Origin of the sequence: Embleya sp. NPDC020630, assembly GCF_044334985.1 — a bacterium.
In the GTDB taxonomy this organism is placed as follows: Bacteria; Actinomycetota; Actinomycetes; order Streptomycetales; family Streptomycetaceae; genus Embleya.
Genome location: NZ_JBIRUB010000012.1, coordinates 112372 through 169005 on the forward strand (window position 1 = coordinate 112372; position 56634 = coordinate 169005).

The window sequence follows — 56634 nt, forward strand, 5'->3', positions numbered from 1 at the left end:
GCTTCATCGACTCGGGCAGTGCCACGTCCTTGATCTCCACCCGGTCGATCTCCACTCCCCAGCCCACCGCGGGCGAGTCGATCATCAGCGCCAGCCCCTGATTCAGCGCCTCACGATTGGACAGCAGGTCGTCCAGGTCGCTCTTGCCGATGATCGAGCGCAACGACGTCTGCGCGACCTGCGACACCGCGAACTCGTAGTCCTGCACCTCGACCGTCGCCTTGATCGGATCGTTCACCCGGAAGTACACGACGGCGTCGACCCGGACGGTGACGTTGTCCCGGGTGATGCCGTCCTGGGCGGGAATCGGCATGGTCACGATCTGCGTGTTGATCTTCCGCAAACGGTCCACGAACGGCACGATCCGGGTCAGCCCGGCCGTACGGATCGGCTCCTGCACGCGGCCGAGGCGGAACACCACGCCGCGTTCGTATTGGCGGACCACGCGCAACCCGGTCGCGGCGAGCAGCCCGAAGAGCGCGACGATGCCGCCGACGAGAATGATGATCACGAGCGCCACGGTCATGGCCGACTCCGGTGCCGAAACGACTGTCCCGAGCATGCGGGCGTCCCCGAGCACTGCCTGCTCCCCCACTGTAACTCCGGCCCCGGCCCCACCGAAGACCCTCGGCTATCGCCCGTCGTCGCTCCCGGCCGCGGCTCGATCCGCCGCCTCCGCCTCGCGTCGCCACAGCGCGCTCGGCCACCACATCCGGTGCCGCAGGTCGAGCGTCAGCGCCGTGACCACCACCGACCGCACCACCAGGGTGTCGAGCAGGACACCCAGCGCGACCGCGAAGCCGATCTCGGCGAATCCGACGATCGGCAGCGTGGCCAGCGCCGCGAAGGTACCCGCGAGCACGAGGCCGGCCGAGGTGATCACCCCGCCGGTCGCGGCCAGGCCGGTCAGCGCACCGGTGCGGGTGTCCGTGCGCATGCTCTCCTCTCGCACCCGGGTGCTCAGGAAGATGTTGTAGTCGATGCCCAGGGCGACCAGGAAGACGAACACGAGCAGCGGGAACGAGGTGTCCTCGGCTGCGAAGTCGAACACGTGGCGAAACGCCAGCGCGCTGATCCCGAGCGCCGTGGCGAACGACAGCACCACCGTCGCGATCAGCACCACCGGCGCCACCACGGCCCGCAACAGCAGCGCCAGGATGATCAGCACGACGGCCAGGATGACCGGGATCAGCACCTTCTCGTCCCGGACCGAGGCCCGGTTGCTGTCGAGTTGGGCCGCTGTGCCGCCGCCCACGAGGGCGTCGGCGTGCGGCACCGCGTGCACCGCGGAGCGCGCGGCGTCGACCGTGTCCCGGGCCGCGCCGCTGTCGGCGGCGTCGGTCAGCGTCGCCTCCACGTACGAGCGTCCGTCGCGCTCCGCCGGTACGCCCGGTGGCACGGTGACGCTGTCGGCGACCACTCCGGGGACGGCGGCGAGCGAGGCGCGGACCGCGTCCAGCGACGCGGTGTTCGCGACCACCTGGAGCGGTTGTCCGGTCCCGGCGGGGAAGTAGCGGGCCTGGACCTTCTGGCCGACCACCGAGTCGGGGGTGCCGGTGAAACTCTCGGCGGTGGTCAGGCCCGAGGCGTTCAGCGAGATCAGGCCGAAGGACAGCGCGGCCAGGATGGCGACGGTGGTGATCCACACGGTGCGCGGGCGGCGGGCGATGCGGCGGCCCATCCGGGACCACAGGCCGGTCTCGGTCGGCTCGGGCGAGCCCAGGTGCGGGACGGCGGGCCAGAAGATCCACCGCCCGGTGATCAGCAACACCGCCGGGAACAGGGTCAACATCGCCAGCAGCGCCACCGCCACCCCGATCGCGGCCACCGGTCCCAGGCCGTTGGTGGAGTTCATCTCGGCGGCGAGCAGGCACAACATGCTGACGATCACGGTGGAGGCGCTGGCGATCACGGCGGGGCCGGCCCGGTGCAGGGCCAGCGCCATCGCCTCGTGTCGATCCTCGTGCCGGCGCAGTTCCTCCCGGTAGCGGGCGACGAGGAGCAACGCGTAGTCGGTGCCGGCGCCGAAGACCAGCACGGTCAGGATGCCCGCGCTCTGCGCGTTGACCACGAGCGAGGCGTGCCGGGCCAGCACGTAGATCACCGCCTGGGCGGTGATCAGCGCGCCCACCACGCAGACCACGGGGACCAGGAGCAGCGTCGGACTGCGGTAGGTGAACAGGAGGATCACCACGACCACGCCGAGGGCGGCGAACAGCAGGGTTCCGTCGATGCCCTGGAACGCGTCGCTGCTGTCGGCGGCGACGCCGCCGGGTCCGGTGATGTGCGCTTCCAGGCCGTCGTCGGGGTGGTCCTTGACGATCGGTCGGATCTGATCCACCGCCTCGGCGATGCTGTTCCAGCCGTTGTCGCCGAAGGTGATCGGAACCAGGATCACCTTCGCGCGCGGGGCGGCGAGGCGGTCGGGCAGGGGACCCTGTACCTGGGAGCCGACGATGCCGTGGGCGGTCAGGGTGCGCAGGTGCTCGGCGTCGGCGGCGATGGTCGCGTCGTCGGTCGGGGTCAGGCCCGAGTCGCGCGCGAACACCACGACGGCGGTGACGTTTTGCGGCAGGAACGCCTTCGATGCGTCGACGACCCTGGTCGACTCGGCGTTGCCGGGCAACCACGCGGAGGCGTCGTTCTTCTCCGCGTCGGTCAGCTTGCTCGCGGCCGAACCGGCCGCGGCGAGGACCACGATCCAGAGCACAAGGATGATCCACTTGGCACGTCGTCCGCAGACCAGCCGCGCCGCTCTCCCCGCACCACCCATCCCCCACACCTCCACCGCTCGAACGTGATGTGGTGTCGCCCGAGGTGCACTCTCCCCAGGATGGCATCGGCCGGCGGATCCCGCTCCCGCCGGCGCCGGCCGATCGCACTCGGGTGCGCGACCCTGGACGACATGAGCGACAAGGCACACGGCCGCTTCGACCTCGTCGTCGAGGCATACCGTCCCGGTGACACATATCGGCTGGTCATGCTCGCCGACGGCACCTACCGTCGACTGCACGACCGGGGCGAACTCGACGCCCTCGCCGCCGAACTGGGCCTGGACCCCGCCGATCGCGACCAGGTCGCCTGGGAGGGCGGCGACGAGTGGCCCACGCACGACGGCGGTTGATCCATCCACGGCCGACCGCATGATCGCCCACAGCTGTTCCCGGTGCGTCAAGAGGCAACCGAGAACCAACCGTGAGCGAGTCTTTACGCGCCGTCGGAGCTTCTCGAAGCCCACGGGCGACTTTCGCCGCTCCGCGGTCGGCTCGATGTCGCCCCCGCGTCGACATCACCGCAACACTGTGTAGCTGTATATTTCCGGTAGGTAACATTCACTGGGGTGCCCGCACGCGGCGCCGGCCGACCGTCGAGCGCATACCTCTCCCACCCATGCCCGCCTCCATTCCGCCTCCGGATGTCCGATCGGGCGGCGTGCCGGTGGAGTGCGGCACCGGCCTCCGGTTACCCGTGGTAAACCTCACCCGTCGCAATGGGCCATCCCACGTTGGCTCGTATTCACCTGTTCCGGAGACGGCTCGCGAACCTAGTTTTCATTTCGCCTTCCATGCGCTATCGGGCAAATCTCAGGCCCGGCACGAGTCGCAATAGGCGGCACGAGCGTGATCTTCCCGGTCAAGAATGATCACGACTTCGAATTGCACAGAGAGCCGAACCCAAGGCGCCGCCACGGCGTTCTTCGGCTCTCCGGCCGTTCGCCGGAATCCACCGCGCGAAACGGCCGCGTCGGCTCGCCTCGGGCCGTTTCGGCGGGTGCTTCCAGATCCTTGAATACGTCTTCAGCTGCACCGATGGCGCCGGCAAGTCGCGCCCTTCCCCGTAGCGCCGGTCACGCGCGGGCGGTGCCGCAGCGGTCCTCCACACCTGTCGTGTATGTCGATCTTCAGACATACCTGATGGAATCTCATTATTCAACCGGGTTTACATAAATCCCGACGAGGACGAGTCATGACCCGTATGAGAACCACTCCCGGACCGGTGAACTCGGTCGTGACCCCGGGGGCATCACCCCCGACGGCCACTCTCGACAAGTCGCCGATCCGCGTACTTCCCCATTTCTTCGAGCAATCCTGCGACCGCAATCCAGAGGCCGTCGCCGTCGTCTGCGAGAACACCTCGTTGAGTTACGCGGAGCTGGACCGCCGAGCCAACCGCTTGGCGAGTCTGCTCCGAAACCGCGGGGCCGCTCCGGGCCGCACCGTGGGAATCCTCCTCGAACGCTCGCTCGACGCCTACGTCGCCCTGCTCGGCGTGATCAAGTCGGGCGCCGCCTACGTCCCGCTCGACCCGTCGTTCCCGGCCGAACGCGTCGCCTTCATCGCCCGGGACGCCGACCTGTGCGATCTGGTCAGTACGTCCGAGATGCGCGGGCGCACCGCGGAGGCGACCTGCCCCCTGCTCGAACTCGACGTCGCGACACAGGACTTGGCCCGACAACCCGACCATCGGCCCGACATCCCCATCGACCCGGGCTCGTGGTCCTACGTGATCTACACCTCCGGGACCACGGGCCGCCCCAAGGGCGTGGCCGTATCGCACGCGAGCATCGCCAACTTCCTGCACGTGGTCACCCCGATCTACCGGGTGGGCGCCCGGGACCGGGTCTACCAGGGACTCTCGATCGCGTTCGACTTCTCGGTCGAGGAGATCTGGCCGGCCTGGATCGCCGGGGCGACCCTGATCTCCGGTCCCACCGACGGCGGACGGGTCGGCCAGGGGCTGAGCGACTTCCTGTTGGAGCACCGCATCACGGTGCTGTGCTGCGTACCCACCCTGCTGACCACCATCGAGGGCGAATTTCCGCTCCTGCGCACCCTGTTGGTCAGCGGCGAGGCCTGCCCGCCGGACCTTGTCCGGCGCTGGGCGCGACCCGATCGGCGCATCCTCAACGCGTACGGACCCACCGAGACCACCGTCACCGCGACCTGCGGCGAACTGGGCCCGAACCGGCCGGTGACGATCGGCGTACCGCTGCCGACCTACCGGGTCTACATCCTCGACGAGCAACTGCGCCCGGTCGACGAGGGCGCCGGCGGGGAGATCTGCGTCGGCGGTCCGGGTGTGGCGGTCGGCTACGTCAATCGCCCCGACCTGACCGCCGAGCGGTTCGTGACCAACCCGATCGAGGCCGAACGCGCCGACGTGCCGAGGATCTACCGCACGGGCGACCTCGGCCGGTTCACCGCGACGGGCGAGATCGAATACCTCGGCCGGGTCGACACCCAGCTCAAGATTCGCGGCTATCGCATCGAGGCGGCCGAGATCGAGGAGGTGCTGCGCGAGGATCCCGCGATCGAGAACGCGGTGGTGACCCCACTGGAGCGGGATGGCGTCGTGCAGGACCTGGTCGGCTACGTGACACTCGTCGCCGGCGGCGACGGGGCGTCGGCCCCGGTCTGTGACGCGTTGCGGGCCCGGTTGCGGGTGGCCCTGCAGAGCCGGTTGCCCGCGTACATGATCCCGTCCTACGTCGAGGTGCTGCCCGAATTCCCTTTGCTGGCCGCGGACAAGGTCGACCGTGCCGCGCTGCCCGCGCCGGCCTCCGCGCCGCTGAACCGGCGCACCGGTACCCACGTCGCGCCCGAGACGGCACTGGAGCGGCACCTGGCCCGGGCCTGGGCGGACGTGCTCGGCGGCGCGGAGATCTCCGTCGAGGACGACTTCTTCTGCGACCTCGGCGGCCACTCCATGGCGGCGGCCCGACTGATCTCCCGACTGCGCCGGGAACCGGAGTTGCGCGGCGTGGCGATGGGCGACCTGTACGCCCACCCCACCATTCGCGGCCTGGCCCGGCACGTCGAGGCCGCGGCGGCGGCCGAGGACCGGGCGGCCGGTGTCGCACGGCAAGCCGCCACCCCCGCGCCGGCACCGCTGCGGCACCGCAGCCGGCGGGTATTCGCCTGCGGCGTCGCGCAGTTCGTCGCGCTGTACGCGTGGCTGCTCGCCCTGGGCCTGCCCGCGGTCGTGCTGCTGTACCGGGTGCTCCTGGCCTGGGGTCTGCCGATCCATGAGCCCGCGCCGGGCAGTCTGCTCTCCCGCCTCACCCACCTGTACCTCCCCGGGTTCATCGCCCTGGAGGTGGGGTGGATCGTCGCGAGCCTGCTCGTCACGCTGTTCGCCGCGCGGTTGTTGATGCTCGGCGTACGCCCCGGGTGGTATCCGCTGTGGGGCGTCACCTACCTGCGGTTTTGGCTGTACGGCCGGATGCTCGCGTTCAGTCCGCTCGCGTTCCTCACCGGATCCCCGCTCCTGGCCCCGTGGTTGCGGCTGGTCGGCGCCCGGGTCGGTCGCGGCTGCCATGTGTCGGCGGTGCTCGGGCTGCCCGCGTTCGTGGAGATCGGCGACGGGGCGAGCATCGGCTACGGCGCACGCCTCCAGCCGTACGTGGTCGAGCACGGGTGGTTGCGGCTGGCGCCGGTCCGCATCGGCGCCGGCTGCTTCGTGGGGACCAACAGCGTCGTGCTCGCGGGCGCGGTGATCGGCGACCGCACCTCGGTCGGCGAGCAGTCGTTGGTTCCGGCGGACCACGTGTTGCCCGCCGACGAGCACTGGGCCGGCTCACCCGTCACCCGCCAGGAGGGGGCGCCGGCGCTGCTCGACGCGATGGCGGCCGAGGACGACGGCCGGGCCTGGCCACTGCGGATCCTGATCGGCTTCGGCGCGGGTGCCGTACTGCTCGCCTTGGTCCCGCTGTTGGTCGCCGGCGCCGCCGGCGCGCTCGTGGGGGTCGTCGCCTGGCGGTACGGCTTCGGCTGGGCGATCGTCGCCACGCTCCCGGCCGGGCCGCTGGTGGTGCTGTTCACATGTGTCCTGGTGCTGGTGGTCAAGCGGGTGGTGCTGCCGCGCTCCCGGGCCGGCATCCATCCCGAACGCAGCGGCCTGGGCGTGCGCAAGTGGATCGGCGACGGCATGATGACGGCCAGTCTGACGCTGACCCACGCGCTCTACTCGACGCTGTACCTCGTCCCGTTCCTGCGCCTGCTCGGTGCCCGTACCGGGCGCTGGTCCGAGGTGGCCACGGTCAGCTTCGTCGACCCCGAGATGCTGATCATCGGCGAGCGCAGCTTCGTGGCGGACGTCAGCGTGGTCGGCCCGGCGGTGTTCCATCACGGGCAGGTCGCGCTCGCCCCGGCCGAGATCGGCGCGCGCAGTTTCGTCGGCAACGGCGCGCTCGTTCCCGGCTCGTGCCGGCTCGGCGAGAACAGTCTGCTCGGCGTGCACTCGCTCGCGCCGACCCGGCCGATCGACCCCGAGACCACCTGGCTCGGTTCGCCCGCGATCTTCCTGCCGCGCCGCGAGGAGAGCCGGGAGTTCCCGGCGAAGTTGACGTACGAGCCGAGCCGGGGGCTGATCGCGGCCCGGCTGGCGATCGAGTACTTCCGGGTGACGCTGCCCGCCACGATCGCCGCGCTGGGCGCGCTGGGCAGTCTGTACGCGGCCGTCCGGCTCGCCGGGGTGTGCCCGCCGTGGGTGCTGTTCCTGCTCGGTCCGGCCCTGTTCCTGGCCGTCGGAGTGGGCTCCACGCTGGCCGCGGTAGTGCTGAAGTGGCTGGTCATCGGCCGCTATCGGGCCAGGGTCGAACCGCTGTGGAGCATCTGGGTGCGCCGCACGGAGCTGATCACCGGGCTGTACGAGAACCTGGTCGTCCCGAGCCTGCTCAACCTCCTCGCCGGCACTCCCCTGATGGGCCCGGTGTTGCGGCTTTTCGGCGCCCGGATCGGCCGGCGGGTCTGGCTCGGCACCACGTATCTGACCGAGTTCGACCTGGTCGAGGTGGGCGACGACGCGGCGGTGGCGGAGGTGACGTCGCTACAGACCCACCTGTTCGAGGACCGCGTGATGAAGATGTCCGAGGTCCGGATCGGCGCGGGTGCCTCGGTCGGCACCCGGTCGGTCGTGCTCTACGACGCGCGGGTCGGCGCGGGCGCCTCGCTCGACGCCCTGTCCCTGGTGATGAAGGGCGAACACCTGCCCGACCAGACCCGGTGGCGCGGCATCCCGGCCCGCCCCGGGTGAGGCGTCCCGGTCCCGTCCCCGCCCCCAAATCCCCATCCCCCATGTCCCGTAGTCCCCATCGGAGATACCCATGACGCTTGCCCAGGTCACCATGACCGAGCCCCACGTGGTGTGCGACCTACCCGGTCCACGCTCCGCCGAACTGCTCGCGCGCCAAGCCCGGCGCGAGTCCAACGCCCGTACGTATCCGCGTAATCTGCCCATCGCGCTGGCCGAGGCGGCCGGCAGCTTCGTACGCGATGTCGACGGCAACGTCTTCATCGACTTCCTCGCCGGCGCCGGCGTGCTTTCCCTGGGCCACAACCATCCCGAGCTGGTCCGCTCGGTCACCGCGCAACTGGGCGTGCTCACCCACGGGTTGGATTTCCCGACGCCGGTCAAGGACGCGTTCCTGGAGGCTCAGCTGTCCATGCTGCCCGCCGGGATGCGCGAGCGCACGAAGGTGCACTTCTGCGGTCCCACCGGGGCCAACGCCATCGAGGCGGCGATCAAACTCTGCAAGATCGCCACCGGTCGCGGCGACGTCGTCACCTTCCAGGGCGGCTTCCACGGCAGCACACACGCCGCCATGGCGCTGACCGGTCTGGTCTCGGCGAAGCGGCCCGTCGCCAACAGCGTGCCCGGCACCCACTTCTTCCCGTTCTCCTACTGCGGCCGGTGCCCGCTGGCCCTGAGCCCCGCCACATGCACCACGAACTGCGTCGCCTACCTGGAGCGTTCGCTCACCGACGGCAATGCCGGCATCCCGCTGCCCGCCGCGGTGCTCCTCGAACTCATACAGGGCGAGGGCGGCGTGGTGCCCGCGACCGCCGACTTCGTCCGCCGACTGCGCGCACTCACCCGGGAGTTGCGGATCCCGCTGATCGTCGACGAGGTGCAGACCGGCTGCGGGCGCACCGGTACCTGGTTCGCGTTCGAGCAGTACGGGATCGAACCGGACGTCGTGGTCGCCTCCAAGGCGCTCAGCGGCATCGGCACCCCGATCGCGGTGATCCTGTACGACGACGCGCTCGACGGTTGGGCGGCCGGCGCGCACATCGGCACCTTCCGCGGCAACCAACTCGCTTTCGCCGCCGGGGTCGAGGCCGTTCGCATCGTCCGGCGCGACGACATCCTCGGCAACGTGCGTCGGCGTGGCGCGCAGATCGCCGACCGGCTCACGCCGCTGATGGCCGACCCCTGGGTGCGCGAGGTGCGCGGCCGGGGCCTGATGTGGGGCATCGAGATCGCCGACCCGCAAACCGGGCTGCCCGCCGCGGAGTTCGCCCGCGCGATCCAGGCCCGGGCGCTGCGCCGGGGGCTGATCGTCGAGCGCGGCGGACGCGAGGACTGCGTGGTGCGGATCCTCCCGCCGCTCAACGTCACCGCCGAGGTCGTGGACACGGCGTGCACGATCCTCGTCGACGCCGTCGAAGCCGGTCACCCGTAGGCCCATCCGCACCGGGCCACCGGCCGACCCGGCGCCGACCGGCCGCCCGTCCGGGGCGGTCTCGAGGAGATCTCACTCCATGGTTCTCATCGTGCAGAAGTACGGCGGCTCCTCGGTGCACAGCATCGAGCGCGTCAAGCAGGTCGCCGAACGCGTGGTAGCCACGCGTCACGAAGGTCACGACGTCGTCGTGGTGTTGTCCGCCATGGGCGACACCACCGACGAACTGCTCGACATGGCACGGCAGATCTCGCCCTTCCCGCACCCGCGCGAGCTGGACATGTTGTTCACCTCGGGCGAGCGCATCTCCAACGCGCTGGCCGCGATGGCGATCCGCGACCTGGGCGCGCGGGCGTGTTCGTTGTCCGGCCCCCAGGCGGGCGTGTTCACCACCGCCGAATACGGCAGGGCACAGGTCGTCGAGGTGGTACCGCATCGGGTTCGGCGCGAACTCGACCGGGGCCGCATCGTCTTGGTCGCCGGATTCCAGGGCCTGAACCGGGACACCGACGACATCACCACGCTCGGCCGCGGCGGTTCCGACACCACGGCCATCGCGCTGGCCGCGGCGCTCAAGGCCGACGTCTGCGAGATCTACACGGACGTGGACGGCGTGTACAGCGCGGATCCCCGGATCGTGCCGAACGCGCGGCTGCTCGACCACGTCACCTACGACGCCATGCAGGAGATGGCGGCGTCGGGGAGTCGGGTGCTGGCGCTGCGCTCGGTCGAGTACGCCCGCCGCTGGGGTGTACCGATCCAGGTCCGGTCCTCGTACGGGGACAAGCCCGGAACCACCGTATCCGGCGCGCCCGACGACGCCGGGGCGGAACCGTCACGGATCACCGCCGTCGCGCACGACCTGTCCGGCGCGAAGGTCACCGTGCACGGGGTCCCGGACGGCGCGGGGGCTGTGGGCCGACTGGTCCGCGCGGTCGCCGACGCCGGGGGCGAGATCGACATGGTGGTGCGGAACGCGGCACGACCGGACGACGCCCGCGCCGATCTGACGTTCGTCCTGCCCGAACAGGGCGTGGCCGCCGCGCTGGCCGCACTCGGCGCGATGCGCGCCGAACTCGGCTTCGAGGGGGTCAGCCACGACGCGGACGTCGGCAAGGTCTCGCTGATCGGCACCGGCATGCGGGCCGGTCCGGGGGTCACCGCGACCTTCTGCGAGACGCTGGCGGCCGTGGGCGTCAACATCGAGATCATGTCGACGTCGGAGATCCGGATCTCCGTCCTGTGCCGCACCGCCCAGGTGGTCGACGCGGTGCGCGCCCTGCACACCGCGTTCGACCTCGACACGATGGAGGAGGCCCTGGTCCACGCGGGTTCGGGTCGCTGATCGTCGGCCCACCGAGAACCGCCGGCGCCGGGAGTACGTCCCGGCGCCGGCGGCCGTCGGTTCCGCCTCGAAAATCCCGGCCTCGCGCCGGTTCGTCGTTCGCTACGCTGCGCAGATGGCGACTGACGGGGGTTCGGGGGATGCCGGGATCGAACAGACGCCCGCCCAGGGGCGGTTGGGGTCCGCGGACGGGACGGCCAAGGTATTTCACGCCCTCGGGTTGGCCGTGTTGCTCCTGTCCGAATACTGGCGGTCGGTGATCGACGATCTGCGGACGGGGACCGCGCCGCCGGACCGGGTCCAGGCGCTCGCCCGGGCGGCGGCGTCGATGGCCGACAACGGGTTGCACAAGACGGCGGCGGACCTGTTCGAGACGGCGTCGTTCGGTCAGGAGCGGGCGGCGTTGTGGGCGGCGGTGTGTTGTGCCCTGGTCGTACGCCTCAACCGGCACGGGTCGCCGGAACTGCAGAAAACCCTGTCCTATGTGTCCGCCGTGTACTGCGCGCTGGCGTGCGCCGTCGGCACGTACTACCTGTTCGCGTCCGGGCCGATCGTGCTGCTCGCCCTCGGGATCGGCTTCGGAGTGATGCACACCGCGACCCGCAAATGACCTGGTGCGGACGGGGGTTCGGCGCGTCCGTCAGCGATTCGGATAGGTCGCGCAGACCAGCGTGGTGTCGTTGTGGGCGACCCAATACCAGTAGTACGTACGGTCGTTGGCCACCCTGGCACACGCACCGGCGCGCACTTCGGCCGGGGCCCGGTAGACGCCGGTGACGGCCAGGAGCGAATCGAAGCTCGCCGGGATGCGCGCCGCGTCGCAGTCGATCCAGGTGAACAGGTTGGCGGAGTAGCGCGGGGTGTTCTCGGTCCCGCCCGAGCGGGAGACCAGGAAGCACTGGCCCTTGCGGAACTGCCTTTCCAGGCACAGGTCGACGTCGCGGTAGCGCCAACTGGTCACCCCGGGGTCGCTGATCGGACAGTTCGTGGCGTTCACCCCGGCCACGCGCACGAACGCGCTGTCCGAGTCGCAGTCCACCGCGCGCGGGGTGTCGGTGTTCCAACCGCTGCCGCGCTCCGTCCCGGTCTGCCACGCGTTCAGGCAGGTCCCGTTGTGGGCCACCGCCGCGAACGCGTCCGCGCGCGGGTCGCGCACGGGGGTCGGCACCGAGCCGCCGGGCCGGGAATCGCTCCCGCTCGGCGTGCGCCCGGGCGTCTGCCGGGGATCCGCCGGCAGCCCGCGCACCGTCGGGAACCCCGTGGGCGGCCCGGTCGGCAGCCCCGCCTTCGGCACCCCCTTCGTCGCGGCGGTCAACGCCGCCGGCGCGCCCCCGGCGCCCTTGCCGCCCTTGTCGTCCTCCAGTACGCGGGGCAGCACGATCACCGCGAACAGCAGTGCCGCCACCAGCAGTACGAGATTGCCCTGTTGCCGCTTCGAATCCCCGACCCCCGTCATGCCGCGCCATGGTACGGACCCGCCGCGCATTCCGACACCACCATCGGTCGACGTCCGCCGAGGTCGGTCAGGGCGTTGGCACGTGCCGCCGAAAACGGCCCGGCGGGATGCCGTATGCGCGTTTGAACGCCTTGGCGAAGGCGTACTCCGAGCCGTAGCCGCAACGTTCGGCCACGGTCGGCAGCGACGCGTCGGTGCCGCACAGCAGGCGCGCCGCGGTGGTCATCCGCCACCGGGTGAGGTGGCCCAGCGGGGGTTGGCCGACGACGGTGCTGAAGCGTTTGGCGAAGGTGGCCCGCGAAACCCCGGATCGGGTGGCCAACTCCTCGACGTCCTGCTCCGCACCGCCGAGGCGCACACGTCCGCGCGCCGATAGCCGCGCCCGGATCGCGACCGGGTGTTCGGGACGCGTCCGGGAGGTGTTCCGAACATGTTCCGGACGGTTGGGGGCGTTCCGTCGTCGCCATCGACCGGTCGAGACTTGCTTCGCCGGGCCGAGTTCGGGCGCTACGGGTATCGGGGGATCTCGGCCTCGGGACGAGCGGCGCGGGCGGCGTATGCCCGCACCGCTCGTCGGGTGTGCGGGTGCGTGGCACGGAAGGATGCGCGGCAGAGTCGCTCATTGTCGGGCCTGGTCGATCGGCACGGGGATGGCACGCCCGGCGCCACGGCAAAGGTCACTCGAAGGAGTGGCACCGCGTGTCGATCGGGTGAACACGCGGTAGCCGGCGTGTATCGATCGCGGGCTCCTCGTTGTCCGCTCCGACGCCGGATCCCGCTCCGGGAATCGGCGCACCGCTCATCACGCGGTCGGCGCCCGACGCCCGCCGCCTTCGGCCACCGCCCGAATCAGGAGACCGCCACGCAGCGAACCCGACAGCAGTCGAACCCCGAACCCCCGTGCGCCGGGCCCGACCTGCCACCGCCGCGCGCCGTCGGCCGCCACCGCCACTCCTCCTCCGGCCCGGACGACGGCGGGTGCCGATGAGGGCCGGTCGACGGCGCCTCCCGTCGATCGCCAGGGCGGCCACGGCACCGGAGCCCGGCCTGATCGCGCTCGCCGTCGTCGGGATCGGCATCGGCGGTTGCTCGGGATCCGGCCTCCCGGTCCTGCTCGCCGCCGGTCTGGCGTTCGCCGTCCTGCTGCGCACGGCACGCGGACCGAACCGCTCGCGCGCGATCGCGTTCGGCACGCTCACCATCGGCGCGGGCGCCCTCCAGGCCGTCCCGCAACCGACCGGGCGGCCCCTCTCGCCGTGGCCCCCGCTCGCCTTCCTCGCGATCACCCTCGCCGTCGTACTCGCCGCCGCGGTCCGCCTGTTGACCGAGGTCGTGCGTGTCACGGGCGGCCGCGCACCGCGACTGCGCAGCGCCCTGGACGCCTGGCTGCTGGTCGCGTCCGTCCTCACCCTGGGCCGAATGACCGCGCTGCACTGCGCCGCCGGCGACCCTCGGCACGGGCCCGCGTCGAGCGTCTGGGTCCCGGTGGGCTGGTTGTGCGTCGACGTGGTGTGGGTGTGCCTGGCTCCGCTGCTCTACGGCGCGCCGACCCGGGGACGACGCGGCGGCGCGGCCCTGGTGACGCTGTTGGCCGTGGCGGTGATCGGCCTCGGCGGCATCGAGGTCCTCGTGTCCGACGCGGTCGACCGGGTGAGCCGCCTGACGACCGCCACCCGGGTCGTGGGCATGGTGATGATCGTGTGCGGGCCCTGTACCCGCCCGGCCGGCATATCCGCGACCGCGAGCACACCCCGGCGCCGGGCCGCGACCGCGGTACTGGCCGCGAGCGTACCCGTGCTCGCCTGTACCGTCGTCGCCCTCGTACACCTGCTCGCCGGACACCGCTGCGACCGGCTCACCGTCGTCCTGGCCGGCTCCGTCGCGGCCACCGTATGGGCGCGCCAATGCCTGGCCCGCCTGCGCACCCTGCGCCTGACCGAACAACTCGCCGACCACGTCGCCGCACACCGGCCGCGGATCCCGCACCAGGGCGCCCGCCGGCCGGGCCGACGGTGATCCCGCCCCCGAAGTCGGCTATCTCAACAGCCACTTCCGAGTCAGCAGCAGCACCTCCGCGCGACTGTACGGGCCTTGGTCGGCGGCGACGAAGTGCATGCCGATTCGCAGCGAGAAGGCGAGCAGGCAGCGCACCTCCACGTCGCCCGGGTCGGCGCAGAACGTCGCGAACAACGAACGCAGGTAGTCCATCCGCCGGTTGTCCACCCTGCGCAGCCGCTCCGCGACCGCCTCGTCGCGCCGGGCCCAGTCCCGGACCGCCAGGTCGGCGGCGGTACCCAGGACCGGCCCCTCGCTCGTGGACGCGAGCTCGAACAGTCGATCCAGTCGGGCCCTGGCGTCGCCCCCGCCGGCCTCGACCCGCTCGATCACGTCCTCGGTGACCGCGCGCTCCCACGTGTCGAGCATCTCGGCGAGCAGCGCGCCCCGGTTGCCGAAGTACCCGTAGAACCCGCCCTTGCTGACGCCCAGTGCCTGCGCCAGCGGCTCGATCCGGACCGCCTCGGGACCGCCGGCGGCCAGCGCGCGCAGCCCCTCCTCGACCCATCTGCCGCGCGGTGTACGGGTCATGCCCACGATGTGGTTCCTCTCGTCCTCGCGTCACGCCTCGCCGTACGGTGTCGTACTCGTGGGTGCCGACCTGCGTCCATACGGCATCGTATGAACAGCGCCGGGCGTCGTGCGCCCTCGGGCCCCGGCGCGTCGAGGGCATCGGCGAGCGCGGCCGGGGTCCTCACCCCCGCCGGGCGTCCTCCGACGAGCCGACCTCCGCGACGCGGGCGGGCGCTTCGACCGGCTTCTTGACCGGCTTCTTGACCGGCTTCTCGACCGACTGCTCGGCCGACTGCTCGACGGGCTTGGCCGGGCGCGGGCGCGTGGCGACGATCAGGACCACCGACGCGACGATGATCGCGCCGCCGAGGTAGACGTTCGGGCCCACCGACTCGCCCGCGATCGCCGCGCCCAGCAGCACCGCCACCACCGGGTTGACGTACGCGTAGGTCGCCACGGTGTCGTTGGGGAGCACACTGTTGACGTACATGTACGCGCTGAACGCGACGATCGACCCGGCGAACACCAGCCAGGCCAGCCCCAGCCACGAGGCGGTCGAGATGCCGGCCACGTCCAGTTGCCCGAACTCGCCGCGCAGCGCGGCCAGGACGAACAACATCACCCCGGCCGTGATCATCTCCAACGAGGTCACCACCAGCGGATGCCGAGGCAGCGGCGCGGTGCGCGCGTACACCGAGCCGCCCGCCCACAACACGCACGCGACCAGCACCATCACCACGCCGCCGACGTGCACGTCGCCGCCCGGGCCGCCGACCAGGACGCCGATGCCGATCGTGCCCAGGAGCAGCGCGAGCAGGATCGCGCCCGACACCCGGGTCCGGGTGGCCAGCGCGTTGATCAGCACCATCCACACCGGCACCGTCGCCACGACCAGCGCGGCGAAGCCCGAGTCGAGGTGTTGCTCGCCCAGGCTCAACAGCCCGTTGCCGCCGACCAGGAGCAGCCCGCCGATGATCGCCGCCGAGCGCAGGTGCGGCCAGGTGGGTCGCTGCTCGCCGCGTGCGTGTCGCGGGCCGACCACCGCGAACATCAGCAGTCCCGCGACCAGGAACCTGGTCCCGGCCGAGAGCAGCGGCGGGATCGTCTCGACCGCGTAGCGGATGCCCAGGTAGGTCGAGCCCCACACGATCCACACGGTCACGAGGGCGACCCACGGCAACAGCCGATCCCTCTTTTGAGGAGACAACACGACGAGCACACCTCATTAAATTAGGGGATCAAGGCTGCTAACCTTTTTTAGAGTAGGTCAGACACGATCGCCGGAACAAGGGGCTTTTCCATGACGCGGCAGCTCGACGAGATCGACCGGGCGCTCCTTCGCGCACTGAGCGCGGACGGCCGGCGCACCGTGCGCGCCCTGGCTAGATCGGTGGATCTGTCCGAACCCGCCGTGCGCGAGCGCATCCAACGACTGGAGCGCGACGGGGTGATCACCGGCTATCACGCGGAGTTGGCCCCGGCGCGGGTCGACGCCGGCACGGCCGCGTTCATCGCGCTGCGCTTCGACGCGGGGCGGGCGGCGCGCGATCAGGTCGAGGCGGCGATCCACCGCGAGCCCGCCGTCCTGGAGGCACACGAGGTGGCGGGCGAGGACTGCTTCTGGATCAAGGTCCGGGTGGCCTCCACCGCCGCGCTCGCCGACACCCTCGACCGGATCCGCGCGATCCCGGTCATCCGCGGCACGGGCACCACCATCGTGCTGCGCACCGTCTTCGAACGCCCGCTGCTGTCCGCCGAATCCGCGGTCGAGGCCGCCGACGAGGCGGTGTCGGACACCCGCGCGTAGCGGTCGCGCCGGCAAACCGCATCACCCCCCGCACACCGGCGTGCGGGGGGTCTTCGGCGCGTTCTTCGCGTGGAGCTTGGCGCAAAACATACCTGCGCGCCCTTTGCGGATAGTGATTGGCTGACTTCCGTCGGTTATCACGGTGGGGTGAGGAGTCACGCGTGATCATTCAGCTGTACGGCGAGTGGACCCAGCGATCGGACACGCCGGCGAACTATGCGCGGGCGGTGGCCGGTTGCCAGGAGGTCGCGGACCGGCAACGGAAATATTTCACCGCCGACGGACAAAAACATGAGCGTTCGATGGTCAACAAGGGCCTCGCCCTCTACATCGACGTCCCGCACCACCTCCTCGGCTTCGACGACTCCGGCGCACGGGGCATCGCCGAGATCAAGCCGAACAACTGGGACAGCGGCTTCCTGAGTTTCGCGGTCGGCGGCCGGCGCAGTTGGACCGACGGAGTGGTCACCGCGCCCGAATCGGTGTTGTGGGCGGCGATCCACGCCTACTGGAGTGTCCGGGTGCCGGAATACGCCGACGCGTCCGCCCGGGAACGGCAGGCGTACCGACGCGGACATCTGCCGTCCGGGGCGAAGGGGGTGCCCTCCATCGAGGACCTGTCCGGCCTGATCGACTACACCAGGTGCCGCCGATCCGGACCGGTCGTCGTGGTGGCGGGTCGGCACGTGGAGTTCGAGGAACCGGCGGACCGCCAGGAGGAGTTACCCTTCCTGGTCGCCCTCACCGACCCGCTGCACGAGCCCCCGCTCACCGGCCCCTACAGCTACCGCGGCGACCACGACGACACGGCCCGCCTCGCCAGAATCCGCAAACTCGAACCCCAGTCCCGCACCGGCCGCCGCTGACCGGCAGGGCCCGCGCGCCGGCGGATCAGTCGACCAGGTGCGCGACCGTTGGTACCACGAGGCCGAAGAGATCGGCGATGGTGGCCAGGCTTGCCGATTGGAGTGCCTCGGCGGGGGTGACGGCGCCGTCGGGGGCGGGCAGGGCTCGGGTGGCGGTGGCTTCGGCTACGACGGTGGGGCGGTAGCCGAGGTTGAAGGCGCCCTGTGCGGTGAAGGTGACGCACATGTGCGTCATGAAGCCCGCCAGGATCAGGTCGGGGCCCGCGTCCAGGTCGCGGAGCGTGCGCTCCAGGTCGGTGTCGTGGAAGGCGTTGGGGACCTGCTTGACCACGACCGATTCGCCGTCGGCCGGCGCCACTTCGCCGCTGATCGCGCCGATCTCGGCGCGGATGTCGTACGGGGTACCCGCTCCGCCGTCGTTGACGACGTGCACGACGGGCGTACCCGCCGCCCGGGCCGCGGCGAGCAGTCGGGCCCCGGCGGCCAGGGCCGGTTCGACGCCGTCGAGGGCCATCACGCCGGTGCGGTAGGTGTTCTGGAAGTCGATCATGATCAGGGTGCACGCGCCGCCGAGGCGGGGCGGCGTGTTGTCGAGGCCGATGACCTCGCGCAGGGTCGCGGAGGGGTGCATGGTCGGAAGTACCTTTCGTTCGGAGCCGGTTGCATGGTTTTCGGGCAGGGGAAGCCGCCGAACCACGCGGGTTCGTACGCCGGGGTCAGGACGCCGTGCGGAAGCGGCGGCGATAGCCGGCCGGGGTGGTGGTGAGTTGTTTGCGGAAGGCCCGGTGCAGGGTTTCCACCGAGCCGAATCCGGTGGCCGCCGCGACCGCCTCCAGCGGTTCGTCGGTGCTCTCCAGGAGGCGGCGGGCCGCCTCGACCCGCGCGGCCTCCACGTAGGCCGCCGCGCCGGTGCCGGTCTCCTGCCGAAAGACCCGGGCGAACTGACGCTCGCTCAGGCACATCCGCCCGGCCAGCGCCGACGTGGACAGGTCGTGGTCCAGGTGCTCGGTGATGTACACGCGCAGTTCGTCGATGTCCCGCCGGCCGGTCGCGGGCCGGCTCAGCGGCACGCTGAACTGGCTCTGGCCGCCCTGCCGACGCAGGTACATGACCAACTGCCGGGCCACCGCGAGGGCCAGGTCCTCGCCGTGGTCCTCGGCCACCAGGGCCAGTGCCAGGTCCATACAGGCGCTGATCCCCGCCCCGGTCCAGACCCGGCCGGAGCGCACGAAGATCGGGTCGGCGTCGACCCGCACCTCGGGGTGGTCGGCGGCCAGTTGCGCGGCGGTGGACCAGTGTGTGGTCGCCCGCCGCCCGTCCAGGAGGCCCGCGGCGGCGAGCACGTGCGCGCCCACGCAGACCGACGCGATCCGGCGGGCGTGCGGCGCGGTGGCCGCGACCCACGCCACGACGGCGTCGTCGACCAGGGCCACCGGACCCTCCGGGCCCATCGCCACCGCGCCGGGGACGAGCAGCGTGTCCACCGCGGCCCCCACGTCGGCGAAGGCGACGTCCGCGAGGATCCGTACGCCGGCCGACGTGCCGACCGGGCCGGCCTCGGGGCCCGCCAGGCGGACCACGTAGCCCGCCGCGCCCGCGGTCTCCCGGTTGGCCAGGGCGAAGACCTCGGCCGGGCCGGTGACGTCGAGCAGGTCGACGTCGGGGAAGACCGCGATCACGACGCGGTGTGGAGTGGACATGCGTCCATCGTGGCGCCCACCCCCGATGGCCGCAATGACGGGTATCTGTCACATTCGGCCATCGACGCGGCGCGGCCGCGTCGGCCCGACACGAACGTGGCGGGCGCGTCCGGGAGATCCGGAGCGCGCCCGCCACATGACGGTCATCCGTGGCCGGCGGCGGCCAGGAGACGGGGGAAGCGGTCGTTGGGTCTACAGATCTCGCCGAGGTCGGGGTCGTCGACCTCCTCGATGCCCGGCTCCACCCGGGCGACATACGCCTCCGGGTCGCCCGCCCCCTCGATCTCGGCGGGAGCCGGCGTGGGCGTGGCCGCGTGCAGCCGACCCGCCCAGTGGTGGGCGTCCTGCGGTTCTCCCTCGATCCGGTGGTGCAGGGTCAACAGGCGCATCGCCTCGACGTCGTCGGCGCCGGCCGCGTACCGCCACCAGAACGCCGCCGGCGCGGGCCGCCCGGTCAGATACAGCAGGCAGCCGAACACCAGCGCCCCGTCGGCCTCACGTTCGTGGACGAACTCGCCGAGGAGGGGACCGGTGGTCGGCCGGGCCACCACGGCCTGGCACAGCTGTTCCAGGTCCGCCGCCGCCGCGTTCTGCGCGGCGTGCGCGTCCGCGAAACCGGTGCCGCGTTGGGGACCGATGGTGCCGGGCCGGACCAGGGCGGCCAACAGTTGCTCCTGGACGATGCGGTCGGCCAGCCGGCGGGTCGCGGCGCCGGCGTCGTAGTCGGCGAAGGCCGCGTCCATGTCGCGCCTGCGCTGTTGGAGGGCGTGGTCGAGGGAATTGTGGCGGTTCATGTATTCGGTTCCCGAGGGTGCGATGGGGACGACGGGGTGGATTCGGGATGTACGTGGCGGGCCCGCTCCAGCGCGGTGGCGAGTTGTTTGCGGGCCGCGTGTACGTGGCTGCGGACGGTGGAGATGGTCACCCCCAGGTAGTCGGCGACGTCCTGGAGCGGCAGTTGCATGACCAGGTGCAGGCGGGCGCAGGTGGCCCGCTTGACCGGCATCGCGGCGATCGTGCGATCCAGGATGTCCAGGTGGGGCACCACCGCGGCCGGGTCACCGCTGCCGGTCGAGGCCACGTCGGGGGCGCCCGGCGCGGTGAAGTCGAACAGCACCTCGGGGGTGCGCCCGCGCCGCCGACGGATGTCCACCACCCGGCGGCGCAGGATCCCGAAGGCGAGCGCGAGCGGCGGGCTGGGGTGGCGCACGATCTCCGCCCAGCGCCGGGACAGCGCGAGCAGCACGTCGGCGACCGCCTCGTCCGCGTCGTGCGCGCAGCCCAGGCTCTTCCAGGCGTGGTCGATCAGGGTCTGCTGGTGCTCCCGGCAGAACCGGACGAAGTCCGCGGGCGCGTCGATCACCGGACCACCGGGGGCGGGACGCCGCCGGTCCACGGTGTCCCGGACCAGGTCGCGCCGCAGCCGGCGGTCCTCCAGGGCGTCGGTGAGCATCCGGAACGCGCGTTTGACGGGCGGCGCGGGCTCGCGCAGTACGTCGTCCCAGCGCTGGAACAGGGCGAGCAGCACGTCGGCGACGATGTCCTCGGCCTCCGGGCGCGAACCGAGGTGGTCGTAGGCGAAGCGGGTGAGCGTGAGTTGGTGGCTGTGGCAGAAGGCGACGAAGTCGTTGCGCAGGAGGTCCACCAGGTCCACGTCCACGGCTTGGGCCTGCTCGGGGCGTCGGGGTTCGGTCATCGTCCGCCGCCCTTGCCGCGCGCGGAGTGTGTGCTGCGATACCCGTGGCCGCAGTGGCGGTGCGGCTCGGGGAGCGCGAAGCCACGCATCAGGGCACCGAGCGGCGCGCGCACGACGACGACCAACACGCCTATGACCAGCCACAGTTGTCTGGTCTCGGGGCCGAGGATGTTGTTCAAGGCAGCGGTTCCTTCCGTGAAGTCCGGCGCGAACACCGCCGGGCGCGCCGACCGTTGCGCCCGACGGTGTCCACGAGACCCGAAGGCCTCTCACCCCCTATCTCGCCGGCCGACCACCCGCCGTCCAAGCCGAAACCGCAAAATCTCGCGCAACGCGTCCGAACGACTACACGTTGTCGCCCCACCAGGCCCGATGCCCGATGCGGCGGGCGCGGCGCGCCGGCCCCGTCACCACGGGAGTGTGCCGTCGGCGTCGAAGTAGCCGCCGGTCGGGCCGTCGGGGCCCAGGCACGCCATCCGCACGATGACCTCGGCGCCCTCCCCGACGGTCTGGAGCCCGGTGTGCGCGTTCAGGTCGGTCTTGGTGAAACCGGGCTCCACCGCGTTGATCCGCAGCCGCGGGAAGGCCTTCGCGTACTGCACGGTGATCATGTTGACCGCGGCCTTCGAGGCCGGATACGCCACGCCCGGATAGGCGTGCGTCGGCGTGCCCGCCTCGGTGACCCGGGTCAGTGAGGCCAGGCCACTGCTCACGTTGACCACCACCGGCGCGGCGGACGCCTCGAGGAGCGGCAGGAACGCGTCGGTGACCCGTACCGTGCCGAAGACGTTGGTCTCGAACGTGGCGCGCAGCGCGTCGACGGACAGCTTGCCCGGGCCGCTGACCACACCCCGGGCATCCATCTCCCGCTGGATGCCCGCGTTGTTGACCAGGACGTCGAGCCCCCCGGCCGCCGCCACCTCCGCCGCCGCGGCCCGCACGGACGCGTCGTCGGTGACGTCCAGTCGAATCGCCCGCACGCCCAGTTCCTCGGCGGCCCGGCGACCGCGTTCCGCGTCCCTGGCGGCGAGCAGGACCGTGTGGCCCGCGGCGACGAGTCGGCGGGCGGTCTCGAAGCCGAGACCCTTGTTGGCTCCGGTGATCAATGTCGTTGTCATGCCCCCACCCTCCGGCCGGCGTCCGGCGACAGCCAGGCGTCCCGCCTTCCTGGGACTGCCGGTACCAGGCACATCCGCGTCGACGGGTGCACAGTGGTGTGCATGACGACCACCGAATTCGGCCGCACGGTACGACGCTGGCGCGACCGGGTCTCCCCGGAGGCGGCCGGGCTGCCCCTGGGCGGGCACCGGCGCGCGGCGGGGCTGCGCCGTGAGGAACTGGCGCTGCTGGCCGGGATATCGGTCGACTACGTGACTCGCCTCGAACAGGGCCGGGCGAGCAATCCGTCGGAGCAGGTCGTCGAGGCACTGGGCAGGGCGCTGCGGGTCTCCCGCGCCGAGCGCGAGCACCTGTTCCATGTCGCCGGGTTGGTTCCGCCCGGGCGCGGCACCGTACCCGCCTACCTCACGCCGGGCATCCAGCGCATGCTGGACCGGCTGACCGGGACCCCCGTCGCGGTGAGCGACGCGGCGTGGACCCTGCTCCTGGCCAATCCGATGTACACGGCGCTGATGGGTGAGCAGCACGGCGACGAGCGCAACGCGGTGTGGCGCGCGTTCCTCGGCTCCGAGAGCCGGGTCCGGCACACCCCGGAGTCCCGGCGCGCGTTGGAGGAGATTCAGGTCTCCCAGTTGCGGGCGACGGCGAACCGGTATCCCGAGGACCGTCGGCTGCGCCGACTGATCGCGGAACTGCGCGCGAGGAGCGAGCGGTTCACCGCGTTGTGGGAGTCGCCGGGCGTGGTGCCGCAGGAGGGGGTGACCTGCAAGGTCGTCGACCACCCCCAGGTGGGCACGCTGACCCTGGACTGCGACGTTCTGCACGCGGCAGGCAGCGATCTACGCGTCATCGTCTACACCGCCGAGCCCGACACCCCGGACGCCGAACGCCTCGCCCTCCTCGGCGTGCTCGGCACCCAGTCGCTCACCGGGTAGGACCGGACAGGGCCTACGCGTGTGCTTCCACGCCGTACAGGCGCAGGCCCCGACTGCGGTAGTTCTTCAGGGCGTTGGCGTGGTCCTCGGACGAGGTGTGCAGCCAGACCCGGCGCACCGCGGCGGCGTCCGGGAGCGGCGGGGTGGCCCACGCCTGACGGAGCACCAGGGTCAGGGCCCAGCCGCCCAGGCCCTTGCCGACGTATTCGGGGAGCAGGCCGAAGGTGACCACCTCGACCACGCCGCCGGGTTGCGGTTCGAGGTTGCCGATGCCGGCGCTCTCCCCCCGATGGGTGATCAGCCAGGATTCGCGCAGCGGGTGGGCGGCGCGAAGTTCGGCCCAGTCGCGCTCGGTTCGCTCCGTGCTGCGCCAGCCGTAGGGCGCGCCGATCCGCGCCTGGAGCGCGTACACCTCGGGCGAGGGCTCGACCCGCCGCAGTCCCAGTGCCTCGACGGGCCGTGACGGCCGCAGTTCGTCGGGCGCGGTCATCTCCAGATACATCAAACTCTTGCCCATTGCGACAGGCTATCGAGGCTCGCGGACACCGAGGCCGTCGCCAGGTAGGCCGCTCCAACGGGTGATCCTCGTTGGGCCGTTCAGGCGACCTACTACCGAATTGCCGGTTGCGCACCGGATCGGTCCCGGGACGCTGGGCCCCCGAGGGGTGACCGCGGCGAGGTCACCCCGGCGCGCGGTCACCAGGCGACCGGGAGGGCGAGCGGGAAGCGCCAGATGGACACCGTGTTCCACCGCACCTGCTCGGCCGGTACGGCCAGTCGCAGATCAGGGAACGCGGCCAGCAACGAGCCGATGCAGACCTCCATTTCCATCCGGGCCAGGTGTGCGCCCAGGCAGTGGTGGGTGCCGTGCCCGAAGGCCATGTGCGAGGCGGGCTTGTCCCGGTCGAAGTCGAGTTCGTCGGGCCGCTCGTACACCGCCTCGTCGCGGTTGGCGGTCAGATACGACACATGCACGGTGTCGCCGGCGCGCACCGTGACACCGTCGAAGTCCACGTCCTCCAGGGCCACGCGCGGGATGCCGACGCCTTGGCGGAAGGGGATGAAGCGCAACAACTCCTCCAGGGCCTTGGGCAACCGGTCCGGATGGGCGCGCAGTTCGGCGAGGTGGGTCGGATGGGTCAGCAGCGTGTAGACGATGTTGCCGATGTCGTAGGTGAGCGTGTCGTGTCCGGAGACCATCAACAACATGGCCAGGACCGTCAGTTCGCCCTCGTCCAACATCTCGTCGTCGATCCGCGCGGTGGCCAGCGCACTGATCAGGTCGTCGCCCGGGTCGCGGCGCCGCGCAGCGCACAGTGCGGTGAAGTACGCGCGCAAGCCCGCCTTCGCCGCGGCGGCCGTGGTCCGGTCGGCGACGTTCATCGACATCATCGCCACGGCGTCCCGGCGGATCCCGGGTCGGTCCGCCTCCGGAATGCCGAGGAGTTCACTGATCGTGCGCAACGGCAATTGCCCGGCCAGCAGTTCCATCAGGTCGGCCGGTGCGCCGTGCTCGGTGATCCCGGCGAGCAGTTCGTCCACCACACGCCGCGTCCACGGCCGCAGCTTCTCCACCTGCGCGTTGCTGAACGCCTTGACCACCAGCCGGCGGACCCGGTTGAGGGTGGGCGGGTCCATCAGGTTGATCGACTCGGACTGGGCGATCGGCGCCGGGGTGATCCGGGGGAAGTCGGTACCCACCAGCGCCGCCCGGCTGAACCGGCGGTCCGAGGTGACCAGGCGTACGTCCGCATGCCGCGTGACGAGCCAGCAGCGCCCCTCGCCGTAGGGCATGCGGACCCGGGCGACCGGTGCCTCGGTGCGCATCCGGGCCATCGTCGGGTCGGGCTCCAGTGCCTCGTCGTGCCGGAACGGGCATGCCCATACCTGCTCGTCGGTGGTCATCGTGTCTCTCCCAGTCCACGGGGGCGCGTCGTTCGCCGGCGATACCGGCGACCTGTGCTCTCCACGGTGGGCGCACGGGCGTCCCGAACGCGTGGGGCGGGGGTCCCGCGCACGTCCCGGTCCGGTCCCGACGCCGGTTCCCGATGCGGCGCTGCCGGTGGCGGGCCCGGGGACATGGCCTGCATTGGCCTTACGGCGGGCCGATCCGGCCCCTACGATCGGCCGATGACCACGATTTTGATCATCGGCGTGGGGGACATGGGCGAGCGGGTCGCCGATGGTTTGGCCGCGGGCGGGCCCGGGCGGCGGCTGGTGCTGGCCGGCCGCTCGACCACGGGCGACGCGGCGGCGGCGACGGTGGCCAGTTCCCGCGACTGCCTCGTCGAGGCGGTCCGGCTCGACGCGTCCCGGTCGGAGGAGGTGGCCGGGCTGATCGACAGGCTCCGCCCCGACCTGATCGTGCACTGTGCGTCGCTGCGCAGCCCCTGGGCGCTCGCCGGCCGTACCGATCCCGCCGCCGAGGCGGTCGTCGCCGCCGGCCTCGGCCTGCGGCTGCCGTACCAGCTGCCGCTGATCCTGTCCGTCATGCGGGCCACCCGCGCCGCCGGGTACACCGGCCCCGTGGCGAACCTGTCCTTCCCGGACGTGACCGGCCCGGTGCTGGCCCGCCTCGGCCTGGCCCCCACCGCCGGCCTGGGCAACGCCGCGATGGTCCACCTGCGGGTGCGGGCCGCGCTGCGGGCCGCGAACCCCGATCGGCCGCTGCCGCTGATCCGCGTCCTCGCCCACCACGCGCAGGTGCTCGGCGTGATGGCCGCGCAACGCCCCGCCGACCCGGACCTGGGCTGCCGGGTGCATCTCGGCGAGGACGGCCGGCGCGACGACGCCCTCGCCTACCAGGCGCCGCCGATCGCGCCCGGCCTGCGGCACAACGTGGTCACCGGCGCCGCCGTACTCCCGGTCCTGGAGGCGCTGTTGCCGGGCGCCGGTGCGCTGCGCCACTCCACCGCCGCGCCGGCGGGCCTGCCCGGCGGGTACCCGGTCCGGATCGTCGACGGTGTCGTGTCCCTGGACCTGCCGCCGGGCCTGGCCGAGGCCGACGCGATCGCCTTCAACGAGCGCCTCGCCGCCGGCGACGGCATCGATCGGATCGACGCCGACGGCACGGTCCGGCTCACCGCCGCCGCACACCGCGCGGTCGCGGGCATCGCGCCGGACCTGGCCGAGCCGATCGCCGTCGACGAGATCCCGGCGCGCGCGGCGCGGCTGGACGCGGTCCTGGCCGGGGCCTGATCGCGGCCCGGCTCAGGCCTTCGACCTGACCTCCCACAGGTCCGGGAAGACCGGGTTGAACAGGGTGGAGCGCAGATAGGCCGCGCCGGACGAACCGCCCGTGCCGAGCTTGGCGCCGATGGTGCGCTCGACCATCTTCATGTGCCGGTAGCGCCATTCCTGGAGGCCCTCGTCGATGTCGACGAGCGCCTCGCACACCTGCGCGGCGTGTCCGGTCTCGTCGCGGTAGACCGCCTCCAGGCTCGCCTGCACGTCCGGGTCGGCCCGCCACGCCAGGCTCGGATCGCGGTCCAGGACCCGCGCGGGCACCGGGTAGCCGAGGGCGGCGAGGTGGCGCAGCAGCGAGTCGAACACCGACGGGCGGTGCGCGGCGGCCTTGAGCCGGTCGTCCAGGTCCAGGTCGTAGCCGCCGAACTCGCGGCGCCCGAGCACCGCTTCGAGCTCTCGGAACTGGGCCGACTGGAACCCGCTGGACGTGCCGAGCGCGTCCCGGAACGACGCGAACTGGCGGGGCGTCATGGTCTCCAGGATGTCGAGCTGGCCGACCACGGTCTTCAGGATCTTGGCCACCCGACGCGCGGTATGCAGCGCGCCCGCGCTGTTCCCGGTCTCCAGGTGCCGCTGGAGCAGTGCCACCTCGTGCAGGATCTGCTTGAACCACAGCTCGTAGACCTGGTGGATGACGACGAACAACATCTCGTCGTGCGCGTCGGTGGCCGGCTGCTGGCAGGACAGCAGGGTGTCCAGCCGCAGATAGCTGCCGTACGTGATGTCTGCGGTGTCCACGGCGTCTGCGGTGTCCGTGCTGTCCGGCGCGTCGCTCATCGGCGCGTCCTCTCCTCGCGGGCTGTCAACCGTTCCGATGGCCTCGGAGACGACGGGCACCATCCTGTGCCGGTCGGCGCCTTTCAGGAATGGCCGACACACGGAAACACGCCGGTCGGATGTCATGATCACAACACGTTGCGCGGGGTCGTGCTTATGTTCGTAAACCGTGCCTGATAGGGCGGGCGGGGGACTCAGTACTCCCAATCCCAGTCGAGCGTCTCGCCGGTGAGGTCGTGGTAGACGCTCGCGATCTGCCCGACATGCACCCCGGGCAGTCCTGGCCGCCAGGCCGGGAAGGTTTCGGGATCGGCCCACAGGGAGCGGTAGTACGCCCGGCCCCGGCTCACCACCCAGTGCGCGACGTCCTCGGCGCCGTCCTCCGAGTCCGGCAGGTACGGGGTGAACGGGTCGTCGAGCAACTCGACCACGGCGTCCAGGAATTCGCGGTGGAAGCGGACGAGGTCGGCCGGGTCCGAGGCACGCAGCACGGCGTCGACGTGCTCGGGGTCCCGGCACACGTCCTCGACGCGCTCCCAGAAGGAGTCCGGGAGGTGGTCGGGCGGGGATGGCGGGCTCTCCGGCTTCACGCGGGGCATGGTTCCAGACGGACGGAACGACCGGCACCCGGGGGTCGGCCGGGTCGTCCCGTCGCGATGGCGGAGGTATGCGAAGATCGACCGGATTCGATCCCGGTCGCCTCCCGCGATCAGCCCACGTGCTCCTCGTAGTCGGCCACGCGGGTCTGCACGTACGTCAGCAACTCGCCTGCCGCGCTCCTGAGTTCCTTGGCGCCGTCGGTCCGGCCGTCGCTCCGCTCGGCCGACGACACGACCAGGGAACGTACCGCCATGAGGCGACCGAAGTCGCCGGTGCCGCCCGGCGGTACCGGCTTCAGGGTCGAGCCGGCCGGCGGGTCGAGCGCGACGACCTGGTAGCGGATCGGATCCGTGCCCGTCAGGGCGAACAGGGCGGCGGCGTCCTCGGCACGGTTCATGGTGACCACCGCGACACTGATCCGCATCCGCCGGTCGGCGTCGGTGTACAGCGCGGCGGACAGGCGCGTACAGCCGGCGCCCCGGGCGACCGCGGCCGCCAGGTCGGGCGCGAACATCTCGGCACAGGTCCGGGGCACATGCACGTCGACCCGCTGGAACTCGGCCCCCGACGGCAGCCGTACCCGCGCCTCGGGAAACGCCTTCGTCTCGGGCACCGGCGGCGCCGCCTCGGCCCGGCCCACCTGGAGCGGCGTACTCGCGCCGCCCCCGGTGGGAGGGCTCGCCGGGATACCCGCGGTCGGGGTGACCGGTCCGATCACCAGGGTCGGGCGCGCGGTGGAGACCACCGACACGTCCGCCGTGTTCGGCCCGCTGTCGGCCGGGCGGACCAGGCCGTACACGCCCACCGACAGGATCACCGAGCCCACGACGGACGCGGCGAGCCATCCGGGGGACACGTGCCCGGGCGGCCGCGCACCGGATCGTGTCCCGCCCCGGCGTGCGCCGGTCCCGCCGCGGTCACCGCCTCTGCCCGCACCCGCGCTCGCTCCCGCGCCGGGAAAGTCCCCACCCGCTCGGCCGGCCGCGTCGTTCGCCCGCGCGACCTCGCGCGCGAGAAACGCATCCCAGTCCGGCTCGTCCCGCCCCGTCATGACCCGCCCCCAAGTTCGCAAACCCCCCACACGCAGCCTACCGACCCACCCGCCCGCGAGACCGGCCCACCCGGCCCCGAACTCGGCATCGGGGCAGGGTGGATCGAGCGGGATGGAGCGGACGGACGGTACGCGATGCCGGTGCGTGGCGCCGCCCTACTCGGTACGCAGCGCCGTGGCCGTGCGGGTTCGGGCCGCCCAGGTCGCCGGGAGGAGCGCGCCGAGGGCCGCGATGGCGACGCCCGCCAGGCCCAGGAGGGCCAACTCGGGGAGGTCGTAAACGTCGAGCACGCTCGGCGGCAGGTTCGTGCCGGCGGCGTGGCCCATCCTGGGCACCACGTAGCCGTGCAGCGCGTAGCCGACCGGGACACCGATCAGGCCGCCGGCCACCCCGATTCCGACCACCGAGGCGAGCACGAGGCCCACCGTCTGTCGCGGGGTCATCCCGAGCGCCTTGCACACGCCGAGGTCGTGCACCCGCTCCCGGGTGTCGAGCACGACCGAGTTGAGCACACCCAGCCCCGCCACGGCGACCAGCATCAGGGTGAGCAACACGGCCATCGCGTCCAGGACCAGGATCAGACCGCCTCCGCCCGAGGACGCGTCGCCGAGCACCGCGCCGCCCGACGGCTCCACCGCACGGGCGAGATCGGCGGCGTAGCGGTCGCGGTCCACACCGGGCTTCAGGCCGATGAGGTACACGTCGGGGCGCGCCGAGGCGAAGGAGGCCATGTCGGCGTGGATCCGGGTGCCGTCGTCCGAGGTGTCGAAGGCCTCGCCGACGATCCGCAGGGCCTGGGCGTCGCCCTCGTGGGTGACCCGGATCGTGTCGCCGATCCGGGTGCCGGTGCGGGCCAGGAATCGGGTCGGCACCACGACCTGCCCCGAGCCGTCGAGCCAGTGCCCGGCGATCATCGGGTAACCGCCGGGCCGCGAGTCGCCCTGGTACAGCGCGGCCCGGACCGAGCCGGGGATGCCGGTCACGGTGACGTCGGCGTGTCCCACGCCGTAGCTCGTGGCGGTGCCGGGCGCGGCCACCACCGCGGCCCGGATCCGGGCCGCGTCGGCGGGGGCGGAAGGGCCGCCCCCGGTGGGGGCGTTGCCGGCGCTCCCGCCCGGGGCCGGGGCGTTGCCGGTGCCCGGCCCCGCGCCGCCGGCGGGGGTGTTGCCGCCCGCCGGGCCCGCGTTCATCGCCGGCGCTCCGCCCGGCCCGCCCGCGGCGCCGACGAGCACCGTGACCGCCGCCCGGCTCTCCGGGTCCTGTGCGTCCCCGACCGCGTTCAGCGACGCGGTCAGGCCCACCGCGAATGTCGCCGCGACGGTGCCGAACACCACCGCGAGCACCATCGCGAGGGTCCGCACGGGATGCGCGAACGGGCTCGCGAGACCGTACGTCACCGCCCGGGGCAGCGGCAGCCGCCCGGTCGCCCGATACGCCCACCGCCCCCGCCCCGTCCGCGGCGCCCGACCGACCGCGATCGCCTCGACCGTACGCAGTCGACCCGCCCGCAGCGCCGGCACCAGCGCGGCGACCCCGACCACGACGAGCGCGCCGACCGCGACCAGCACGTCCACCCACCAGGCCACCGACAACGAGGCGTCACCGTAGACCTGTTCGGTATCCGCCAGGAGCGGCAGCGCCATCAGGTTCCCCAGCACCACACCGAGCCCGATGCCGATGGCCGCCGGCACCAACGCCTGGGCCACATACGCCCGCACCACCTCGCGCGGGGTGAAGCCGATCGCCTTGAGGATGCCGATCCGGCGCAGCCCGGTGCCGACCGCGCCGCTGACCACACTCCCGACGATGATCACCGACATGGCGATGCCCAGCACGCCGAAGGCGGTCAGGAACGGGATGGTCGGCGCGGCGTTGCCGTCGGCGGCGCGCTTGGTGTCCAGGTGGGACCGGGCGCCGAGGAACGCCCCCGCCGGTACGGCCGACACGAGTTCGGCCCGGCGGTCGGCGACCTTGCCGTCCGTCCCGGCGGCGGCGAAGCGGTAGAGCATCTGCAGCCCCGTCGGCTCGTTCGTGGACGCGAGCGCGCCGACCTGGTCCGGAGTGACCCAGGCGCCGGCGGTACGGCTCACCGATCGGGCGATGCCGACCACGGTCAGGATCGGCGCGCCGGGGGCGTCGGAGCCGGCCAGCGTGAACCCGGGCGGCATCTCGGGGCCGGCGAACTCGGTGGACAGCACGATCTCGCCCGGTTTCTCCGCCCAGCGGCCCGAGGTGAGGTCGAGGTCGTCGACGGCCGCGTGTGGACCGGCGCGACCGGCCACGGTGAGCGCCGGGAAGTGCCCGCCGCGACCGTCGGTGGGGTGGATCGTCGCGGTCGGGTACGGTCCCGCGCTCGCGGTGACGCCGGCCAGGTGCCCGGTGGCCGCGAGGTCCGCCGCGCCGACCTTGCCCGGGTCGAACTGGGCGCTCAGGTGTGCCCCGTGCTGGTGGGCGAAGGCGTGGTCGAAGGGCGCGTTCGCGGCGACCACGAGCGATCCGGCGACCACCGCCGAGGCCACGGCCATCATCGTGGCCAACGCGATCACCACGGTCTGTACCCGACGCCTGGACACCCCGGAGCGGACCACCCGGCCGAGCGCGCCGCCGCGCCCGATCATCGGACCGCCTCCGCGCGCGGGTCGAGCGCCAGGTGCCCGTCGACGAGGTGGATCGACCGGCTCGCGCAGGCCCGGGCCAGCGCCGGATCGTGGGTGACGAGCACGATGGTCTGCCCGTCGCGGTGCAACTCGGTGAGCAATTCCCGGACGTCCGCGCCGGAGGCGCTGTCCAGTGCGCCGGTCGGCTCGTCGGCCAGCAGCAGTGCGGGCCGGTTGATCAGCGCCCGGGCCACCGCGACCCGCTGGCGCTCTCCGCCGGAGAGCCGGCCCGGGTAGGCGCGGGCGTGTTTCCCGATGCCCAGCACCTCCATCAGCTCGCCGGCCCGCGCCGCCGCCTTGCGTCGGCCGGTTCCGGTCAACTGCGCGGGAAGCTGGATGTTGTCGGCGACGGTGAGGTCGTCGAGCAGGTTGAAGAACTGGAAGACCATGCCGATGTGTTCGCGGCGGAAGCGGGCCAGCGCGTGCTCGCTCAGTCCGTCGACGCGCTGCCCGGCCACGGTCACCGTGCCCTCGCTCGGTCGGTCGAGGCCGGCGATCAGGTTGAGCAGCGTCGACTTGCCGCTGCCGGAGGGGCCGGTCACCGCCAGCGCCTCGCCGCGGGCCACGCCGAGGTCGAGCGGGCCGAGCGCGGGCGCTCCGCCGCTGTCGTAGCGCTTGGCCACGCCCGCGAGTTCGATCACAGGGGTCATGGGAGTCGTCCATCCTTGGCGTCGTGGGGGGTTGCGTGTCTGCCGGCCTCGGCGACGCTAGGTGCCCGGGTGCTCGCGGCGCGTCGGCCGCCGCGCCGACATCCGGCCCTTCCCGGGAAGGACCCGCGGGCGGGGTCATCCCTGCGATGTACGCCGCTCGGCCCGGGGCACCGGTCGTGCGGGGGGATGCGGCGGCCGGCGGACGGGTCGCACAATGGGCCGGTGTTCAGGGACGATTGGCGCCGATGGCGCGGGCAATTGGGGGTCGTGCTGCGCCCGGAGGCCGAGCCGGCGCCGCTGTCGCGGCGGGCGCGGTACGCCGATGTGCTGCTCGCGCTGGTGCTTACCTTCATCGCGCTGGTGGTCGCGGTGCGCTATCCGGACGCCGGGCCGGGGCCGGTCGGTCCGATGGGCGATCAGCCGATGCCACCGGAGCCGCCCGAGCCCTGGTTCCCGCCGCCGGAGGAGCACGGACTCGACTCGGGGGCCTGGCCGTTGGTCGTGTTGTCCGCACTGCCCCTGGCGGTCCGCCGCCGGTATCCGCTGGTCGCCTTCGGCGTGATCCTCGGCGCGACGGTGTGCATCGGTGAGGACCACGCGTCCTGGATCAATGTGACCACCTGCGTCCTGGGCGCCTACAGCGCGGTGGTGCACAGCCGCTACCGGGGCCGGGCGGTGGTCGGGCTGGGTCTGGCCGCCGTGCTGGCCGGCGCCGCCTTCCGGGACACCCCGCCGATGTTGCCCGGCTGGTCCAGCCCGGGGGTGGTGATCCTGATCGCGGGCGGCCTGGCCGCTCTGGTGCTGTTCTGGCAGCGGCAACTGGCGGCCGGTCGGCAACGGTACGCCGACCTCGAACGTGCCCAGGCCGAGGCCACCCGCCGCGCCGTCGAGGAGGAGCGATCCCGGATCGCCGCCGAGTTGCACGACGTGGTGACCCACAATGTGAGCGTGATGGTGATCCAGGCGGGGGCGGCGCGCACGGTGATGGACGCGGCGCCGGAACGATCGAAGGCGGCGCTGCTTGCGGTCGAGGCCGGCGGGCGGGCCGCGATGGCCGAACTGCGCCACGTGATGGGGCTGCTCGCCGCCCCCGACACCGAACGCCCCGACGAACTCGAACCACAGCCCGGTCTGGACCGGCTCGACGCGCTGATCGAACGCGTCCGCGCGGCGGGGACACCCGTACGCCTGGCCGTGTCGCTGCCGCCCCAGCCGCTGCCGGCGGGGGTGGACCTGACCGCCTACCGCGTGGTCCAGGAGGCGCTGACCAACACGATCAAGCACGCGCCCGGCGCAGCCGCGCACGTGACGATCGGCTACACCGGGGAGCGGCTGGAGATCGAGGTCACCGACACCGGCGTCGCGCCCGCCGGGCCGACACCGGTCGGCGGCGGCAGCGGGCGGGGCCTGCTCGGGCTGCGCGAACGGCTCGCGGTCTACGCCGGCGAGTTGACCGCCGGGCCGACGCTGACCGGCGGCTACCGGATCCGGGCGCGCATCCCGTGGCGGACGGCGTGAGCGGGGCGCCGCTGCGCGCGGTGATCGCCGACGATCAGGCCCTGGTGCGCACCGGGTTCGGGATGATCCTGAGCGCGGACGGCATCGAGGTCGCGGCCGAGGTGGCCGACGGCGCCGACGCGGTGGCCGCGGTCCGGCGTACCCGTCCGGACGTGGTGCTGATGGACATCCGGATGCCGCGCATGGACGGCATCGAGGCCACCCGCCGCATCCTCGCCGAGCGCCCGGACGGCTCCGACGGCACCCGGGTGATCATCCTGACCACCTACGACCTCGACCACTACGTCTACGCGGCGCTCACCGCCGGCGCGAGCGGCTTCCTGCTCAAGGACGTCACCCCCGAACACCTGGTCGCGGCGGTGCGCCTGGTGCGCTCCGGCGACGCTCTGCTCGCCCCCACCATCACCCGCCGGTTGATCGAACGTTTCGCCCACCGCGACGAACCCCCCGCAACCCTGCATCGCGACCTGTCCGACCTCACCCCGCGCGAACTCGAGGTCCTGCGCCTGCTCGCCACCGGCCTCAGCAACGCCGAACTGGCCGACCGCCTCACCCTGAGCCCGACCACGGTCAAAACCCACATCGGCCGAATCCTCAACAAACTGGACCTCCGCGATCGGGTCCAGGCGGTCGTCCTGGCCTACGAATCCGGCCTGATCTCCCCGGGATCGACCCCCTGACCCGACCCGCCGGCGCGACCACCGCACCCGTCCCCGGCCGGAAATCGCCTGCGGGGAAAGGCGGTTCGCACAGGCCCTGGAGCTAGGCCGGTTTGCCGGCGCGCAGGGAGTACATCAGGGGCACCCTCGGCCGGTCCGCTGGGTAGCGGTAGATGCCGGACCGTTCCTCCAGGTCGGGGAAGCGAGCGAACAGGGTGTGGTCGTGTTCGTGCAGGAACTCCAGGCGCAGACCCGTCGTGGTCAGTGCGCTGACCACCTCGCCGATGCCGTGTTGCCACTCGACCGTGACGTTGGCGGTGGTCTCGGCGCTCATGTCGGCGTAGGTGCCCGGCTCTTCCCAGACGGTGCCGTCGCGCCGGAAGTAGTCCAGCTCGACCGTGCGGCCGTCCTCGGCCAGCACGTCGGCGAACGGGTGGAACTCGGCCAGGTAGAGGAAGCCGCCCGGGGCGACGAGCGCCGCCGCGGTGCGGGCCCAGCGCTCCAGGTCCGGCAGCCAGCACAGCGCGCCGAGCCCGGTGTAGACGATGTCGAAGGTGCGTCCGCCGAGCGCGGTCGGCGCGTCGTAGACGTCGGAGGTGACGAATCGGGCCGTGTCGGCGCCGATCCGCGCGGCGATGGCGCCGGCCGCGGCCACCGCCGGCGCGGAGAAGTCGAGCCCGGTGACGGTCGCCCCGCGCCGGGCCCACGACAGCGTGTCGAGCCCGAAATGGCATTGCAGGTGGAGCAGGCTCTTTCCGGCCACGTCCCCGACCTCGGCCGTCTCGAAGTCCCGCAGCGGGTCCTTGCCCGCGACGAACCCCTCCACGTCGTAGAACCGACTGGCCGTATGGATCGGGACCCGTTCGTCCCAGTTGGCCCGATTGACCGCCCGCCAGTCCTCGACCACCGAATGTTCGCCCATCCGGTCAAACTAACCGGCCCCCGCCAACCCCCTCAACCGATATACACCCGCCCGCCGCCGGCCCCCCACACGCCTCGCATCGCGAGCGGTTCGGGCGGGTAGGACAAGGGCGATCGCGCCGTCTCGCTCGGTTCCGTCGACCTCGATCGATTCGATGCAATCGCAACCCCGCGCCGGTACAGTCGCATCCCACATGTCGGCCCGCCGGCCCGCTCGAAGAGTGGGGGTCGGGACACGACGGGCGGCCGAGTCGCGTGCGACGGTCAGGTGCCGAGGGAAAGAGGTGCGGGTGAGCGGGAGAGTGGATGGCGGTCACGGCCGGAAGCACGTGCGGCGACGCGGAGCGGCGAAGGCACGGAGCCTCGCCTCCCGCACCCGCGCCACCCGCGATCAGCTCAGTTGGCTCAACGAGGCGGGCCTGCGCATCGGCACCACGCTCGACCTGAAGACCACCGCCCAGGAACTGGCCGACTTCACCGTCCCCCGTTTGGCCGACGCCGCCGCCGTCGATCTGCTCGAGTCCGTACTCCAGGGCGACGAGGGTCGACGCCCCAGCGGCCTCGGCAGACCGGCCCGGCGGGCGATGTCGGTGGCGCACATCGACCGACTCGCCGACCTGGAGCCGGACGAGATCGGCGAACTCTCCACCTCTCCCCCCGAGCGGGACTCGCGCTTCACCCGGGCGCTGGCCGACGGCCGGCCGTTACTGATCAGCACCTTCGGGCCGGAGGACTTCGACGAGATCGCGCCCACCCCCAGCGCCGCGGCCAAGCTTCGGCAGGCGGGCGTGCACAGCTACATGATGGTGCCGCTGATCGCGCGCGGCGTGCAGCTGGGTTCGGCCGACTTCATCCGCGCGGGCGACCGACCCGGCTTCTCCCAGGCGGACCTAGCGCTGGCGATGCAGCTCGCCTCCAAGGCCGCCATCGACATGGACAACGCCCGGCTGTACGACCGCGAACGCGAACACGTGGCCAGGCTCCAGCGCAACCTGCTCCCCCGCGTCACCCCCCGCACCCCGGGCCTCGGGGTGAACTCCCGCTACATCCCGACCGCCGACCCGCTCGGCGTCGGCGGCGACTGGTACGACGTGGCCCCGCTGCCGGGCGGCCGGACCGCCCTGGTGGTGGGCGACGTGATGAGCCACGGCATGGCGGCGGCGGCCACCACCGGCGTACTGCGCGCGGTCGCCCGCACGCTGATGGCGCTCGACCTGACCCCGGAACGTATGCTCGCCCGCCTCGACCTCGCCGCCCGCGACCTGGAGGACGACCAGGTCGCGACGTGTCTGTGCGCCGTCTACGACCCGGCCGAGGGCGCGTACACCCTGGTCAGCGCCGGGCATCCGCCACCGCTGCTGGTCGACGCCGACGGCAAGGCGTCGTTCGTGGACGTGCCGATCGGCGCGCCCATCGGCGCCGGCGTCATCCCGTACGACCCGCTGCGCCTGACCGTTCCGCCGGGCAGCCGACTCGTGCTCTACACCGACGGGCTGGTCAAGTCGCGGACCGAGGACATCGACGTACAGCTGGCCCGGCTGCGCAACCGGGCCGCCCGGCTCGGCCCCGACGAGTTGGACGCCGGTGTGCTCGGCGATCCGACGCCCGGCGCGGGGGCCCGCTTCGACGAGGCCGTGATGATGGTCGCGGCGACCCAACCGCCGCTCCTGGGCGGCGACTTGTTCGTCTGGGACCTGCCCCCGGACGGCTCGGCGGCGGGTCTGGCCCGCCGGTTGGTGCGCGGCCGACTCGACGAGTGGCAACTCGGCGACCTCTCCGACGTCACCGAACTCGTGGTCAGCGAACTCGTCGGCAACGCGCTGCGCTACGGCCACGCGCCGGGTCGGTTGCGGCTGCTCCGGCACGATCGTCTGGTGGTGGAGGTCTCCGACACCGGCCCGGACCTGCCGCAGATCCAGCACTCGTCGCTCAGCGACGAGGGCGGGCGCGGCCTGCAACTGATCAACATGTTGTGCCGGGGCTGGGGTTCCTGCCGCACCCCCACCGGCAAGATCGTCTGGGCCGAACAGGACATCCCCTAGCGGCCCATCAGTCCCTGTCGGAGCTGCCGCCATCGGCCCGGCGGCGACACGCATGTCTCGGTTGCGTTTCGGTGCGTACGCGCAACGCCGACATGCGGGATCGTACGAACAGGGCCGGCGCGCTGCGGGAGCGTTGGCCGTCGACGTGTGATCGGGGAAAATCGAATGACCGACGATTGGGACTGCGTCTGTCACGTGCGCCAGGGTTACGCGCGGGTGACCGCGCCCAGGGTGCTCGACGTCTCCGTCGCCCACCATCTGCGCAAGGACCTCGTGTCGCAGATCAACGCGCTGCCCGACCACGTGGTCGAGCTGGCGTTCGATCTGTCGGGCACCGAGGTCTTCGACGCGGCGGGTGCGGCGGCGATCGGCTCGGCGTGCCGACACGCCTTCCTCCTCGGCCTGCGCTCGCGCTGCCACACCGTGTCGCCGGAGCTGCGCGACGCGTTGGCCTGCGTGGAGGCCGATGTCGCCCTGGTCGACCGGTAGTTCGCCCGGACGACCCGAATCCGCCCCGGGACGCCTGCGGCACCCGGATGCCGCCGGCGTCCCGGGGGTATGCGGAAATCCTTGGGCCGCGCGGTGGCTCTCGGATAGAGTGCCGCCCGCCCGACGGCCACACGTTCCACGGAGGCGACTTGCACCAGGATCCGGGATACCCACCGCCCTACCCTCCCGCTCCGCCGCCGCACCCGACCCAGCCCAGGTGGGCGTGGTGGGTCGTGGGCATCGCCATCCCGTTGATCGGCATCCTCGTCACCGTCGCCGTCAGCCGATCCGGCTCCGACGGGGACTCCAAGGCGCCGTCCGCGAACACCGCCCCGGCACCGGAGCGGCAGAACACGCCGCCGGGCAACGGCACATCCGGGTCGGCGGCGTCGCCGAGCGGGCAGACCGGGCAGACGGGCCAGTCGCCGGCCGGCACCCCCGGCCCGGTGAACCGGGCGGCCAAGGTGCTGTTCGGCCCCGGCACGGTCACCGCCACGGCCTCGTCCCGCTATGTGGACCTGGACACCACCCCGCCGCTGGTCACCCCGTCGGGCAAGTCCGCCGACCTCGTCTTCGGCTTCCTCTTCGGCAAGCCCGACCTGGTCACCGAGGGATCCAGCCCCACCCTGGCCCCGCTCCCCGAGGGCAGCGTCGACCCGACGGCGGCCGACTGCGCCGAGGCGGTCCGCAAGCGCGGCTCCTACCTGGGCGGCGAACTGGCCCTGGGCTCCCGCTTCTGCGCCGTGACCGACGAGGGCCGCATCGCGTACTTCAAGCTGACCTCCGTACCCGCCGGCGAGACCCCGGTACGCATGGAGGTCACCGTCTGGGACCTCGCCGGCTGAGCCACCTCAGGGACAGGCCGGCTCGCCGGTTGTGGGGCGCACGCCGACCGCGTTCCACGCGGCCTGCGTTGCGCCGAAGAGGGTGCACGTGGGGTCCAATCGCAGGGCCGCGTTCAGGGTGAGCCGGCGCTCCTGCGCGTACTTCGTGTTGGACGTACGCCCGAGCAGGGCCTGGTACACGACCTGGCCGGCCAACCGGATACCGACCCCGGTGACCGTCGAGTTGTCGCAGGTCGGACTGGTCGGCTTGCCGCCGCCGGGGTTGCTGCCCTCGGCGAGCAGGTAGAACCAGTGGTTGAGCGGTCCGGCCGCCGCGTGCTCCTCCGTGTTCGGGATGGCGGAGCTGTAGCAGTTGGGGTCGCCGACCAGCGACGGGTTGTACATGTAGCGCAGTGGTCCGTTACCGGTCAGGTCGATCTTCTCGCCGATCACGTAGTCCGGCTCGTCGTACGGCAGCGGCTCGTTGGCGTACGCCTCGGCCAGGGTGCCCATGATGTCGGCGAAGCCCTCGGCCAGTCCCGGTTCCCGGAATGGCCAAGCGGGGGCGCTCTGGTCGACGGCGTGGCCGTACTCGCGCCCGACCAGGTCCATTTCGGTGACCCACGTGCCGCTCGGGGTGTGCCCGATGTCGATGGCGCCGGCGGTCGGGTTCCAGCGCAGGCCCACGTCGTTCAGGCCCACGCGCAGCGGCCACGCGCCGCCCTGGCCGTTCTGCCCGTTGCGGCCCAGCCAGGTGCGGAACATGTCGAACTGCCTCTGCGCCGCCCACAGAGCGTCCACGCAGGCGGTCTCCAGGTTGGTCGGATTACCGTTGCCCCAGTCGTCGACCGCCTTGGTGAAGGTGCCGCCGCCGTTGTACTTCGTACAGGCCAGGTTGGTCCGGATCGGGTCGCGCAGCGTGTACACGGAGCCGATGTGCGTGGTGTCGATGGCGAGCGGGTCGGGCCCGTTCCACGCGCCGTGTCCGGTCCCGGTCGACGACGCGCCGGCGACGGCGGGTCGGGGGCCGGCGGCGTGCGAGGTCTGCGCCGTGCCCAGCAGCAGGGCGATCAGCAGGGCCAGGCACGAGCCGAAGGTCGGCGTGCTGCGATGCATCCGAACTCCCCGGGCTGGAAGGCGGTTTCGTCACGCGGGCGAACGACACGCTCACACCCCGCCGGGGCGTGGTCAACGCCGGCGGCGGGCATCGGCACATTCCGGCGAGCGGCGGGCCGCGCGGTGCCGGTCGTCATGCGATTCGGACCTCCCTGCCGATTCGGCTTGTCGCCGACCGGTCACAGGGGGCAACGTGGGGTGTGTGGCGGTGTTCGGACGGGGCCGAAGGCGCGGGACCGCGGCCTATCCGCGGTCCGCGTACCTCCTGCGTGAGCAGCACGAACGGTTGCTCGACCTGATGCTCCTCGAGTTGGCCAACGTCCGGGAGCGACTCGCCCGGCAGCCGCGGGACGAGGCCGTCGAGCGGGGGCGCCGGGAACTCGTGGCGCAGGCCGCACACTTCGCCGGGCGCATCCCGCCGGGCTTCCCCGCCGTGTTCGCGAGATGGGTGACGATCCTGGAGGCCGCGCGGGAGTACGACGTCGCCGTCGCGCTGGACCTGGGCACGTCCGCGCTGCGTCAGGCCCGGGAGGACGCCGCCGCCAACGAGCGGGTGACCGCCGCGCATCTGGCCCTGGCCGACGCGCACGCACGGACCCTGTGCGCCGTCGGCGCCCCGCCCGCCGAGCAGGTCGCGCTCGCGAACCTGCGGCGCACGTGGTCCGGGCGGATCGAACCCGACGACGAGTAGCACCCGGACGGGACGAGCAGCGCCCCAACCACCGGAAAAGGCGGGTGCCGGCCCCGGATTCGTGTTTCGGAATCCGGGGCCGGCACCCGCCTCCCCGTGGCGGACGTCGAGCCGTCCGCGCGCCGTCCGGACTACCGGACGTTCGCGATGGAGTCGTCCTTGTCGATACCGCGACGCTTGGCGCCGAGCAGCGGGACCAGGTTGAGCAGGAGTCCGACCACGGCCACGGCGGTGACCAGGTTGGCGCCGGGGCGGTAGGAGCCGAAGTCGGCGTCGCCCGCCTTGGCACCGGTGGTCAGCGCGGTGACCACGGCGAGCACGAGCGCCGCGCCGACCTGGCCGGAGGTCTGCACCAAGCCGGAGGCGAGACCCTGTTCGGAGTCCTCGATGCCCTCGGTGGCCTGGGCCATGATCGCGCTGAACCCGAAGGCGAAGCCGCCGCCGAGGAGCAGCATGGTGGGCAGCACCGCGAACGCGTAGTTCGGCGTGGTGCCGGCGGTGGCGAGGAACCACACGTAGCCGAGGCTCATCGAGGCCATCGAGGCGATCAGCAGCGGCGCGGTGCCGTAGCGGTTGATCAGCTTGCCGGTGAACGGCGACCCGAAGGCCACGACCAGGCCGGCGGGCAGCAGCGCGAGCGCCATCCGCAGCGCGGACCAGCCCAGTCCGTCCTGGAGGTAGAGGGTCATCATGAACTGGAAGCTCATGTAGGAGCCCATCAGCGCGACCATGCTCAGGTTGGCTCGGACCACGGTGCCGACGCGCAGGATGCCGAACCGCACAAGCGGGTGCGCGATGCGCTTCTCGACCAGGACGAACGCGGTGAGCAGGGCGGCGGCCAGGACTATCGAGCCGAGGGTCAGCGGTGCGCCCCAGCCGCGGTCGGGGGCGGAGACGACGGTGTAGACGGCCAGCAGCATGCCGCCGCTGAGGGTGATCGCGCCGACCACGTCGTGGCCGCCGGAGTCGGCGGGCCGGTCGCGCGGGATCAGGAACCAGCCGCCGATCAGCGCCAGGATGGCGAGCGGCACAGGGATCAGGAAGGTCCAGCGCCAGCCGAACTCGGTGAGCAGGCCGCCGAGGATCAGGCCGGAGGAGTAGCCGCTCGCGCCGAAGACGGAGAAGACGGACAGCGCCCGGTTGCGGGCGGGGCCCTCGGGGAACGTCGTGGTGAGGATGGACAGGGCGGTGGGCGCGGTGAACGCGGCGGCCAGGCCCTTGATGAAGCGGGTGGCGATCAGCAGGCCGCCGCTGTCGACCATGCCGCCGAGCAGCGAGGCGCCGGCGAACACGGCGAGCGCGATCAGGAAGACCCGGCGGCGGCCGAGCAGGTCGGCGGTGCGACCGCCGAGCATCAGCAGCCCGCCGTAGCCGAGGATGTAGCCGTTGACGATCCATTGCAGGGAGGTCGCCGACAGACCGAGTTCGTGGCCGATCGACGGCAGCGCGACGCCGACCATCGAGACATCGAGGCCATCCAGGAAGAGCACGAGGCACAGCACGGCCAGGACGCCCCAAAGTCTGGGGGTCCAGTGCGAACCGGACGGTGTTTCGGCCGACGAGGAGGACGAGGGGACGGAGTGCTCGCGGGAGGACGGTCCCGCGTAGGTCTCGACTGTTGAAGCCATGGGCAAGAACGTACATGCACACGCATTGAATGTCTACGCATTAAATGTGAGTGCAATAAATTTGCTTGCATGTTACGACGGGCGGCGCTACCGTGACGCAATGAAGACGAAGGACCCGCTGATCGAGAGCTGGCGCGAGCTGTTGTCGCAGTACAGCCGGGTGGCGCATGAACTCGATCGCGCCCTTCAGGCCCGGCACGGCCTCACGATGAGTGACTACGAGGTCCTCGATCGCCTGGTCGACGCCGAGGGCTGCAAGTCCCGCATCCACGACCTCGTCGTCGATCTGCACCTGAGCCAGAGTGCCTCCTCGCGCGCCGTGGCCCGCCTCGAGAAGTGCGGCCTGGTCCAGCGCGCGATGTGCGAGAGCGACCGCCGGGGCGTCTTCGTCATCGCCACCGACAAGGGCCGCGCCCTCCACGAGCAGGCCCGGGTGACCCAACTCGCCGTGCTCGGCGAACACCTGGTCTGAACACCGGGTCCGCACGCCTTGTCCGCACGCCTGGTCCAAGGTCGCCGGGCACGCTTGCCTTCACGCCGGCGTCAATGTCTACGGTCGTCATCGCCGGCCGCCGCGGGGCCGATCCCGGAATCGGATCTTCCACGCGGCGGGGTCCGGCATCGTGCCGAACCGACACCGCGACGATTCGAGGCCGTGCGTGCCCTCCCTCCTGCATCTCGACGCGAGCATGCGTCGGACCGGATCCGTATCCCGGGACCTGTCCGCCCACTTCGCCGCCCGCTGGCGCGAACGCCACCCGAGCGGCGCGTACACCTACCGTGACCTGGCCGCCCAGCCGATCCCGCACCTGACCCACGCGGTCCGCGAAGCGCTCGTCGACCCGGGCGCCGAACACGGCGCGCCGGCGGACGAATGGGCGCTGACCACCGCGCTCAACGCCGAGTTGCGCGCGGCGAGCACGGTCGTGATGGGCGTGCCGATGTACAACTACTCGATCCCGTCCACGATCAAGACCTGGCTGGACCGGGTCGTCTCCCCGGCCACCATGGCGGTGCCCGGCGGCGAACCCGGGCCCCTGGCGGGCACCTCCGTGATCGTGATCAGCCCCCGGGGCGGTTCGTACGCCCCGGGCACGCCGCGTGCGGGCTGGGACCACCAGGAGCCCTACCTGCGCGCCGTCCTGGGGGCCATCGGCCTCACCGACGACCTGACCACCTTCGTACCCGCCGAGTTGACGCTCGCCGCCGTCGTGCCGCAGATGGCCGCTCTGAAGCCGCTCGCCGAGCAGTCCCTCGAACGGGCCTACCGAACCCTGGAAACACTGGCCGGCGAGCATGCGGGGTGACCCGTCGCTCAGTCGGCCGCCTGGTGGAAGTGGCTGGGGCGGCCGTCGTGGTGGACCAGGGTGCCCAGGCGGGCGGCCTCGGCGCGGTGCAGCAGGCGCGCGCGGCCGTCGGCGTGGCGCAGCACGGTGGCATGCCACGGGGTGGCCCAAACGTCGGGGGCGTCGAGCAGGCGGATCCCGAACTTGTCGGCGCCGCGCCGCTGCGGGTGGATGGACAGGCGTACCGCGCGCGGGTGGTGTTCGGCGATCAGGTCGCTCCAGGCCCGGCTGCGCTGCATGACGCCGTAGGCCCGGTCGCGGCAGTCGCGTTGCAGCGCGGACCGGGTGCCGGGGAAGTCGGCGGTGTCCTCGAACAGGAACCGGGTGATGCCCCGGTACAGCCGCAACGTGTCCTCGTCGGACCGGACTTGGGCGCGCAGTTCGGCCAGGCTCGGGGCGTGGCGCGCGTGCAGCCAGGCACGTTTGTCCGCGTGTGTGCGGGGGCCGGCCGGGCCGGTCGGGCCGTCGCCGAGCACGTCGCGCAGGTCGAACACGCTCAGCCGGTCCAGGGCGTTGTCGGCGATGACGGCGCGCAGTTCGTCGGTGTAGGCGTCGACGTGCGCGTCCGGGACGCGGACGAGGTCGGCGAAGACGTGGCCGTCGGAGCAGATCAACATCCGGGCGCCGGGCGAGTGAACGGCGGCCACCGACGCGCACAGCCCGTCCAGGAAGGCCAGGCTCAGCCGTTCGCCCTCGTCGGGCAGATGTCCCAGGACCTTGGCGGGGTTGGGCGATTTGCAGGGGAATCCCGGCAGCGCGAATACGACGGGTTCACCCCGGGCGACGAAGTCGGCCACTCGGTCGAGTTGTTCGGGGAAGTCGGCGACCGATTCGCGGCCCGGGTCGAGGTCGCGTTCGGCCGCGCGGCGGTGGGGAAGGAGCAGTTCCAAAATCGCGGCACTGATCGCGGCGGTCTGCGCGGGCCCCGGGCGGTCGAGGCGGTCGATGGCGGGCATGGCGGGCATGGTGTGGTCACGCCCGCTCGGTGTAGGTGACCGGCAGCGTGTCGACGCCGCGCGCGAGCACGGCCGGGATCCACGCGACGTCGTCGACCGTAGCGGCCGGAGCCAAGCCCGGCAGCCGGGCGAGGAGCGTGCCGAGCGCGACTTGGAGTTCAACCCGGGCCAGTGCGGCGGCCGGGCAGAAGTGGATGCCGTGGCCGAAGGCGAGGTGCGGGTTGGGGCTGCGGTCGAAGTCGAGGGTGTCCGGCTCGGGGAAACGTTTCGGGTCCCGGTTGGCCGCGCACAGCGAGACGATCACCGAGTCGCCGGCGGGTACGGCGGTGCCGTGCAGGTCGTCGTCCGCGGCGAGGAAGCGCCAGGTGGTGAGTTCGAACGCGCTGTCGTAGCGCAGCAGTTCCTCCACGGCGGCGGGCAGGAGGGCTGGGGCCTCGCGGAGTCGGTCCAGGTGTCCGGGGTGCCGCAGGAGGGTGACCAGGGCGGTGCTGATCTGGTTGGTCACGGGTTCCTGGCCGGCGACCAGGAGTTGGAAGATCATCGAGTCCAACTCGGCCCGGGTCAGCTCGCCGGCGGTGTGCGCGGCGACCAATCGGCCGAGCAGGCCGTCGTCGTCCGGGTCGGCCCGGCGGTCGGCGACCAGGTCGGCGATATAGCCCTGGAGTTCGCGCAGCAGCGCCTCGTACCCGGCCCGGCGCGGGTCCCTCGGACCGACGGGCTGCACGACCTTGCACCACTCGCGCCGGAACCGGGCCGCGAACTCCGCCGGCAGGCCGATGACTTCGGCGAGGACCCGGAACGGGAAGCGGGTCGCGAAGCAGGCCATGACGTCCGCTCCGCCGCCGGCCGGCATGGCGTCGACGAGGTCGTCGGCGATCTTCTGGATCCGGGGTCGCAGCGCGTCGACCCGACGCGGTGCGAAGGCGTCGGTGACCAGGCGGCGCAAGGCGGTGTGCCTGGGCGGGTCCTGGTGGAGCAAATGCACCTGGAGTTCGGTGTGTTGCGGCTCGGGCATGATCGAGGCGAGGGCCCGCCAACGATCGTTGCCCAGGTCGTGGTTCTTGCCCAGCCTGGGATCGTTGAGGGTGGCGTGCGCCGCGTCGTATCCGGTGACCAGCCAGGCGCCCACCCCGCTGGGGAAGCGCACCCGATGGATCGGGCCGGCGTCGCGGAGCTTGGCGTAGAGGGGGTAGGGGTCGCGTTTGTACTCGCGCCCGTACAGCTCGACGGCGTGCGGGTCGTTCGTGGTGCGGTCGGGGCGGTTCGTACCGGGTTCGATCCGGGTCACGGGGTGCGTCTCCTGGCGGTGCGGTGCGGGCCGTGCGGGGGCGGTGGTTGGGCAGGCGGTGTGGGTCGGGTGTCGGTCGGGGCTCAGATGGTGATCTCCGGTCGGTACAGGTCCAGCCACTCCCGACCGTCGAAGGAGTGCGGCGACCACGGCACGTCGTAGGCGTACTCGACCACGCGGTGGTCGCAGTAGGGCACCCGCACCTTTCGCCCCTGGGCCATCCTCAACCGGTCCTTGCGGTGCAGGAGTTGGCGCAACAAGCGGGTCGGCGACAGGTGCCGCGGTTCGCGCAGCCGGTGCTCCTCGGCGCTCTCGTGCGCGGCGTGCGGAACGACCGCGAGCGCGGTGCGGTAGGTGTCCGCCCGGTATTCGCCGATCCGCAGTGTGCGCGCGACGTCGGGACGCAGCGGCATCGTGGCCTCGTCGCCGGTGACCAGGAGCCAGGGGATCGCCTCGACGACCGGGCGGCGCGGGCGCCCGTCGGGGTGGAGGCACACCCGGCCGGCGATTCCACACATGCGTGATCCGTCCTTCGGTCGAGGCGTCGGCTGCGGAGGGATCGGGGCGGGGTCCGAAGGCGCTGGTGGGGCGCCCCCGCCCGCGTCGTTCCACCGGAGCAGTCGCGCGCCCCACCGACAAAGTTCCCGAGCCGCGCGGGCGGTTCACGCGGTCCGGTTCACGCGGCCTGGTTCACGCCGTCGGGGCGGGGCGCGCGGCGGGGCGTCGGGCGAGCAGCGTGATGGCGAGCGCCGCGACGATCAGGGCTCCGGCCACGGCGAAGGTGGTCCGCGTGCCGGCCGCCACCGCGTCGGGGTGTGCCGCGGTCACGTCGTGGGCGCCCGAGGCGAGCGCGAAGACCGCGCCCATCACCGATGTGCCGGTGATCAGGCCGAGGTTGCGCGACAGGTTGAGCATGCCGGAGACCACACCGCGTCGATCGGGCCCGACATCGGCCATCACGGCGGTGTTGTTCGCGGTCTGGAACACCGCGTATCCGGCGGTCGTCACCACGATCGGGACCAGGTAGCCGGCCAGTCCGAGGTGTCCCGAGGTCAGCGCCAGGGCGAACGCGCCGACGGATATCGCGATCAGCCCGACGACGGTCATCCGCCGTGCGCCGAAGCGGTCCGCGATCCGGCCGGCCGGTATCCCGGTGAGCGCGGCGACGACCGGGCCGACCGACATGACGAGTCCGACGAGCGCGTCACCGAGGCCCAGCGCCCGCGCGAGGTAAAACGGGCCCACCACGAGCGTGGCCATCATCACCGTCGACACCAGCGCACTCGTGGCCAGACTCGCGCTCAACGCCGGCTCGCGGAACATCGCCAACCGGATCAGCGGCGACCCCGCCCGCGCCTCGGTCCGTACGAACAACACGACGCCGAGCCCGGCCGCCACGAGCAGCGCCGCGTTCAGCGCGCCGAACCCGCCGCGCCCGACGGTCACCGCGAGGGCGTACGCGCCGAGCGTCCCGGCCAGCAGCAGCGTGCCCACGTGGTCGAAGCGGGGTCGGTCGGCCCCGGGCTCGCGGCGGTCGCTCGGCAGGTGTCGGTGTGCGAGGAGCAGGGCCAGGATCCCCAACGGCACGTTGACCAGGAAGATCGCCCGCCACCCCGGCCCGGCGATCAGCGCGCCGCCGAGCGACGGACCGAGCGCGGTCCCGATCGCGGACATCGTGCCGAGCAGGCCCATCGCGCTCCCGGTCCGCTCCTTGGGCACCGTTTCGCCGACGAACGCCATGGTGAGCGCCATCATCACGGCCGCCCCCAGTCCCTGCGCGGCGCGTGCGGCGATCAGCGTCTCCAGGGTCGGTGCCAGGCCGCACAACACCGAGCCCCCGGTGAACACACCGATCCCGACCAGGAGCAACCGGCGGCGCCCGATCAGGTCGCCGAGCCGGCCGGCGCCGACGATCACGGTGGTGATGGCGAGGAGATAGGCCAGCACGATCCACTGAACGCGGGCGAAGGAGGCGGAGAACGTATCGGCCAGGGTCGGCAACGCGACGTTGGCGACGCTCGTGCCCAGCGAGGACGACAACATGGACAGGCACAGCCCGGCGAGCGCCCACCGCTCCGAGCCCGAGGCCGGCCGTACATCGTGTGTCACCGGCGCATCCCGCGAAATCTCTGAGGTCATGGCGAGGAGGCTGCACCGGCTCCCGCGACCCGGCAACTCGTGTTGCCAAGATGGGGACGGCGCGGTGGAATGCCCGCATGACGGACGACGCACTCCCCTACCGGACGGTCCTCGACGAGGTCGCGCCCCGCCTTCGGCGGCTGCGGGCCGAGCGTGGTCTCACCCTCGCCGCGCTGTCCGAGACGACCGGCATCTCCAAGAGCACGCTGTCCCGACTGGAGTCCGGGCGGCGCCGACCCACGCTGGAGTTGCTGCTGCCGCTGGCGGGCGTGTACCGGGTGCCGCTGGACGACCTGGTCGGCGCCCCGGAGGTGGGGGATCCCCGGATCCGGCTGAACCCGCATCCGCTGCCCAGCGGCGGTACGTTCATTCCCCTCACCCGAACCCCGGGCCCGCTCCAGGCGTTCAAGATGATCATTCCGTTCCGAGGTACCGAGCCCACCTTCCGTACCCACGAGGGCTACGAGTGGCTGTACGTGTTGGAGGGCCGGCTGCGGCTGATCCTCGGCGAGCACGATCTGGTCCTCGGCCCGGGCGAGGCCGCCGAGTTCGACACCCGGGTCCCGCACTGGTTCAGCAGCGCGGACGAACGGCCGGTCGAGGTGCTCAGCCTCTTCGGCCGCCAGGGCGAACGTATGCACGTACGCGCCAAACCCCGCGCCGCCGCCGACTCCGAGTAGCGGCGGCCACCGGTCGGCATGGCAAATGCGGGCAACGGTCGCCCCGAACCCTCGCCGGGCACCAGCGCGTCGCGGTAGATTCCGCGCAGTCACGCGGCCGTCGCCGCACGGTGCTCCCGGTGAGAGCAGGTGCATGCCGATTTCTCCGTCACTCCCCCACGCCGGTGCCGCGAAGTCGGCCGAACTCGACCGGGCGTTGCGCTCGGGCCCGTTCGAACTCGCGCTGCGGATCGCGATCCGCGAGAGCGGACTGAGCCTGGAGAGCATCCAGCGCCGACTCGCCCACCGGGGCGTCCAGGTGAGCGTGTCCAGCCTCAGCTACTGGCAGCGCGGGCGCAGTCGCCCCGAACGGGCCGATTCGCTGGCCGCCGTACGGGCGTTGGAGAACCTGCTGCACCTGCGCGCCGATGCGCTGATCGTGCTGCTCGGCCCGCGCCGGCCCCGAGGCCGCTGGGTCGACCACATCCCCGGATCGCTCGACGACACCGGCACGTTCGGGGATCCCGCGGTCGAGGGGGTACTGACCGACTTCGATCCGCGGACCAACGCCCGCCTGGAGTGCCTGCACAGCCGCATCGACGTGCACATCGGCCGGGCCCGCGAGGAGCAACGCATCGACGTCGTCCAGGTGTTGCGCGCTGTGGCCACCCGGGCGGACCGGCTGATCCTGCTCACCGAGGCGAAGCCGGAGATGTCCCTCGGGGCCGACCTGGGCCTGTCCCGGCTGGTCGGCTGCCGGCTCGGCCGCCGTCGGGTCGATCGTGAACACGGCTTCGCCGCCGTCGAGTTGCTCCTCGACGTACCGTTGCAGCAGGACGAGACGACGGTCGTGGAGTACAGCTACGCCTACGCGTCGTCCGTGGTCTCCACCGGCTACGCGCGGATGGTGCGCTTCCCCGGCCGGACCATGGTGTTGTGCGCGCGATTCGATCACCGCATGATGCCGGTGCGGTGTACGGCCGGGTGGCGGCCCCGGCACGACGCGCCCGCGCAGGATCACCGCGAGGTCCGGATCGCGGCGACGGGCCACGCCTGCACGGTCTTTCCCGAGGTGACCCCGGGCATCTACGGCCTGCACTGGGAGTGGGACGACGGGCCGGCGGACGGCGCGGTACCCGGCTGAGGCCGTCCGGCGCGCAGCCGAAGGGGTGTGGCGGTCGATCGTCCGCCACACCCCCGCCCGCGTCGGTACCCGGACGGCTACGTCCCGGCGACGGCCAGCCGGGTGGCCTCCCAGTCCGGGCCGACGTCGACGACCGGGGCGCGGCTCAGGCCGGTGTTGCGCGCGGCCTCCTCGACCGCGTCGGGATCGCCCGCGCCGTCCCGGCCGGCCCTGGGCGTGAGCAGCCAGACGGCGCCGTCCTCGGGGAGCAGGCCGACGACGTCGAGCAGTGTGTCGGCGAGGTCGCCGTCCTCGGCGCGGAACCAGAGCAGCACGGCGTCGGCGATGTCGTCGTAGTCCTCGTCGACGAGGTCGTGGCCGGTCAGCCACTCGATGCCCTCGCGGAGGTCGTGGTCGACGTCGTCGTCGTAGCCCAATTCCTGGACGATCTGGCCGGGTTCGAGGTCCAGCCGGACGGCGGGGTTGGTCTGCTCGTACTCGGTTGTGCTCATCGCTGCCTCCCGAATCACGACGCGCCTGTCACGTCACACAGTAGCCAAGCAGATACATACGGTGCCCGCGGTGATCCACGCGGGAGGTCGTCGCCGTCGCCGGTGCCGGCGCGCCTTCCGGTCACCCCACCAGGGCCGGGGCGAGCGCGCTCGCGGCGAGCATCCGGGGCGCGCCGGTGCCGTCGGCCGGGACGGTCCACAGGTCGGCGCCGTAGTCGCCGGGCAGGGCGTACAGCAGCGTGGCGGCGTCGGTCCACAACGCCTGGTCGTCGACGTTGCGTCGTTCGGCGGTGGCGGTCTCGGTCATCGTGCGCAGGTCGAGCACGTACAACCGCCAGGGTGCGTCGTCGGGCGCCTCGGGGGCGCGCTTCTTGTAGGCGATCCGGGTGCCGTCGGGCGACAGGGAGGGGCATTCGACGTTCTGGTGCAGCGTGGTGAGGGTGTGTGCGGCGACGTCGCCGGCGGCCAGCCAGGTGTGTCCTTCGGTGGCCACCGTCGCGTAGAACCGGTTGTCGTCGGCGAAGGTGACGCCCCAGACGTTGATGTCGGGCGCCCGGTAGGGACGACCGTTCCTGGTCACCGCGAAGCTTTCCAGGTTCTCCTGGACGGTCCAGGTGCGCGTGTCCACGATCGTGGTCCAGGTGGAGAAGTCGGCGCCCGCGTAACTGTCCCCGCTGACGAACACCGTCCAGGCGACCATCCGGCCGGAGGGCGAGACCCGGGCCCGAGTCGGGATTCCGGCGGCCGGGAAGCCGCGCGTCTCGTGCAGGTCGGCGTCCAGGATCACCGCCCGGTAGGTGTCCACGAGCGGCCCGTGCTCGGCCCGCAGGCAGATCCCGGTGCCCGAAGCGGCGTGGAAACGCAGGCACTTGAGGCCGGACACGGTGCGCGGCCCGTCCGGCCGATCGGCGGGTACGCCCGCGATCTCGTCCCGGTGCGGCCCCCAGGCCATGCTGCGGAAGAGCAACCGCGGCCCGCCCGCCGCCGGGCCCAGCGCGACCGGACCCGGGTGTACCGCCGGCCCGCCCGGCTGTTCCCGATCGCGCCGACCCGCACGTTCGGCGGCGTCCAGGACCGCCCACGTGCCGGCCGCGGCCAACACCACGAAGGCGACGAGCAGGACGACCAGGCGGCGGGCGGCGGTCGTTCGGTCGACGGTCATCCGGGCTCCTCGTCGGTCGGGCGGGTACGAGATGCGGCGACGGGCGGGCAAGTCCCCCGCACGTCCGCCGGTTCGGCCGCCCGCAGCACGTGGCGCGCGACGACCAGGGCCACCACCAGCGCCGCCGCCGTCACGGACAACGCGGCCCGATCACCCCAGCGGGTCCACAGCGCGCCCAGGGCCGGCGAGCATACGAAGCGCCCGATCGCCTGCCCGGTACCGACAAGGGCCAGGCTCGCACCGCAACTCCCCGGCGGCGCCGCACTCGCGGCGGCGGCCGGCAACACCCCGTCGGTGGCCGCGTAGTACAGCCCGTGCAGCGCGAGCACCACGACCGGCGCCGCACCGGCGAACCACCCGCCGTCCGCCCCGGAACGCAGCAGCACCACGTACACCCCGAGCAGCGCCAGGTGTCCGAGCAGGAACATCCGCCGCCGGCCGATACGATCGGCGACCGCTCCCAACGGAGCGGCCAGGAGCAGGAACACGGCGGCGGTGCCGATGGGCAACAGCGGGAACCACTCGGCGGACAGCCGATACCGGTGCTGCAGCAGCAGATATACGAACGAGTCGCTGACGGTGGCCAGTCCGAGCAGCGTGGCGCACAGGGTGAGCCGACGCAGCCGCGGCCGGCCCAGCAGCGCCCGCACCCCGTCCCGACCGGAAGGCTCCTGCGGGGGGCCTGTTCCGACCACACTTGTACCCACGCCCGTGGAAGCCGGCCGAGGATCGCGCGGTACGAACAACACGAGCACCAGTACGCCGAAGGCCGCCACGCACGAACTCACCACGAACACCGCGTGATACCCGTCGACGGCGACGCGCAGGATCAGGTACGCCAGCACCGGACCGGCGAGCGCGCCGACGGTGTCCATCGCCCGATGCACCCCGAACGCGCGTCCCCGCCGCTCGGGCGGGGTGGCCGCCGAGATCAGCGCGTCGCGCGGCGCGGTGCGCAGCCCCTTGCCGGTGCGGTCCACCGCCAGTACCGCGCCGAGCAGGGTCAGCGTGTGCACACACGCGAGCACCGGTTTGCACAGCGCCGACAGGGCGTAGCCGAGCACCGCCACCACCTTGTGCCGGCCGCCGCGCCGGTCGCCGAGAAACCCGCCGAGCAGCCGCATCAGCGCCGCCGAGCCGTTGTAGACCGCGTCCAGGACGCCGAAGCCGAGCGGCGACAGGCCCACCGTGGTGACGAGGTAGAGCGGCAGCACCGCGGTGACCATCTCCGAGGAGACGTCGGTGAGGAGACTGACGATCCCCAGGACGAGCACGGTGCCGGCGACGCCCGGGAGCCGCCCCGGTCGGCGGACCGGGGCGGCGTCGGACGCCGGGGAGCGACGGCGGTCCGCGAGGTACACGATCAGTTCCAGATGCCGCTGATGTACTGGGCGGAGGCGGACTTGCCCGCGTGCGCGCCCGTACCGGCCAGGTCCTCGATCGTGTGCAGGACGTCGTAGTGGTTGTAGGAGGTGGAGGTGGAGCTGCCGGCCTTGACGGGTTGGCCGTAGAGCACGGTCGGGATGTGGTTGCCGCTGTGCTTGTCGTCCTCGTCGTAGGTGACCACCAGCACGCTGTTGTGCGTCCTGGCCCAATCGGCGTAGCCGCCCAGGTTCTTCTTCAGCCAGCTGTCGCCGGTGGACACCCCGCAGTCGTGCATGTCGCTGCACAGGTTCGGGATCACGAAGGAGACGCTCGGCAGTTTGGCGTAGTCGCCGGGGAACTGGCCGAAGGTGTGCGCACTGGATGTGGGCACGTTGTCGAAGCCGAACCACGGCACGTGCTTGCGGGCGTACTTGCCGCTGCTGCACGTGGTCGAGCCCTCGCTGGGCAATGATTCGCTGTAGCTGCCCCAGGTCCTGCCGGCGGCGATCACCTCGGAGGCCAGGTTGGCCGCGTGCGAGAAGCCGACCTGGTAGCAGGAGTCACCGGTGATTCCCTGGGTGCTGCCGGAGAAGACGGCGAAGTAGTTCGGCTGGCTGGGGTGCGTGATCCCGTACGACGCCTTGAGCAGGGCGCCGCCGGTGGCCAACGAGTTGATGAACGGGGCACTGCCGCTGCCGATGATCTGCCCGTAGGCGTGGTTCTCCATCATCACCACGACGATGTGGTCCGGTGCCGGGGTGGTCGCGGCCGAGGCGGGGCCGGCCCCGGACAGGGTGGCCAGCGCGAGGCCGCCGGCGGCGGTGGCGGCGAGCGGGAGGGACACGCGGGAGCGGAACCGGGAGCGGGGGCGGGGCGTCCGGTCGCGGGAGCCGGACCGGTCTCGGGAGCGGGTACGGGAACGAGCCTCGGCGAATGCGAAAGGCATGCCTGTCTCCGATGAGTGAGTGGGGGAACCCGCCCGGCTCGCGACACGGGGTCGGCCGGCCGGGGCGTGGTGCCGACGAAGGTCCCGCACCGGCGGAGCACACGTCAACGCGTCGTCGGGGGCCGAACGGCTTTCTGTCGACGGCCCGGCAAATCTGTGGACGGCGCGGGGGCGGGGAGCCGGGGACGCGGGGTCGTCGGGGCTCGTCGGGAGCCGGTCGGGAACTCGTTCAAGCTCTCCCCGCGCGTCCGCCGATCGCTCGTCGGGCGGGGTCAATTCCCTGGATTCGCCAGTAAACGGGCGCCGCGGGCCGATCGCCGGTCCGTCCACTGGCGAATCCACGGAATTGGCCGCCGGGTTCGGCCGGCCGAGGTGCGTCGGCGCAGGTCGGCGCGGGTGTCGCGGGTGTTCGCCGTTGCCGGTCGAGGGCCGTCGTCGCCAGTGGACGGCGGGGCCTCGTAGGGCCGTTGACCGGCCCCGCCGGAACGCGCCAACCTCTGGATCGCCACGGCGGCCCGCTCGTCCATCCGGGTCCCCGGGCACCGCCCCCGTCGGTCCGGCTCGCCTCGACGGGACCTTCGGGGGCGTCCACCCTCCCCCATCACTCCTCGGGAGTCATCGTGATCCCACGTGCCCGAACGCCCTTTCGGTCCTACGGCGGCTGCGTCGCGCTGCTGCTGTGTGCGCCGTTGATCGGCGCGGCACCCGCCGCGGCCGCCGCGTCGTCGGCCGCCGACACCCCGACCGGGGCCCGCTCGGCCGCCGGCGGCACCTCCGGCAACTGGTCCGGCTACGCCGCCTCCGGATCCACCTACCACTCGGTCTCCGCCTCGTGGGTCCAGCCGTCGATCACCTGTGCCCATACCGGGGCGGTGTCGATCTGGGTCGGCCTGGACGGCAGGGGCAGCAAAACCGTCGAGCAGACCGGCACCCAGGCCGAGTGCAACCGGGTCGGCGGCACGCCGCGCTACTTCGCCTGGTGGGAGAACTACCCGGACCCGGAGTCGGTGTTCCGCGACCCGGTCCGGCCGGGCGACACCATGACCGCCTCGGTGGTGTACGACCCGGGTTCGGACAACTACACCACCAAGCTGACCAATTCGACGCTCGGCTGGACCGAGACCAAGACGCTCGCGCGCTACAGCGGCGCCACCAACGGCAGCGCGGAGGTGATCGCGGAGGCGCCGAGCCGCAACGGCGCGCGCACCCCGCTGGCCGACTTCGGCAGTGTCACCTTCACCGGCGCCACGATCGACGGCCGCACCCTCGCCGCCGCCTCGGCCGCTCCGATCACCATGGTGCAAAAGGGCGTCACGGACGCGACTCCCGGCCCGTTGTCGGCCTCCGGCAACTCGTTCACCGATACCTGGAAGCACTACTGACGGCAGTCCGGCGGGAGTCGGCGGATCGTCGGCCCGGGCGCCGGCGGGTCGTCGGCTCCGGGTGGTCGGCGGCAGCCGTGACGGAGGTGCCGCCGACCACCGACACGATCGCCCATATGTGTCAAAAAAGCTACAAAGAGTGATATTCGCATAAAGCGAGGCAATTCTCCGATGCGCCGGCCGCGTTCCCCATCGGATCACCGATCACGCGCCGGCCGCGAAGGAGAGAACAACGCTGATGCGTACCACTCGTGTCCTTAGCAGCACGGTAGCCGCCGGCCTGTTGGCCGTAGCCCTGGGCGGCACGGCCGCCGCGGCCGAAGGTCTCGGCCCGCAGAGCAAGACCCTCAAGGCGCCGGCGACCGGCACCAGTGTTGGGTCCGACGAGGACCAGGCGGCGCGGACCGCCGACGGCACGGACCGCTGCCCCCGGCCCACGCACGACTGCCCGAGCGGGAAGCCGGAGCACAAGCCGGCCGGCAAGCCCGCCGAGAAGCCCGACCACAAGCCGTCCGAGAAGCCCGCCGACAAGCCCGACCACAAGCCGTCCGGGAAGCCGGACGACAAGCCCGACCACAAGCCGACCGGGAAGCCCGCCGACAAGCCCGACCACAAGCCGACCGGGAAGCCGACCGGCAAGCCGGACCACAAGCCGAGCCACGGGCCGATCGTGATCAACAACGTCACGAGCACCACCGTGAACACGTCGCACGTGACGGTCAATGAAACGACCAACAACACGGTGAACATCAACAACAACCACACGACGAACATCGTGCACAACCACAAGCCCGCGCAGCCGAAGCCCGAACACCACAAGCACGAGCAGCCGAAGCACGAGCAGCCCAAGCACGTGCACCACAAGAACGACAAGCCCAAGCCGCACCCCCTGGCCAAGCCGGCGGCCCAGCACGGCACGCAGACGAAGACCATGCCGGTCGGCGCCGTTGCCGGTGGCTCGGGCGGGACCACCGAGTCCGACACCGGTCTGCTCGCCCTGGGCGGCGCGCTGGCCGTCGCGGGTGCGGGCGCCGGTGCGTTCGCGCTGCGTCGGGGCAGCCTGCGTGGCTGACACGTCCTTCGTTCGTCGCGCCGGCCGCCGCCTCCTGCTGGTGGTGGCCGTCGCGGCGGTGGTGTGCGGTGTCGTGCTCGGCGTGATCGGCTACCAGAACCGTCGCCCGCCCGCGACGGCCACGGCCGCGCCGAAGTCCGTTGCCACGGCGGCCCCTTCCCCGGCCGCCGGCGCACCCGCCGGCCCCGCGGCGGCGCCGGCACCGCCGGAGGGCCCGATCCTGGCCCGTTCCGAGCCGGTCACGATCGACATCGCGGAGATCGGTGTGCACGCCCCCTTGACCTCGGTCGACCTCGACGCCGACGGTGCCGTGCAGGTGCCGCCCCCCGACGACGAGCGCCACGCCGGCTGGTACGACCAGGGACCCACCCCCGGCGAACTCGGCCCGGCCGTACTGGTCGGCCACCTCGACTCGGCCACCGGCCCCGCCGTCTTCTACGAGGTCGGCAACCTGCGTCCGGGTGCCACCGTCGAGATCCGCCGGGCCGACCAGAGCACGGCGATCTTCACCGTCGACGCGGTGGAGCGCTTCACCAAGACCGACTTCCCCACCCAGCGGGTCTACGGCGACCTGAACCGCGCCGAGTTGCGGGTCATCACCTGCGGCGGCGAGTACGACCCCGACAAGGGCGGCTACCAGGACAACACCATCCTGTTCGCGCACCTGACGGGCTCGCGCTGAACCCCCCTCGCGCGTGCCCATGCCCGGTCGTCGTCCGCGACGACCGGGCATGGGCACGTCGTGGCTCAGGCCACCCGGGTCGCGTCCGGTCGTGCGTCGGCGAGCGCGTCCGGTTGGGCGTCCGGGTACGGCAGGCCGAGATTGTCGCGCAGCGTCGCACCGGTGTAGTCGGTACGC

The 56634-nt window shown here is 72.2% G+C and carries 54 protein-coding genes (2 of these 54 cut by a window edge); 23 read left to right on the forward strand and 31 right to left on the reverse strand.

Annotated features, from left to right (window positions below):
• A protein-coding gene (locus ACH4XV_RS32995; protein ID WP_395795989.1) for a slipin family protein crosses the window boundary here: on the reverse strand, positions 1 to 526 show its 5' portion. It extends 401 nt beyond the left edge of the window; only the first 526 of its 927 coding nucleotides appear in the window; its start codon is at positions 524 to 526; its stop codon lies beyond the left edge, outside the window.
• Positions 527 to 631: 105 nt separating this feature from the next.
• Complete coding sequence (locus ACH4XV_RS33000) at positions 632 to 2773, reverse strand: MMPL family transporter (protein WP_395795990.1); 2142 nt, start codon at positions 2771 to 2773, stop codon at positions 632 to 634.
• Positions 2774 to 2905: 132 nt separating this feature from the next.
• Between ACH4XV_RS33000 and ACH4XV_RS33005 the strand changes: the two genes are divergently transcribed.
• From ACH4XV_RS33005 to ACH4XV_RS33025, 5 genes are all read left to right on the forward strand, one after another.
• Positions 2906 to 3124, forward strand: a complete 219-nt coding sequence (locus ACH4XV_RS33005) for a hypothetical protein (RefSeq protein ID WP_395795991.1) — start codon at positions 2906 to 2908, stop codon at positions 3122 to 3124.
• A gap of 842 nt (positions 3125 to 3966) precedes the next feature.
• On the forward strand, positions 3967 to 8034 hold the full coding sequence (locus ACH4XV_RS33010; protein ID WP_395795992.1) for a Pls/PosA family non-ribosomal peptide synthetase: 4068 nt from the start codon (positions 3967 to 3969) through the stop codon (positions 8032 to 8034).
• A gap of 70 nt (positions 8035 to 8104) precedes the next feature.
• The gene (locus tag ACH4XV_RS33015; RefSeq protein ID WP_395795993.1) at positions 8105 to 9463 is read left to right on the forward strand and encodes an aspartate aminotransferase family protein; all 1359 of its coding nucleotides are present in this window, start codon (positions 8105 to 8107) and stop codon (positions 9461 to 9463) included.
• A gap of 79 nt (positions 9464 to 9542) precedes the next feature.
• The gene (locus tag ACH4XV_RS33020) at positions 9543 to 10808 is read left to right on the forward strand and encodes an aspartate kinase (protein ID WP_395795994.1); all 1266 of its coding nucleotides are present in this window, start codon (positions 9543 to 9545) and stop codon (positions 10806 to 10808) included.
• A gap of 115 nt (positions 10809 to 10923) precedes the next feature.
• Complete coding sequence (locus tag ACH4XV_RS33025; protein WP_395795995.1) at positions 10924 to 11418, forward strand: hypothetical protein; 495 nt, start codon at positions 10924 to 10926, stop codon at positions 11416 to 11418.
• A gap of 30 nt (positions 11419 to 11448) precedes the next feature.
• On the opposite strand, the gene ACH4XV_RS33030 is transcribed toward ACH4XV_RS33025, so the two are convergent.
• Together ACH4XV_RS33030 and ACH4XV_RS33035 are read right to left on the reverse strand one after the other, a co-directional pair.
• Positions 11449 to 12264 (reverse strand): hypothetical protein, encoded by an 816-nt coding sequence (locus ACH4XV_RS33030; protein ID WP_395795996.1) that lies wholly within the window; start codon positions 12262 to 12264, stop codon positions 11449 to 11451.
• Positions 12265 to 12331: 67 nt separating this feature from the next.
• A complete protein-coding gene (locus ACH4XV_RS33035) occupies positions 12332 to 12622 on the reverse strand; it encodes a helix-turn-helix transcriptional regulator (protein WP_395795997.1) in 291 nt (96 codons plus the stop codon).
• A 626-nt stretch (positions 12623 to 13248) separates the two neighbouring features.
• On the opposite strand from ACH4XV_RS33035, the gene ACH4XV_RS33040 reads away from it, so the two are divergent.
• Positions 13249 to 14280, forward strand: coding sequence for a hypothetical protein (locus ACH4XV_RS33040; RefSeq protein WP_395795998.1), 1032 nt, complete (start codon positions 13249 to 13251; stop codon positions 14278 to 14280).
• 18 nt (positions 14281 to 14298) lie between these two features.
• Here the strand turns inward: ACH4XV_RS33040 and ACH4XV_RS33045 are convergent, their stop codons facing one another.
• Positions 14299 to 14856 (reverse strand): TetR/AcrR family transcriptional regulator, encoded by a 558-nt coding sequence (locus ACH4XV_RS33045; protein WP_395795999.1) that lies wholly within the window; start codon positions 14854 to 14856, stop codon positions 14299 to 14301.
• Positions 14857 to 15013: 157 nt separating this feature from the next.
• Positions 15014 to 16042 carry an EamA family transporter gene (locus tag ACH4XV_RS33050; RefSeq protein WP_395796000.1) on the reverse strand — a complete coding sequence of 343 codons (1029 nt, stop codon included), beginning with the start codon at positions 16040 to 16042 and terminating at the stop codon, positions 15014 to 15016.
• 90 nt (positions 16043 to 16132) lie between these two features.
• On the opposite strand from ACH4XV_RS33050, the gene ACH4XV_RS33055 reads away from it, so the two are divergent.
• Complete coding sequence (locus tag ACH4XV_RS33055; protein WP_395796001.1) at positions 16133 to 16639, forward strand: Lrp/AsnC family transcriptional regulator; 507 nt, start codon at positions 16133 to 16135, stop codon at positions 16637 to 16639.
• Positions 16640 to 16800: 161 nt separating this feature from the next.
• A complete protein-coding gene (locus ACH4XV_RS33060) occupies positions 16801 to 17505 on the forward strand; it encodes a hypothetical protein (protein ID WP_395796002.1) in 705 nt (234 codons plus the stop codon).
• Between the two features lie 25 nt (positions 17506 to 17530).
• Here the strand turns inward: ACH4XV_RS33060 and ACH4XV_RS33065 are convergent, their stop codons facing one another.
• From ACH4XV_RS33065 to ACH4XV_RS33090, 6 genes are all read right to left on the reverse strand, one after another.
• Entirely contained in the window at positions 17531 to 18136 is a 606-nt protein-coding gene (locus tag ACH4XV_RS33065) for an isochorismatase family protein (protein ID WP_395796003.1), read from the reverse strand.
• An 85-nt stretch (positions 18137 to 18221) separates the two neighbouring features.
• Positions 18222 to 19205 (reverse strand): GlxA family transcriptional regulator, encoded by a 984-nt coding sequence (locus ACH4XV_RS33070; RefSeq protein WP_395796004.1) that lies wholly within the window; start codon positions 19203 to 19205, stop codon positions 18222 to 18224.
• A 143-nt stretch (positions 19206 to 19348) separates the two neighbouring features.
• Positions 19349 to 19999, reverse strand: coding sequence for a hypothetical protein (locus ACH4XV_RS33075; protein ID WP_395796005.1), 651 nt, complete (start codon positions 19997 to 19999; stop codon positions 19349 to 19351).
• Positions 19996 to 20901, reverse strand: a complete 906-nt coding sequence (locus ACH4XV_RS33080) for a sigma factor (protein WP_395796006.1) — start codon at positions 20899 to 20901, stop codon at positions 19996 to 19998. Before ACH4XV_RS33080 ends, ACH4XV_RS33075 begins: the two co-directional genes overlap by 4 nt.
• Entirely contained in the window at positions 20898 to 21080 is a 183-nt protein-coding gene (locus ACH4XV_RS33085; RefSeq protein WP_395796007.1) for a hypothetical protein, read from the reverse strand. Before ACH4XV_RS33085 ends, ACH4XV_RS33080 begins: the two co-directional genes overlap by 4 nt.
• Before the next feature lie 228 nt (positions 21081 to 21308).
• Positions 21309 to 22019, reverse strand: coding sequence for an SDR family NAD(P)-dependent oxidoreductase (locus ACH4XV_RS33090; RefSeq protein WP_395796008.1), 711 nt, complete (start codon positions 22017 to 22019; stop codon positions 21309 to 21311).
• 102 nt (positions 22020 to 22121) lie between these two features.
• Here ACH4XV_RS33090 and ACH4XV_RS33095 point away from each other — a divergent pair, with 102 nt between their 5' ends.
• Positions 22122 to 22955: a helix-turn-helix transcriptional regulator gene (locus ACH4XV_RS33095; RefSeq protein ID WP_380012027.1), complete on the forward strand. Its 834-nt coding sequence runs from the start codon at positions 22122 to 22124 to the stop codon at positions 22953 to 22955.
• Positions 22956 to 22968: 13 nt separating this feature from the next.
• Here the strand turns inward: ACH4XV_RS33095 and ACH4XV_RS33100 are convergent, their stop codons facing one another.
• Both ACH4XV_RS33100 and ACH4XV_RS33105 read right to left on the reverse strand, forming a co-directional pair.
• A complete protein-coding gene (locus ACH4XV_RS33100; protein WP_395796009.1) occupies positions 22969 to 23472 on the reverse strand; it encodes a GNAT family N-acetyltransferase in 504 nt (167 codons plus the stop codon).
• A 179-nt stretch (positions 23473 to 23651) separates the two neighbouring features.
• A complete protein-coding gene (locus tag ACH4XV_RS33105) occupies positions 23652 to 24860 on the reverse strand; it encodes a cytochrome P450 (protein WP_395796010.1) in 1209 nt (402 codons plus the stop codon).
• A gap of 225 nt (positions 24861 to 25085) precedes the next feature.
• Here ACH4XV_RS33105 and ACH4XV_RS33110 point away from each other — a divergent pair, with 225 nt between their 5' ends.
• Positions 25086 to 26153 carry a KR domain-containing protein gene (locus tag ACH4XV_RS33110; protein ID WP_395796011.1) on the forward strand — a complete coding sequence of 356 codons (1068 nt, stop codon included), beginning with the start codon at positions 25086 to 25088 and terminating at the stop codon, positions 26151 to 26153.
• Between the two features lie 12 nt (positions 26154 to 26165).
• On the opposite strand, the gene ACH4XV_RS33115 is transcribed toward ACH4XV_RS33110, so the two are convergent.
• From ACH4XV_RS33115 to ACH4XV_RS33135, 5 genes are all read right to left on the reverse strand, one after another.
• Positions 26166 to 26978: a tryptophan 2,3-dioxygenase gene (locus ACH4XV_RS33115; protein WP_395796012.1), complete on the reverse strand. Its 813-nt coding sequence runs from the start codon at positions 26976 to 26978 to the stop codon at positions 26166 to 26168.
• 194 nt (positions 26979 to 27172) lie between these two features.
• Positions 27173 to 27568, reverse strand: coding sequence for a hypothetical protein (locus ACH4XV_RS33120; RefSeq protein ID WP_395796013.1), 396 nt, complete (start codon positions 27566 to 27568; stop codon positions 27173 to 27175).
• A gap of 119 nt (positions 27569 to 27687) precedes the next feature.
• Positions 27688 to 28629 (reverse strand): hypothetical protein, encoded by a 942-nt coding sequence (locus ACH4XV_RS33125; RefSeq protein ID WP_395796014.1) that lies wholly within the window; start codon positions 28627 to 28629, stop codon positions 27688 to 27690.
• A gap of 156 nt (positions 28630 to 28785) precedes the next feature.
• Positions 28786 to 31248: an FtsX-like permease family protein gene (locus ACH4XV_RS33130; protein WP_395796015.1), complete on the reverse strand. Its 2463-nt coding sequence runs from the start codon at positions 31246 to 31248 to the stop codon at positions 28786 to 28788.
• Positions 31245 to 31937: an ABC transporter ATP-binding protein gene (locus ACH4XV_RS33135; protein ID WP_395796016.1), complete on the reverse strand. Its 693-nt coding sequence runs from the start codon at positions 31935 to 31937 to the stop codon at positions 31245 to 31247. The genes ACH4XV_RS33130 and ACH4XV_RS33135 overlap by 4 nt, the downstream gene beginning before the upstream one ends.
• Positions 31938 to 32159: 222 nt before the next feature.
• On the opposite strand from ACH4XV_RS33135, the gene ACH4XV_RS33140 reads away from it, so the two are divergent.
• Both ACH4XV_RS33140 and ACH4XV_RS33145 read left to right on the forward strand, forming a co-directional pair.
• Positions 32160 to 33455, forward strand: a complete 1296-nt coding sequence (locus ACH4XV_RS33140) for a sensor histidine kinase (RefSeq protein WP_395796017.1) — start codon at positions 32160 to 32162, stop codon at positions 33453 to 33455.
• Positions 33440 to 34135 carry a response regulator gene (locus ACH4XV_RS33145; protein ID WP_395796018.1) on the forward strand — a complete coding sequence of 232 codons (696 nt, stop codon included), beginning with the start codon at positions 33440 to 33442 and terminating at the stop codon, positions 34133 to 34135. The genes ACH4XV_RS33140 and ACH4XV_RS33145 overlap by 16 nt, the downstream gene beginning before the upstream one ends.
• 82 nt (positions 34136 to 34217) lie before the next feature.
• On the opposite strand, the gene ACH4XV_RS33150 is transcribed toward ACH4XV_RS33145, so the two are convergent.
• Positions 34218 to 35036, reverse strand: a complete 819-nt coding sequence (locus ACH4XV_RS33150; protein ID WP_395796019.1) for a class I SAM-dependent methyltransferase — start codon at positions 35034 to 35036, stop codon at positions 34218 to 34220.
• Positions 35037 to 35364: 328 nt separating this feature from the next.
• On the opposite strand from ACH4XV_RS33150, the gene ACH4XV_RS33155 reads away from it, so the two are divergent.
• The 3 genes from ACH4XV_RS33155 (at position 35365) to ACH4XV_RS33165 (ending at position 38411) form a co-directional block, all read left to right on the forward strand.
• Complete coding sequence (locus tag ACH4XV_RS33155; protein WP_395796106.1) at positions 35365 to 37077, forward strand: SpoIIE family protein phosphatase; 1713 nt, start codon at positions 35365 to 35367, stop codon at positions 37075 to 37077.
• A 165-nt stretch (positions 37078 to 37242) separates the two neighbouring features.
• Positions 37243 to 37566 carry a hypothetical protein gene (locus tag ACH4XV_RS33160; RefSeq protein WP_395796020.1) on the forward strand — a complete coding sequence of 108 codons (324 nt, stop codon included), beginning with the start codon at positions 37243 to 37245 and terminating at the stop codon, positions 37564 to 37566.
• A 233-nt stretch (positions 37567 to 37799) separates the two neighbouring features.
• Positions 37800 to 38411 carry a hypothetical protein gene (locus tag ACH4XV_RS33165; protein WP_395796021.1) on the forward strand — a complete coding sequence of 204 codons (612 nt, stop codon included), beginning with the start codon at positions 37800 to 37802 and terminating at the stop codon, positions 38409 to 38411.
• Between the two features lie 6 nt (positions 38412 to 38417).
• Here ACH4XV_RS33165 and ACH4XV_RS33170 read toward each other — a convergent pair whose 3' ends face one another.
• Positions 38418 to 39506 (reverse strand): M4 family metallopeptidase, encoded by a 1089-nt coding sequence (locus tag ACH4XV_RS33170; RefSeq protein ID WP_395796022.1) that lies wholly within the window; start codon positions 39504 to 39506, stop codon positions 38418 to 38420.
• Between the two features lie 202 nt (positions 39507 to 39708).
• On the opposite strand from ACH4XV_RS33170, the gene ACH4XV_RS33175 reads away from it, so the two are divergent.
• Complete coding sequence (locus tag ACH4XV_RS33175; protein ID WP_395796023.1) at positions 39709 to 40197, forward strand: hypothetical protein; 489 nt, start codon at positions 39709 to 39711, stop codon at positions 40195 to 40197.
• 131 nt (positions 40198 to 40328) lie between these two features.
• Here the strand turns inward: ACH4XV_RS33175 and ACH4XV_RS33180 are convergent, their stop codons facing one another.
• Entirely contained in the window at positions 40329 to 41825 is a 1497-nt protein-coding gene (locus tag ACH4XV_RS33180) for an MFS transporter (protein WP_395796024.1), read from the reverse strand.
• Positions 41826 to 41925: 100 nt separating this feature from the next.
• Between ACH4XV_RS33180 and ACH4XV_RS33185 the strand changes: the two genes are divergently transcribed.
• Complete coding sequence (locus ACH4XV_RS33185) at positions 41926 to 42297, forward strand: MarR family winged helix-turn-helix transcriptional regulator (RefSeq protein ID WP_380009245.1); 372 nt, start codon at positions 41926 to 41928, stop codon at positions 42295 to 42297.
• 187 nt (positions 42298 to 42484) lie between these two features.
• On the forward strand, positions 42485 to 43132 hold the full coding sequence (locus tag ACH4XV_RS33190) for an FMN-dependent NADH-azoreductase (protein ID WP_395796025.1): 648 nt from the start codon (positions 42485 to 42487) through the stop codon (positions 43130 to 43132).
• 8 nt (positions 43133 to 43140) lie between these two features.
• Here the strand turns inward: ACH4XV_RS33190 and ACH4XV_RS33195 are convergent, their stop codons facing one another.
• From ACH4XV_RS33195 to ACH4XV_RS33210, 4 genes are all read right to left on the reverse strand, one after another.
• Positions 43141 to 44127, reverse strand: a complete 987-nt coding sequence (locus ACH4XV_RS33195; RefSeq protein ID WP_395796026.1) for an L-tyrosine/L-tryptophan isonitrile synthase family protein — start codon at positions 44125 to 44127, stop codon at positions 43141 to 43143.
• Between the two features lie 16 nt (positions 44128 to 44143).
• A complete protein-coding gene (locus tag ACH4XV_RS33200; RefSeq protein ID WP_395796027.1) occupies positions 44144 to 45415 on the reverse strand; it encodes a cytochrome P450 in 1272 nt (423 codons plus the stop codon).
• An 83-nt stretch (positions 45416 to 45498) separates the two neighbouring features.
• Positions 45499 to 45933: an asparagine synthase-related protein gene (locus tag ACH4XV_RS33205; protein ID WP_395796028.1), complete on the reverse strand. Its 435-nt coding sequence runs from the start codon at positions 45931 to 45933 to the stop codon at positions 45499 to 45501.
• 172 nt (positions 45934 to 46105) lie between these two features.
• The gene (locus ACH4XV_RS33210) at positions 46106 to 47524 is read right to left on the reverse strand and encodes an MFS transporter (RefSeq protein WP_395796029.1); all 1419 of its coding nucleotides are present in this window, start codon (positions 47522 to 47524) and stop codon (positions 46106 to 46108) included.
• Between the two features lie 107 nt (positions 47525 to 47631).
• On the opposite strand from ACH4XV_RS33210, the gene ACH4XV_RS33215 reads away from it, so the two are divergent.
• Both ACH4XV_RS33215 and ACH4XV_RS33220 read left to right on the forward strand, forming a co-directional pair.
• On the forward strand, positions 47632 to 48234 hold the full coding sequence (locus tag ACH4XV_RS33215) for a helix-turn-helix domain-containing protein (RefSeq protein WP_395796030.1): 603 nt from the start codon (positions 47632 to 47634) through the stop codon (positions 48232 to 48234).
• A gap of 133 nt (positions 48235 to 48367) precedes the next feature.
• Positions 48368 to 49357, forward strand: a complete 990-nt coding sequence (locus ACH4XV_RS33220; RefSeq protein WP_395796031.1) for a hypothetical protein — start codon at positions 48368 to 48370, stop codon at positions 49355 to 49357.
• 77 nt (positions 49358 to 49434) lie between these two features.
• Here ACH4XV_RS33220 and ACH4XV_RS33225 read toward each other — a convergent pair whose 3' ends face one another.
• From ACH4XV_RS33225 to ACH4XV_RS33240, 4 genes are all read right to left on the reverse strand, one after another.
• Complete coding sequence (locus tag ACH4XV_RS33225) at positions 49435 to 49848, reverse strand: DUF3052 domain-containing protein (RefSeq protein ID WP_395796032.1); 414 nt, start codon at positions 49846 to 49848, stop codon at positions 49435 to 49437.
• A gap of 121 nt (positions 49849 to 49969) precedes the next feature.
• Positions 49970 to 51010, reverse strand: coding sequence for a TolB-like translocation protein (locus ACH4XV_RS33230; RefSeq protein ID WP_395796033.1), 1041 nt, complete (start codon positions 51008 to 51010; stop codon positions 49970 to 49972).
• A complete protein-coding gene (locus ACH4XV_RS33235) occupies positions 51007 to 52371 on the reverse strand; it encodes an MFS transporter (protein ID WP_395796034.1) in 1365 nt (454 codons plus the stop codon). The genes ACH4XV_RS33230 and ACH4XV_RS33235 overlap by 4 nt, the downstream gene beginning before the upstream one ends.
• A 2-nt stretch (positions 52372 to 52373) precedes the next feature.
• The gene (locus ACH4XV_RS33240; protein WP_395796035.1) at positions 52374 to 53219 is read right to left on the reverse strand and encodes an alkaline phosphatase family protein; all 846 of its coding nucleotides are present in this window, start codon (positions 53217 to 53219) and stop codon (positions 52374 to 52376) included.
• Positions 53220 to 53941: 722 nt separating this feature from the next.
• On the opposite strand from ACH4XV_RS33240, the gene ACH4XV_RS33245 reads away from it, so the two are divergent.
• The 3 genes from ACH4XV_RS33245 to ACH4XV_RS33255 all read left to right on the forward strand — a co-directional run bounded on the left by ACH4XV_RS33245 (position 53942) and on the right by ACH4XV_RS33255 (position 56457).
• Positions 53942 to 54703 (forward strand): G1 family glutamic endopeptidase, encoded by a 762-nt coding sequence (locus ACH4XV_RS33245; RefSeq protein WP_395796036.1) that lies wholly within the window; start codon positions 53942 to 53944, stop codon positions 54701 to 54703.
• Positions 54704 to 54941: 238 nt separating this feature from the next.
• Positions 54942 to 55775, forward strand: coding sequence for a hypothetical protein (locus tag ACH4XV_RS33250; RefSeq protein WP_395796037.1), 834 nt, complete (start codon positions 54942 to 54944; stop codon positions 55773 to 55775).
• Entirely contained in the window at positions 55768 to 56457 is a 690-nt protein-coding gene (locus tag ACH4XV_RS33255) for a class F sortase (protein ID WP_395796038.1), read from the forward strand. The genes ACH4XV_RS33250 and ACH4XV_RS33255 overlap by 8 nt, the downstream gene beginning before the upstream one ends.
• A 65-nt stretch (positions 56458 to 56522) precedes the next feature.
• Here ACH4XV_RS33255 and ACH4XV_RS33260 read toward each other — a convergent pair whose 3' ends face one another.
• Positions 56523 to 56634 carry the end of an NtaA/DmoA family FMN-dependent monooxygenase gene (locus tag ACH4XV_RS33260; RefSeq protein WP_395796039.1) on the reverse strand. Its footprint extends 1280 nt past the window's final position, so only the last 112 of its 1392 coding nucleotides appear in the window; its start codon lies off the right edge, out of view — the gene reads right to left on this strand; its stop codon occupies positions 56523 to 56525.

Coding starts and splice junctions, on each gene's coding strand:
- ACH4XV_RS33230 (WP_395796033.1), bottom strand. CDS start 51,010: ATGACCGTCGACCGAACGACCGCCGCCCGCCGCCTGGTCGTCCTGCTC.
- ACH4XV_RS33110 (WP_395796011.1), top strand. CDS start 25,086: ATGACCACGATTTTGATCATCGGCGTGGGGGACATGGGCGAGCGGGTC.
- ACH4XV_RS33020 (WP_395795994.1), top strand. CDS start 9,543: ATGGTTCTCATCGTGCAGAAGTACGGCGGCTCCTCGGTGCACAGCATC.
- ACH4XV_RS33105 (WP_395796010.1), bottom strand. CDS start 24,860: ATGACCACCGACGAGCAGGTATGGGCATGCCCGTTCCGGCACGACGAG.
- ACH4XV_RS33030 (WP_395795996.1), bottom strand. CDS start 12,264: ATGACGGGGGTCGGGGATTCGAAGCGGCAACAGGGCAATCTCGTACTG.
- ACH4XV_RS33100 (WP_395796009.1), bottom strand. CDS start 23,472: ATGGGCAAGAGTTTGATGTATCTGGAGATGACCGCGCCCGACGAACTG.
- ACH4XV_RS33025 (WP_395795995.1), top strand. CDS start 10,924: ATGGCGACTGACGGGGGTTCGGGGGATGCCGGGATCGAACAGACGCCC.
- ACH4XV_RS33080 (WP_395796006.1), bottom strand. CDS start 20,901: ATGACCGAACCCCGACGCCCCGAGCAGGCCCAAGCCGTGGACGTGGAC.
- ACH4XV_RS33180 (WP_395796024.1), bottom strand. CDS start 41,825: ATGGCTTCAACAGTCGAGACCTACGCGGGACCGTCCTCCCGCGAGCAC.
- ACH4XV_RS33160 (WP_395796020.1), top strand. CDS start 37,243: ATGACCGACGATTGGGACTGCGTCTGTCACGTGCGCCAGGGTTACGCG.
- ACH4XV_RS33250 (WP_395796037.1), top strand. CDS start 54,942: ATGCGTACCACTCGTGTCCTTAGCAGCACGGTAGCCGCCGGCCTGTTG.
- ACH4XV_RS33095 (WP_380012027.1), top strand. CDS start 22,122: ATGACGACCACCGAATTCGGCCGCACGGTACGACGCTGGCGCGACCGG.
- ACH4XV_RS33150 (WP_395796019.1), bottom strand. CDS start 35,036: ATGGGCGAACATTCGGTGGTCGAGGACTGGCGGGCGGTCAATCGGGCC.
- ACH4XV_RS33075 (WP_395796005.1), bottom strand. CDS start 19,999: ATGAACCGCCACAATTCCCTCGACCACGCCCTCCAACAGCGCAGGCGC.
- ACH4XV_RS33005 (WP_395795991.1), top strand. CDS start 2,906: ATGAGCGACAAGGCACACGGCCGCTTCGACCTCGTCGTCGAGGCATAC.
- ACH4XV_RS33185 (WP_380009245.1), top strand. CDS start 41,926: ATGAAGACGAAGGACCCGCTGATCGAGAGCTGGCGCGAGCTGTTGTCG.
- ACH4XV_RS33205 (WP_395796028.1), bottom strand. CDS start 45,933: ATGTGTGGAATCGCCGGCCGGGTGTGCCTCCACCCCGACGGGCGCCCG.
- ACH4XV_RS33125 (WP_395796014.1), bottom strand. CDS start 28,629: ATGACGGGGCGGGACGAGCCGGACTGGGATGCGTTTCTCGCGCGCGAG.
- ACH4XV_RS33040 (WP_395795998.1), top strand. CDS start 13,249: ATGAGGGCCGGTCGACGGCGCCTCCCGTCGATCGCCAGGGCGGCCACG.
- ACH4XV_RS33195 (WP_395796026.1), bottom strand. CDS start 44,127: ATGCCCGCCATCGACCGCCTCGACCGCCCGGGGCCCGCGCAGACCGCC.
- ACH4XV_RS33015 (WP_395795993.1), top strand. CDS start 8,105: ATGACGCTTGCCCAGGTCACCATGACCGAGCCCCACGTGGTGTGCGAC.
- ACH4XV_RS33065 (WP_395796003.1), bottom strand. CDS start 18,136: ATGCACCCCTCCGCGACCCTGCGCGAGGTCATCGGCCTCGACAACACG.
- ACH4XV_RS33090 (WP_395796008.1), bottom strand. CDS start 22,019: ATGACAACGACATTGATCACCGGAGCCAACAAGGGTCTCGGCTTCGAG.
- ACH4XV_RS33055 (WP_395796001.1), top strand. CDS start 16,133: ATGACGCGGCAGCTCGACGAGATCGACCGGGCGCTCCTTCGCGCACTG.
- ACH4XV_RS33225 (WP_395796032.1), bottom strand. CDS start 49,848: ATGAGCACAACCGAGTACGAGCAGACCAACCCCGCCGTCCGGCTGGAC.
- ACH4XV_RS33220 (WP_395796031.1), top strand. CDS start 48,368: ATGCCGATTTCTCCGTCACTCCCCCACGCCGGTGCCGCGAAGTCGGCC.
- ACH4XV_RS33130 (WP_395796015.1), bottom strand. CDS start 31,248: ATGATCGGGCGCGGCGGCGCGCTCGGCCGGGTGGTCCGCTCCGGGGTG.
- ACH4XV_RS33135 (WP_395796016.1), bottom strand. CDS start 31,937: ATGACCCCTGTGATCGAACTCGCGGGCGTGGCCAAGCGCTACGACAGC.
- ACH4XV_RS33010 (WP_395795992.1), top strand. CDS start 3,967: ATGACCCGTATGAGAACCACTCCCGGACCGGTGAACTCGGTCGTGACC.
- ACH4XV_RS33115 (WP_395796012.1), bottom strand. CDS start 26,978: ATGAGCGACGCGCCGGACAGCACGGACACCGCAGACGCCGTGGACACC.
- ACH4XV_RS33070 (WP_395796004.1), bottom strand. CDS start 19,205: ATGTCCACTCCACACCGCGTCGTGATCGCGGTCTTCCCCGACGTCGAC.
- ACH4XV_RS33215 (WP_395796030.1), top strand. CDS start 47,632: ATGACGGACGACGCACTCCCCTACCGGACGGTCCTCGACGAGGTCGCG.
- ACH4XV_RS33170 (WP_395796022.1), bottom strand. CDS start 39,506: ATGCATCGCAGCACGCCGACCTTCGGCTCGTGCCTGGCCCTGCTGATC.
- ACH4XV_RS33000 (WP_395795990.1), bottom strand. CDS start 2,773: ATGGGTGGTGCGGGGAGAGCGGCGCGGCTGGTCTGCGGACGACGTGCC.